The organism is Thiohalocapsa sp., from assembly GCF_022340605.1.
Taxonomy (GTDB): domain Bacteria; phylum Pseudomonadota; class Gammaproteobacteria; order Chromatiales; family Chromatiaceae; genus Thiohalocapsa.
This window is the reverse complement of record NZ_JAJDNQ010000023.1, coordinates 1-56,861: the sequence shown is the minus strand read 5'-3', so window position 1 is coordinate 56,861 and position 56,861 is coordinate 1. Positions and strand designations below refer to the sequence as shown.

General features: G+C 66.3%; 51 protein-coding genes and 1 tRNA gene (1 of these 52 running past the window's edge). 9 read left to right on the top strand and 43 right to left on the bottom strand.

The window, feature by feature from the left end:
* From nuoL to tpiA, 15 genes are all read right to left on the bottom strand, one after another.
* Nucleotides 1-1,619, bottom strand: the 5' portion of a protein-coding gene (gene nuoL / locus LJE69_RS02740) for an NADH-quinone oxidoreductase subunit L (RefSeq protein WP_296921257.1). 376 nt of this gene lie to the left of the window's left edge; only the first 1,619 of its 1,995 coding nucleotides appear in the window; its start codon is at nucleotides 1,617-1,619; the stop codon falls past the left edge of the window.
* Between the two features lie 4 nt (nucleotides 1,620-1,623).
* Complete coding sequence (gene nuoK, locus LJE69_RS02735) at nucleotides 1,624-1,929, bottom strand: NADH-quinone oxidoreductase subunit NuoK (RefSeq protein ID WP_296921255.1); 306 nt, start codon at nucleotides 1,927-1,929, stop codon at nucleotides 1,624-1,626.
* Entirely contained in the window at nucleotides 1,926-2,579 is a 654-nt protein-coding gene (locus tag LJE69_RS02730; protein WP_296921253.1) for an NADH-quinone oxidoreductase subunit J, read from the bottom strand. Before LJE69_RS02730 ends, nuoK begins: the two co-directional genes overlap by 4 nt.
* A gap of 209 nt (nucleotides 2,580-2,788) precedes the next feature.
* The gene (gene nuoI, locus LJE69_RS02725) at nucleotides 2,789-3,280 is read right to left on the bottom strand and encodes an NADH-quinone oxidoreductase subunit NuoI (RefSeq protein WP_296921251.1); all 492 of its coding nucleotides are present in this window, start codon (nucleotides 3,278-3,280) and stop codon (nucleotides 2,789-2,791) included.
* A 3-nt stretch (nucleotides 3,281-3,283) separates the two neighbouring features.
* Nucleotides 3,284-4,318: an NADH-quinone oxidoreductase subunit NuoH gene (nuoH, locus tag LJE69_RS02720; protein WP_296921249.1), complete on the bottom strand. Its 1,035-nt coding sequence runs from the start codon at nucleotides 4,316-4,318 to the stop codon at nucleotides 3,284-3,286.
* The gene (gene nuoG, locus LJE69_RS02715) at nucleotides 4,315-6,738 is read right to left on the bottom strand and encodes an NADH-quinone oxidoreductase subunit NuoG (protein WP_296921247.1); all 2,424 of its coding nucleotides are present in this window, start codon (nucleotides 6,736-6,738) and stop codon (nucleotides 4,315-4,317) included. Before nuoG ends, nuoH begins: the two co-directional genes overlap by 4 nt.
* Before the next feature lie 221 nt (nucleotides 6,739-6,959).
* Nucleotides 6,960-8,249, bottom strand: a complete 1,290-nt coding sequence (nuoF, locus tag LJE69_RS02710) for an NADH-quinone oxidoreductase subunit NuoF (RefSeq protein ID WP_296921245.1) — start codon at nucleotides 8,247-8,249, stop codon at nucleotides 6,960-6,962.
* A gap of 82 nt (nucleotides 8,250-8,331) precedes the next feature.
* Nucleotides 8,332-8,859, bottom strand: coding sequence for an NADH-quinone oxidoreductase subunit NuoE (gene nuoE / locus LJE69_RS02705; protein ID WP_296921243.1), 528 nt, complete (start codon nucleotides 8,857-8,859; stop codon nucleotides 8,332-8,334).
* Nucleotides 8,859-10,118 (bottom strand): NADH-quinone oxidoreductase subunit D, encoded by a 1,260-nt coding sequence (locus LJE69_RS02700; protein WP_296921241.1) that lies wholly within the window; start codon nucleotides 10,116-10,118, stop codon nucleotides 8,859-8,861. Before LJE69_RS02700 ends, nuoE begins: the two co-directional genes overlap by 1 nt.
* The gene (locus LJE69_RS02695) at nucleotides 10,111-10,881 is read right to left on the bottom strand and encodes an NADH-quinone oxidoreductase subunit C (RefSeq protein ID WP_296921239.1); all 771 of its coding nucleotides are present in this window, start codon (nucleotides 10,879-10,881) and stop codon (nucleotides 10,111-10,113) included. Before LJE69_RS02695 ends, LJE69_RS02700 begins: the two co-directional genes overlap by 8 nt.
* A 39-nt stretch (nucleotides 10,882-10,920) precedes the next feature.
* Nucleotides 10,921-11,397 carry an NADH-quinone oxidoreductase subunit B family protein gene (locus LJE69_RS02690; RefSeq protein ID WP_296921238.1) on the bottom strand — a complete coding sequence of 159 codons (477 nt, stop codon included), beginning with the start codon at nucleotides 11,395-11,397 and terminating at the stop codon, nucleotides 10,921-10,923.
* A gap of 75 nt (nucleotides 11,398-11,472) precedes the next feature.
* Complete coding sequence (locus tag LJE69_RS02685; RefSeq protein ID WP_296921236.1) at nucleotides 11,473-11,829, bottom strand: NADH-quinone oxidoreductase subunit A; 357 nt, start codon at nucleotides 11,827-11,829, stop codon at nucleotides 11,473-11,475.
* A 208-nt stretch (nucleotides 11,830-12,037) separates the two neighbouring features.
* Nucleotides 12,038-12,122 (bottom strand) — tRNA-Leu (locus tag LJE69_RS02680).
* A gap of 72 nt (nucleotides 12,123-12,194) precedes the next feature.
* Entirely contained in the window at nucleotides 12,195-12,683 is a 489-nt protein-coding gene (gene secG / locus LJE69_RS02675; RefSeq protein WP_296921234.1) for a preprotein translocase subunit SecG, read from the bottom strand.
* Nucleotides 12,684-12,745: 62 nt separating this feature from the next.
* Nucleotides 12,746-13,507 carry a triose-phosphate isomerase gene (gene tpiA / locus LJE69_RS02670; RefSeq protein WP_296921231.1) on the bottom strand — a complete coding sequence of 254 codons (762 nt, stop codon included), beginning with the start codon at nucleotides 13,505-13,507 and terminating at the stop codon, nucleotides 12,746-12,748.
* A gap of 116 nt (nucleotides 13,508-13,623) precedes the next feature.
* Between tpiA and smpB the strand changes: the two genes are divergently transcribed.
* The gene (gene smpB / locus LJE69_RS02665) at nucleotides 13,624-14,103 is read left to right on the top strand and encodes an SsrA-binding protein SmpB (protein WP_296921229.1); all 480 of its coding nucleotides are present in this window, start codon (nucleotides 13,624-13,626) and stop codon (nucleotides 14,101-14,103) included.
* A 371-nt stretch (nucleotides 14,104-14,474) separates the two neighbouring features.
* Here the strand turns inward: smpB and LJE69_RS02660 are convergent, their stop codons facing one another.
* From LJE69_RS02660 to LJE69_RS02620, 9 genes are all read right to left on the bottom strand, one after another.
* Nucleotides 14,475-14,816 (bottom strand): chaperone modulator CbpM, encoded by a 342-nt coding sequence (locus LJE69_RS02660; protein ID WP_296921227.1) that lies wholly within the window; start codon nucleotides 14,814-14,816, stop codon nucleotides 14,475-14,477.
* Between the two features lie 3 nt (nucleotides 14,817-14,819).
* Nucleotides 14,820-15,812, bottom strand: a complete 993-nt coding sequence (locus LJE69_RS02655) for a DnaJ C-terminal domain-containing protein (protein WP_296921226.1) — start codon at nucleotides 15,810-15,812, stop codon at nucleotides 14,820-14,822.
* 120 nt (nucleotides 15,813-15,932) lie between these two features.
* Nucleotides 15,933-16,205 (bottom strand): hypothetical protein, encoded by a 273-nt coding sequence (locus tag LJE69_RS02650; RefSeq protein ID WP_296921224.1) that lies wholly within the window; start codon nucleotides 16,203-16,205, stop codon nucleotides 15,933-15,935.
* Between the two features lie 95 nt (nucleotides 16,206-16,300).
* Nucleotides 16,301-17,785: an AAA family ATPase gene (locus LJE69_RS02645; protein ID WP_296921222.1), complete on the bottom strand. Its 1,485-nt coding sequence runs from the start codon at nucleotides 17,783-17,785 to the stop codon at nucleotides 16,301-16,303.
* Between the two features lie 10 nt (nucleotides 17,786-17,795).
* The gene (locus LJE69_RS02640) at nucleotides 17,796-18,503 is read right to left on the bottom strand and encodes a hypothetical protein (RefSeq protein WP_296921220.1); all 708 of its coding nucleotides are present in this window, start codon (nucleotides 18,501-18,503) and stop codon (nucleotides 17,796-17,798) included.
* A gap of 149 nt (nucleotides 18,504-18,652) precedes the next feature.
* Entirely contained in the window at nucleotides 18,653-18,949 is a 297-nt protein-coding gene (locus LJE69_RS02635; protein ID WP_296921218.1) for a BPTI/Kunitz domain-containing protein, read from the bottom strand.
* Between the two features lie 26 nt (nucleotides 18,950-18,975).
* Complete coding sequence (locus LJE69_RS02630; protein ID WP_296921216.1) at nucleotides 18,976-19,554, bottom strand: hypothetical protein; 579 nt, start codon at nucleotides 19,552-19,554, stop codon at nucleotides 18,976-18,978.
* A 38-nt stretch (nucleotides 19,555-19,592) separates the two neighbouring features.
* Complete coding sequence (locus tag LJE69_RS02625; protein WP_296921214.1) at nucleotides 19,593-21,374, bottom strand: sugar phosphorylase; 1,782 nt, start codon at nucleotides 21,372-21,374, stop codon at nucleotides 19,593-19,595.
* A gap of 4 nt (nucleotides 21,375-21,378) precedes the next feature.
* The gene (locus LJE69_RS02620) at nucleotides 21,379-22,647 is read right to left on the bottom strand and encodes a glycosyltransferase family 4 protein (protein ID WP_296921212.1); all 1,269 of its coding nucleotides are present in this window, start codon (nucleotides 22,645-22,647) and stop codon (nucleotides 21,379-21,381) included.
* Between the two features lie 304 nt (nucleotides 22,648-22,951).
* Between LJE69_RS02620 and LJE69_RS02615 the strand changes: the two genes are divergently transcribed.
* Complete coding sequence (locus tag LJE69_RS02615; protein WP_296921210.1) at nucleotides 22,952-24,427, top strand: glycosyltransferase family 4 protein; 1,476 nt, start codon at nucleotides 22,952-22,954, stop codon at nucleotides 24,425-24,427.
* A 48-nt stretch (nucleotides 24,428-24,475) separates the two neighbouring features.
* Nucleotides 24,476-25,375, top strand: coding sequence for an HAD family hydrolase (locus LJE69_RS02610; protein WP_296921208.1), 900 nt, complete (start codon nucleotides 24,476-24,478; stop codon nucleotides 25,373-25,375).
* 207 nt (nucleotides 25,376-25,582) lie between these two features.
* Here LJE69_RS02610 and LJE69_RS02605 read toward each other — a convergent pair whose 3' ends face one another.
* The 16 genes from LJE69_RS02605 to LJE69_RS02530 all read right to left on the bottom strand — a co-directional run bounded on the left by LJE69_RS02605 (nucleotide 25,583) and on the right by LJE69_RS02530 (nucleotide 46,074).
* Nucleotides 25,583-26,707 (bottom strand): glycosyltransferase family 2 protein, encoded by a 1,125-nt coding sequence (locus LJE69_RS02605; protein WP_296921206.1) that lies wholly within the window; start codon nucleotides 26,705-26,707, stop codon nucleotides 25,583-25,585.
* A 239-nt stretch (nucleotides 26,708-26,946) separates the two neighbouring features.
* Nucleotides 26,947-28,422: a putative O-glycosylation ligase, exosortase A system-associated gene (locus LJE69_RS02600; protein WP_296921204.1), complete on the bottom strand. Its 1,476-nt coding sequence runs from the start codon at nucleotides 28,420-28,422 to the stop codon at nucleotides 26,947-26,949.
* Between the two features lie 3 nt (nucleotides 28,423-28,425).
* Entirely contained in the window at nucleotides 28,426-29,817 is a 1,392-nt protein-coding gene (locus tag LJE69_RS02595) for a phenylacetate--CoA ligase family protein (protein WP_296921202.1), read from the bottom strand.
* Entirely contained in the window at nucleotides 29,814-31,088 is a 1,275-nt protein-coding gene (locus tag LJE69_RS02590; protein WP_296921200.1) for a TIGR04063 family PEP-CTERM/XrtA system glycosyltransferase, read from the bottom strand. Before LJE69_RS02590 ends, LJE69_RS02595 begins: the two co-directional genes overlap by 4 nt.
* On the bottom strand, nucleotides 31,089-33,020 hold the full coding sequence (locus tag LJE69_RS02585; protein ID WP_296921198.1) for an XrtA/PEP-CTERM system amidotransferase: 1,932 nt from the start codon (nucleotides 33,018-33,020) through the stop codon (nucleotides 31,089-31,091).
* Between the two features lie 47 nt (nucleotides 33,021-33,067).
* A complete protein-coding gene (xrtA, locus tag LJE69_RS02580; protein WP_296921196.1) occupies nucleotides 33,068-34,657 on the bottom strand; it encodes an exosortase A in 1,590 nt (529 codons plus the stop codon).
* On the bottom strand, nucleotides 34,654-35,916 hold the full coding sequence (locus LJE69_RS02575; RefSeq protein WP_296921194.1) for a TIGR03087 family PEP-CTERM/XrtA system glycosyltransferase: 1,263 nt from the start codon (nucleotides 35,914-35,916) through the stop codon (nucleotides 34,654-34,656). The genes xrtA and LJE69_RS02575 overlap by 4 nt, the downstream gene beginning before the upstream one ends.
* A gap of 14 nt (nucleotides 35,917-35,930) precedes the next feature.
* Nucleotides 35,931-36,974 carry a FemAB family XrtA/PEP-CTERM system-associated protein gene (locus LJE69_RS02570; protein WP_296921192.1) on the bottom strand — a complete coding sequence of 348 codons (1,044 nt, stop codon included), beginning with the start codon at nucleotides 36,972-36,974 and terminating at the stop codon, nucleotides 35,931-35,933.
* The gene (locus LJE69_RS02565; protein ID WP_296921333.1) at nucleotides 36,967-37,809 is read right to left on the bottom strand and encodes an XrtA system polysaccharide deacetylase; all 843 of its coding nucleotides are present in this window, start codon (nucleotides 37,807-37,809) and stop codon (nucleotides 36,967-36,969) included. The genes LJE69_RS02570 and LJE69_RS02565 overlap by 8 nt, the downstream gene beginning before the upstream one ends.
* A 143-nt stretch (nucleotides 37,810-37,952) precedes the next feature.
* Nucleotides 37,953-39,077: a non-hydrolyzing UDP-N-acetylglucosamine 2-epimerase gene (gene wecB / locus LJE69_RS02560; RefSeq protein WP_296921331.1), complete on the bottom strand. Its 1,125-nt coding sequence runs from the start codon at nucleotides 39,075-39,077 to the stop codon at nucleotides 37,953-37,955.
* A 37-nt stretch (nucleotides 39,078-39,114) separates the two neighbouring features.
* Nucleotides 39,115-40,560, bottom strand: coding sequence for a TIGR03016 family PEP-CTERM system-associated outer membrane protein (locus tag LJE69_RS02555; RefSeq protein WP_296921190.1), 1,446 nt, complete (start codon nucleotides 40,558-40,560; stop codon nucleotides 39,115-39,117).
* Nucleotides 40,561-40,595: 35 nt separating this feature from the next.
* Nucleotides 40,596-41,540 carry an XrtA-associated tyrosine autokinase gene (locus tag LJE69_RS02550; RefSeq protein WP_296921188.1) on the bottom strand — a complete coding sequence of 315 codons (945 nt, stop codon included), beginning with the start codon at nucleotides 41,538-41,540 and terminating at the stop codon, nucleotides 40,596-40,598.
* 33 nt (nucleotides 41,541-41,573) lie between these two features.
* A complete protein-coding gene (locus tag LJE69_RS02545) occupies nucleotides 41,574-43,163 on the bottom strand; it encodes an XrtA system polysaccharide chain length determinant (protein ID WP_296921186.1) in 1,590 nt (529 codons plus the stop codon).
* 45 nt (nucleotides 43,164-43,208) lie between these two features.
* Nucleotides 43,209-43,820, bottom strand: coding sequence for an XrtA/PEP-CTERM system exopolysaccharide export protein (locus LJE69_RS02540; protein WP_296921184.1), 612 nt, complete (start codon nucleotides 43,818-43,820; stop codon nucleotides 43,209-43,211).
* A gap of 267 nt (nucleotides 43,821-44,087) precedes the next feature.
* Nucleotides 44,088-45,254, bottom strand: coding sequence for an aminotransferase class I/II-fold pyridoxal phosphate-dependent enzyme (locus LJE69_RS02535; protein ID WP_296921182.1), 1,167 nt, complete (start codon nucleotides 45,252-45,254; stop codon nucleotides 44,088-44,090).
* Nucleotides 45,255-45,264: 10 nt separating this feature from the next.
* Nucleotides 45,265-46,074 (bottom strand): HAD family hydrolase, encoded by an 810-nt coding sequence (locus LJE69_RS02530; protein WP_296921180.1) that lies wholly within the window; start codon nucleotides 46,072-46,074, stop codon nucleotides 45,265-45,267.
* Nucleotides 46,075-46,325: 251 nt separating this feature from the next.
* Between LJE69_RS02530 and dksA the strand changes: the two genes are divergently transcribed.
* The 6 genes from dksA to LJE69_RS02500 all read left to right on the top strand — a co-directional run bounded on the left by dksA (nucleotide 46,326) and on the right by LJE69_RS02500 (nucleotide 54,490).
* The gene (gene dksA / locus LJE69_RS02525; protein WP_296921178.1) at nucleotides 46,326-46,760 is read left to right on the top strand and encodes an RNA polymerase-binding protein DksA; all 435 of its coding nucleotides are present in this window, start codon (nucleotides 46,326-46,328) and stop codon (nucleotides 46,758-46,760) included.
* A gap of 162 nt (nucleotides 46,761-46,922) precedes the next feature.
* Complete coding sequence (gene gluQRS / locus LJE69_RS02520) at nucleotides 46,923-47,846, top strand: tRNA glutamyl-Q(34) synthetase GluQRS (RefSeq protein ID WP_296921177.1); 924 nt, start codon at nucleotides 46,923-46,925, stop codon at nucleotides 47,844-47,846.
* A 110-nt stretch (nucleotides 47,847-47,956) separates the two neighbouring features.
* Nucleotides 47,957-50,332: a phosphoketolase gene (locus tag LJE69_RS02515; RefSeq protein WP_296921175.1), complete on the top strand. Its 2,376-nt coding sequence runs from the start codon at nucleotides 47,957-47,959 to the stop codon at nucleotides 50,330-50,332.
* A 168-nt stretch (nucleotides 50,333-50,500) separates the two neighbouring features.
* The gene (locus LJE69_RS02510) at nucleotides 50,501-52,987 is read left to right on the top strand and encodes a glycogen/starch/alpha-glucan phosphorylase (RefSeq protein WP_296921173.1); all 2,487 of its coding nucleotides are present in this window, start codon (nucleotides 50,501-50,503) and stop codon (nucleotides 52,985-52,987) included.
* A gap of 158 nt (nucleotides 52,988-53,145) precedes the next feature.
* The gene (locus LJE69_RS02505) at nucleotides 53,146-53,487 is read left to right on the top strand and encodes a hypothetical protein (RefSeq protein WP_296921172.1); all 342 of its coding nucleotides are present in this window, start codon (nucleotides 53,146-53,148) and stop codon (nucleotides 53,485-53,487) included.
* Nucleotides 53,488-54,049: 562 nt separating this feature from the next.
* A complete protein-coding gene (locus tag LJE69_RS02500) occupies nucleotides 54,050-54,490 on the top strand; it encodes a hypothetical protein (RefSeq protein WP_296921170.1) in 441 nt (146 codons plus the stop codon).
* 15 nt (nucleotides 54,491-54,505) lie between these two features.
* On the opposite strand, the gene LJE69_RS02495 is transcribed toward LJE69_RS02500, so the two are convergent.
* The 3 genes from LJE69_RS02495 to LJE69_RS02485 all read right to left on the bottom strand — a co-directional run.
* Nucleotides 54,506-55,189: a hypothetical protein gene (locus LJE69_RS02495; protein WP_296921168.1), complete on the bottom strand. Its 684-nt coding sequence runs from the start codon at nucleotides 55,187-55,189 to the stop codon at nucleotides 54,506-54,508.
* A gap of 87 nt (nucleotides 55,190-55,276) precedes the next feature.
* Complete coding sequence (gene pstS / locus LJE69_RS02490; protein WP_296921166.1) at nucleotides 55,277-56,416, bottom strand: phosphate ABC transporter substrate-binding protein PstS; 1,140 nt, start codon at nucleotides 56,414-56,416, stop codon at nucleotides 55,277-55,279.
* A gap of 84 nt (nucleotides 56,417-56,500) precedes the next feature.
* Nucleotides 56,501-56,861 (bottom strand): phosphate ABC transporter ATP-binding protein (locus LJE69_RS02485; protein WP_296921164.1); only part of this gene is annotated, 361 nt, incomplete at its 5' end.

The window sequence follows — 56,861 nt, the reverse complement described above, 5'->3', positions numbered from 1 at the left end:
CCCAGCATGCCGTGCTCGATGAAGGCGAGTTGCCCGTGCCAGTGCTCGGCCAGATGCGCCAGCGAGTTGTGCTCAGGCAGCACGAAGATGGCATCGCCGAACCAGTCCTTCACCAGCAGCGGCTCGATGGCAAACCAGCCGATGAACACCGATGGCACCGCCAGGGCAATGAGCGGCACGGTCACCACCCAGGGCGTCTCGTGCAGGTGCGAGCGGGTGTTCTCGTCCATGCGCGGCTGGCCGTGGAACACGAGGTAATACATGCGGAAGCTGTACAGGGCCGTGATCAGCGCACCCACGGTGAGCAGCAGCCAGGCGAGGCCCGAGCCGAATACGTGCGAGTCGCCCACCGCCTCGATGATGGCGTCCTTGGAGAAGAAGCCGGAGAAGCCCGGGAAGGCAATCAGCGCAAGGGAGCCGATCAGGGCAGTGATCCAGGTGATGGGCATGTACTTGCGCAGGCCGCCCATGTTGCGGATGTCCTGGTCGTGGTGCATCGCGATGATCACCGAGCCCGCTGCAAGGAACAACAGCGCCTTGAAGAATGCGTGCGTCATCAGGTGGAAGATGCCGGCGGCATAGGCCGAAGCGCCGAGCGCCGCGGTCATGTAGCCGAGCTGCGACAGCGTCGAATAGGCGATGACGCGCTTGATGTCGTTCTGGACCAGGCCGATGAGCCCCATGAAGAAGGCGGTGACGGCACCCACCAGCAGCACGAAGGACAGCGCCGTCGTGGACAGCTCGTACAGCGGCGACATGCGCGCCACCATGAAGATGCCCGCGGTAACCATGGTCGCCGCATGGATCAGCGCCGAAATGGGGGTCGGGCCTTCCATGGAGTCCGGCAGCCAGACGTGCAGGGGCACCTGCGCCGACTTGCCCATCGCACCGATGAACAACAGAATGCAGATCAAGGTCATCAGCGAGACGCCGCCGAACAGCGCCACCTGGGCATCGGCGAGGTCCGGCGCCTTGGCGAACACGCTCGCGTAGTCCAGTGTGCCGAAGTACATGGCCACCGCGGCGATGCCGAGAATGAAGCCGAAGTCGCCGACGCGGTTGACCAGGAACGCCTTCAGGTTGGCGAAGATGGCAGACTCGCGCGTGGACCAGAAGCCGATCAGTAGGTAAGAAACCAGGCCCACCGCCTCCCAGCCGAAGAACAACTGCAAGAAGTTGTTCGACATCACCAGCATCAGCATCGAGAAGGTGAACAGCGAGATGTAGCTGAAGAAGCGCTGATAGCTGTTGCGCCCGGTGAGCGCACCTTCAGGCCAGTTGTGCTCGTCGTCGGCCATATAGCCGATGGTGTAGACATGCACCATCAGCGATACGAAGGTCACGGTCGCCATCATCATGGCAGTGAGCCGGTCCACCAGGAAGCCGACTTCCAGGTGCATGCCGTCGGATACCAGCCAGGTGTAGACGGGACCGTTGAAGGGCTGCGCATCCTGCCAGATGAAGCGCGACAGCACCCACAGCGACAGCACCGCGGAGATGCCGACACCGGCGATGGTGACCCGGTGCGACCATGTGCGGCCGATGCGGCCGCCGAAGAAGCCGGCGACGATGGCGCCCACGAGCGGCGCCAGGACGATCAGTAGATAGACGTTCTGCATCGTCTCAGCCCTTCAGCATATCCAGATCTTCGACATTGATGGTGCCGCGCGCGCGGAACAGCACCACCAGGATCGCGAGCCCGATGGCCGCCTCGGCGGCGGCGACGGTCAGAATGAAGAACACGAAGATCTGCCCGGCGCCATCCTGGAGGAAATGCGAGAAGGCGACGAAGTTCATGTTCACCGCAAGCAGCATCAGCTCGATGCACATCAGCAGCACGATGACGTTCTTGCGGTTGAGAAAGATCCCGGCCACCGCGATGGAAAAGAGCACCGCGCCGAGCAGCAGGTAATCGGACAAGGCGATCATGATGCGGCCTCCTCTTCGGTGCGCGGTGCCGCCATGATCGGTGGCGGTGTCGGCTCAGCCGGCATGGAAACGACGCGGATGCGGTCCGGCCCCTTGCGCACCCTGACCTGCCGGGCCGGGTCCTGATACTTGGTCTGCGGACGCCGCCGCAGCGTCAGGCGAATGGCCGCGATGATGGCCACCAGCAGAATCACCGCAGCGATCTCGAACTGGTACAGGTACACGGTGTACAGATCCAGGCCCAGGGTCGCGGTGTTGCTGTAGCCGGCGGGCTTGGGCTCGGGACTCGGGAAGGCCGACAGCCCGAAATTCGACGGCCCCAGCACCAGGAACAGGTTGAACAGCATCATCGCGGCGATCACCAGGCCCAGGGGCAGATGCTTGATGAACTGCGATTGCAGCGCGGTGATGTCGATGTCCAGCATCATCACCACGAAAAGGAACAGCACCATGACGGCGCCCACGTAGACCAGCACCAAGACGATGCCGAGGAACTCGGCCTCGATGAGCAGCCAGAGCGCCGCGCTGCTGACGAACGCCAGCACCAGGTAAAGCACGGCCTGCACCGGATTGCGCCGGGTCACGACCATCCCCGCTGCGAATACGGTTATGGCCGCAAACACGTAGAACAGGAACTTCTCAAAACCCATGGGACTTCCACTGATGAGCCCGGTCGGTCCCACTCGACCGCACCGGGCGGAGGTGATCCTCGAATGGCGCAGCGCAGGCAAATGGCACCGCCCCCCTCGTTTATAGTTATTCCGCGCGGTCTGCGTCCATTCGCCGGCGCGGGGTGCCCATCAGGGGCACTGGCGGCGAGCCGCGAGCTCGCGCCAGGGAAATCATCCTCCCGGAGACCTCACCGATAGGGCGCGTCGGCGGCCCGTGCAGCGGCTATCTCGGCCTCGAACTTGTCACCGACGGCGAGGAGTTTGTCTTTTGTCATGATGTTTTCGCCGCGGTTCTCGAAGTGATACTCGTAGATGCCCGTCTCGACGATGGAGTCCACCGGACAGGACTCTTCACAGAATCCGCAGTAGATGCACTTGAAGAGATCGATGTCGTAGCGGGTCGTCCGCCGCGAGCCGTCAGCGCGGGGCTCCGCCTCGATGGTAATGGCAAGGGCCGGGCAGGTCGCCTCACAGAGCTTGCAGGCAATGCAGCGCTCCTCGCCGTTCGCATAGCGGCGCAGCGCGTGCAGGCCGCGGAAGCGGGGCGAGATGGGTGCCTTTTCTTCCGGGTACTGCACCGTGAACTTGCCGCGGAACAGGTACCGGCCGGTGAGCCCCATGCCGCGGAACAGCTCCGTCAGCAGCAGGCTGTCGACGTATTTGCGTGCGGTATCGAGCATTGATCAATTCCACCAGGGCGGCAGCTTCACCAACACGGCCAGCGCCACAACGAGGATCCAAACGATGGTGATTGGAATGAACACCTTCCAACCGAGCCGCATGATCTGGTCGTAACGGTAGCGTGGGAAGGTCGCGCGCAGCCACAGGAAGCCGAACATGAACAAGAAGGTCTTCAGCAGCAGCCAGACGATGCCCGGCACGAAGGCCGTCGCCTGCTCCAGCACCGGGATGCCCTGCAACGGCGAGAGCCAGCCACCGAAGAACAACAGCGTGGTCAGCATCGCGATCAGCACCATGTTGGCGTATTCCGCCAGGAAGAAGATCGCGAAGGCCATGCCGGAGTATTCCACGTGGAAGCCGGCGACGATCTCGGACTCGCCCTCCGCCACGTCGAAGGGCGCGCGGTTGGTCTCCGCGACGCCGGAAATGTAGTAGACGCCGAACAGCGGCAGCAGCGGCAGCCAGAACCAGGTCAGGAAACTGCCGGACTGCGCCTCGACGATGGCACTCAGGTTGAGGCTGCCGGCGGCCACCAGCACGCCCACCAGCGCGAAGCCCATGGCGATCTCGTAAGCGACGATCTGCGCCGCCGCGCGCATGGCCCCCAACAGGGCGTACTTGGAGTTCGACGCCCAGCCCGCGATGATGACGCCGTAGACGCCGAGCGAGGTCAATGCCAGCACGTACAGGAGCCCGGCGTTGATGTCCGCCAGCACCAGTCCGGCGTCGAAGGGCACCACGGCCCAGGCGGCCAGCGCGGGTGCGATGGCGATCAGCGGCGCCAGCAGGAACAGGCCCTTGTTGGCCTTGCTGGGGACGATGATCTCCTTCATCAGGAGCTTCAACGCGTCGGCGATGGGCTGAAGCAGCCCGCGCCAGCCGACCCGGTTCGGGCCGATACGCACCTGCATGTAGCCGATGACCTTGCGCTCGGCATAGGTGTACCAGGCCACCACGCCCAGCAGCGGCAGCACGATGGCGATGGTCGCGACGATGCTCTGCAGCGGCAGCGGCAGGGCGTTCCAGAGATCCATCATGCGGACTGCTCCTCGGTGGTCTTCTGCAACTGAATCGGTCCCACGGCGGGGCCGAGCTGCTCGCTGCCGGCGACGGCGGCGGGCAGGCGCACGGCGCCCGGGGCGAGGGTGTCGTCCAGCACCACGGGCACAACGGCGCGGCGCGCGCCCTGGGTCACCTCGGCGCGGTCGCCTTCGGCAAGCCCGAGCCGCGTGGCGTCATCCGGATGCAGGGCCAGCTCGAAGCGGCCCGCCAGCGGGGTGCGTTGCAGCGCGGGGGCCGCGCGCACGGTCTGATCGATGGCGTAGATGGGCACGTTGCCCACCCGCACCGGGTCATTGCCCACGGGCAGCGGCTGCTGCAGGCCATAGTCGCCGCGGCGGGTGTTGTCGAGCCACGTGTCGGCGCCCTCGGTGCTGCCGCGTGACGTATCGCCGCACAGCGCCGCCAGTTCGTCGTGCACCTGCTTGCCGCTCGAATAATCGAAGCCGTCGAGCTCCAGCATGGTGCCCAGAACCCGGAGCACCTTCCAGCCGGGCCGGGCATCGCCCACCGGCGCCACCACGCCCTGGAAGCGCTGCCAGCGCCCCTCGGCGTTGACGAAGGTGCCAGAGGTCTCGGCGAAGGCGGAGATGGGCAGCAGGAGGTCGGCGGCCGCCTCCAGGTCCGGCGTGCGGAAGGCGGAGCAGGCGATCACGCGCTCGGCACCTGCGAGCGCCTCGCGGGCCCGGGACGGATCGAACAGGTCCAGCTCCGGCGACACGCCCCACAGCACATAGGTGCCGCGCGGCTCGGTGATCATCGCCAAGGCATCCAACCCAGCACTCTCCACGGGCGCCGCCGCGGGGCCGAGATGCGGCTGGGCACCGGCCAGCGCGGCGCCGACGGCATTGGCCGCACCCGGCAGGAAGCCGATGCGGCAGCGGGCGGCCTCGGCGATCAGGTAGGCCAGGTCCTTCAGCAGCGTATAGTCCGGGTCGGCCTCTGCCAGTGCCCCGAGCAGCACCAGGCCGCGCCCCTGCTCGCCGGCGGCGCGCAGTTCCGCGGCGAGCCGGTCCTCGGCCTCACCCGGGTCGGCTTGACGAATCAGCTCCGCAGCGGCGCCGCTGCCGCTCACCGACAGCGCGCTCGCGATGGCCGCGAGGCGAGCGGCCAGCCGTCCGGGGGGTGCCGTCAGGTGCCGCGCCGGATGCGTCAGCGCCAGCTGGTACGGGTTCACCACGGAAACGGTCGCATCGTTCAGCACCGCCTTGCGGATGCGGTGGGCTAGCAGCGGTTGCTCCTGGCGGATGTCGCTGCCGATAAGCAAGATGGCCTGCTGGTGCTCCAACTCGGCGATGGGCACACCGAGCCAGGGCACGGCGGGGTCGGCCCGGTCACCGCGGAAGTCCTGCCGGCGCAGCCGCGTGTCGATATGCCGCCCACCGAGGGCGCGCAGCAGGCGCTGCGCGAGGTAGCACTCCTCCAGTGTCGCGTTCGGCGCCATGAGCCAGCCGATCTGCTCCGGGTCCGCGGTACGCAGGGCATCGGCGGCCAGGTGCAGGGCCTCCTGCCACTCGACCGGCCGCCAGGTGCCGTCGCGCTTCACCATTGGCGCGGTGAGCCGGGTGTCGCTGTTGAGCGCCTCGTAGCTGAAGCGGTCGCGGTCGGAGATCCAGGTCTCGTTGACGGCCTCGTTGTCGCGCGGGTGCACGCGCATGACGCGGCCGCCGCGGATGTGCAGGTGAATGTTCGAGCCCACCGCGTCGTGGGGCGCGACGCCCTCCTCGGAGGTCAGCTCCCAGGCCCGGGCGGTGAAGCGGTAGGGCTTGGAGGTGAGCGCGCCCACCGGGCACAGATCGATGATGTTGCCGGAGAGCTCGTGCGCGACCGTGTGCTGCACGAAGGTACCGATGCGCATGTCCTCGCCGCGGCCGGTGGCGCCCAACTCCCGCACGCCGGCGATCTCCGCGCCGAAGCGCACGCAGCGGGTGCAGTGGATGCAGCGGGTCATGTCGGTGGCGATGAGCGGCCCCAGATCTTCGTCCTTGACCACGCGCTTGCGCTCACTGAAGCGCGAGACGTCGTCCCCGTAGCCCATGGAGACATCCTGCAGCTCGCACTCGCCGCCCTGGTCGCAGATGGGGCAGTCCAGCGGGTGGTTGATGAGCAGGAACTCCATGGTGCCGCGCTGGGCATCCAGGGCCTTCGGCGAGCGGGTCTGCACCTTCATGCCGTCCGCGACGGGCGTCGCGCAGGCGGGCACGGGCTTGGGGAAGGGGCGGCCGCCGGCTTCGGCCTCAACCAGGCACATGCGGCAGTTGGCGGCGATGGAGAGCTTTTCGTGGTAGCAGAAGCGCGGGATCGGGATGCCCTCGCGGTCAGCGACCGCAATGATCATCTCACCCGGCGACGCGGCGCAGGTGCGGCCGTCGATCTCGATGCTGATCTGCTCCGTCATGTGGTGAATTCCGCTCTTCTGCCCCTGTCGGCTTGCCGGTCCTGGCGTGCCGACCGTCGGGCTCATGTTTATTGAGAGCCGCACCCCGCAATGTCGCCCGCGGCGACGCCGTGCGGAATTGGCCTTAATTGCCTTGCGCGCGGGACGGTACCCCGACGCCACCTAACGCGGCCGGCCAGCCGCCGGGCACGCGGCGCACCGGGGCTCGCGGCGAAAGCGCCTCAGGCCGCCTGCACCATCGGCTTGCCGTGCTCGATGAGGTACTCGAATTCGTGCCGATAGTGCTTCAGGAAACTCTGCACCGGCATCGCCGCCGCGTCGCCGAGGGCGCAGATGGTGCGCCCGCCGATGCGGCCGGCGACATTATCCAGCAAATCCAGGTCCGACGACCGGCCCTGCCCGTGCAGGATCCGGTGCAGCACCCGCGACAGCCAGCCGGTCCCCTCCCGGCAGGGGGTGCACTGGCCGCAGGACTCGTGCGCGTAGAAGTGCGCCAGGTTGGCCAGCACCTTGACCATGCAGGTGCCCTCGGCGATGACGATGACCGCGCCGGAGCCAAGCATGGAGCCGGCCTTGGCGATGGAGTCGTAGTCCATGTCCGTTTCCAGCATGATCTCGCCCGGCACCACCGGCACCGACGAGCCACCCGGGATCACGGCCTTGAGCTTGCGCCCGCCGCTGACGCCGCCGGCCATCGCGAGCAGGTCGCGGAAGGGCGTGCCGAGCGGCACCTCGAAGTTGTTCGGCCGGGTGACATGGCCGGTCATCGAGAACAGCTTGGGGCCGCCGTTGTTGGGCCGGCCCTGCTCCAGGAACCAGCGCCCGCCCTTTTCCAGGATCACCGGCACGGACGCCAGCGACTCGGTGTTGTTGATGGTGGTGGGCTTGCCGTAGAGGCCAGCCTGCGCCGGGAACGGGGGCTTGAAGCGCGGCTGGCCCTTCTTGCCCTCGATGGACTCCAGCAGCGCCGTCTCCTCGCCGCAGATGTAGGCGCCCGCGCCGCAGTGGGTATAAAGGTCGAAGTCGATGCCGGAGCCGTGCAGGTTCTTGCCCAACAGGCCTGCATCGTAGGCCTCTTCGAGGGCCTGCTCAAAGCGCTCGATGGGCTCGTAGAACTCGCCGCGGATGTAGTTGTAGCCCACGGTGGCACCGATGCAGTAGCCGGCGATGGCCATGCCCTCGATAAGCTGATGCGGGTTGTAGCGCAGGATGTCGCGGTCTTTGCAGGTGCCGGGCTCACCCTCGTCGGAGTTGCAGACGATGTACTTCTGCCCGGGCTTGTTGCGGGGCATGAAGCTCCACTTGAGCCCGGTAGGAAAGCCGGCACCACCCCGCCCGCGCAGCGCGGACAGCTTGAGCTCCTCGATGATGGAGTCCGGCGACGGCTTGTCCTGGAGAATGCGCTCCCACTGCACGTAGCCGCCCACGCTGCGGTAGCCCTTCAGCGTGTGCCGCAGCTTCGGCTTCAGGTGCATGGTGCGGAAGCAGACGGTGTCTTGGTTGTCGACCATGGCGGATGTGTCGTCGCGGTTGTCCGGGTGGCGGTTGCAGGGCGCTCTGCCGCGCTCGCGGCCATCCTCCCGTGGCTATCTGTCAATCGAGCTTCGAGATGATCTTGTCGATGGCGTCCGGCGTCACGCTTTCGTGGTAGGTCTTGTCCACCATCACCACCGGCGCGTCGCGGCAGGCGCCAAGGCACTCGAACTCCTTCACCGTGAACTTGCCGTCCTTGGAGGTCTCGCCAGGCGCGACCCCGTGGCGCTTCTCGATATGCTCCAACAGCGCCTCGGCGCCGCCGAGCATGCAGGAGATGCTGTTGCAGACACAGATCTTGTGCCGGCCCACCGGCTCCAGGTCGTACATGCCGTAGAAGCTGGCAACCTCGTAGACGGCCACCTCGGGCATATCCAGATAGGCGGCCACCTGATCCATCAGCTCTCGGGTCAGCCAGCCGCCGTTGTGGTCCTGGACCAGGGTCAGCGCCGGCATCACCGCCGACTGCTTCCACTCCGGCGGATACTTGGCGACGTGCTTGTCGATCCCGGCGCGGAGTTCCGGCGTCAGCAGGGTCTCCTTGTCGACATCGTGGACGACGGACAGCGGTGCGGTGCGAAAGCTCATCAGCGGTCAATCTCCCCGAAAACGATATCCATGGTGCCGATGACGGCGACCACGTCCGCGAGCATGTGCCCCTTGGACATCTCGTCCATGGCGGCAAGGTGCGGGAAGCCCGGCGCGCGCACTTTGAGCCGATAGGGCTTGTTGGCGCCATCAGAGACGATGTAGCAGCCGAATTCGCCTTTCGGCGCCTCTACCGCGGCATAGACCTCGCCGGGCGGCGGGCAGTAGCCCTCGGTGAAGAGCTTGAAGTGGTGGATCAAGGCTTCCATGTCGTCCTTCATGTCTTCCCGCGACGGCGGCGTGACCTTGTGGTCGTCCAGCATCACCGGGCCCGGGTTGGCGCGCAGCCAATCCACGCACTGCTTGATGATGCGGTTGGACTGGCGCATCTCCTCGACGCGCACCAGGTAGCGGTCGTAGCAGTCACCGTTCTGGCCCACCGGAATGTCGAAGTCGACATTGGCATAGGCCGCGTAGGGCTGCTTTTTGCGGAGATCCCAGGCAATGCCGGAGCCGCGGATCATCGGGCCGGTGAAGCCCAGGCTTTTCGCCCGCTCGGGGCTCACGACGCCGATGCCGACGGTGCGCTGCTTCCAGATGCGGTTGTCGGTGAGCAGCGTTTCGTACTCGTCCACCAGCGCCGGGAAACGCTCGGTGAAATCCTCGATGAAGTCCAGCAGCGAGCCACCGCGCGCGTCGTTGCGCTTGCGGATTGCCCCCTTCCCGTGCCACTTGGTGCTCTCGTCGGGGTAGCGCGGCATGCGCGCCGGCAGGTCTCGGTAGACGCCGCCGGGGCGGTAGTAGGTCGCATGCAGGCGCGCACCCGAGACCGCCTCGTAGCAGTCCATCAGGTCCTCGCGCTCGCGGAAGCAGTACAGGAACACGCTCATGGCGCCCACGTCGAGGGCATGCGCGCCGAGCCACATCAGGTGGTTCAGGATGCGCGTGATCTCGTCGAACATGGTGCGGATGTACTGCGCGCGGATCGGCGCCTCGATGCCGAGCAGCTTCTCGATGGCGCGCACGTAGCCGTGCTCGTTGCACATCATGGACACGTAGTCCAGCCGGTCCATGTAGCCGATGCTCTGGTTGAACGGCTTGGACTCGGCGAGCTTCTCGGTGCCACGGTGCAGCAGGCCGATATGCGGGTCGGCGCGGTCGATGACCTCGCCGTCCATCTCCAGCACCAGGCGCAGCACGCCGTGGGCGGCCGGGTGCTGGGGACCGAAGTTCAGGGTGTAGTTGCGGATCTCAGGCATTGGCGGCATCCCCCGCAGCGCTGTCGGCAGCGGCCCTGGCCGCGCGGGCCTCGCGCGCCTGCTCTTCGGTGACGTAGCGGCTGTCCTGGCGGATCACCTTCGGCACCAGCACGCGGGGCTCGATTTCGACGGGCTCATAGACGACACGCTCCTGCTCCGGGTCGTAGCGCATGGCCACGTGCCCGCTGAGCGGGAAGTCCTTGCGGAACGGATGGCCGACGAAGCCGTAGTCGGTGAGGATGCGGCGCAGGTCCGGGTGGCCGCGGAACAGAATGCCGAAGAGGTCAAAGGCCTCGCGCTCGAACCAGTTGGCGGCAGACCACACCTCCACGACGGAGTCCACCATCGGCTGTGCGCCGCCGGCGTACACCTTGACCCGCAGCCGGCGGTTATAGTCCAGCGACAACAGGTGATAGACCACCGCGAAGCGCTTGGGGTCGTCCTCGTCGAGTTCGATATCGCGGTCGACGCCGCGGCCGAAGCCGGTGCTGGAGGCTTCTGCCGTCTCCCACTCCGACTTGCCGTACGCGGCATAGTCGACGCCGCAGACGTCGATGAGCTGCTCGAAGCGCAGGGCCTGGTCGTCGCGCAGCGACAGGCATACCGTCTTAATGTCGGCCGCGGGCACGGTCAGCGTCAGCTCGCCGAGGGCGGATTGGAGCGCATAGTCGTCACCCGGCCAGCGCGCGCGGAGCACGCCGGCGAGGCTGTCGAGGCGGGCGTCGCCGGTGGAAGCGCCGGTGAAAGCGATGGTTTCTGGCATTGATCGACTGCCGGGGATTGGGTACTGCTGGCGCGCGCGTCAGCGCGCAATGGTGTTGGTGCGGCGAATCTTGTTCTGCAATTGCAGAACGCCGTAAAGCAGTGCCTCGGCCGTGGGTGGGCACCCCGGCACGTAGACATCCACCGGCACGATGCGGTCGCAACCGCGGACCACCGCGTAGGAATAGTGGTAATAGCCGCCGCCATTGGCGCACGAGCCCATCGAGATTACCCAACGCGGCTCGGCCATCTGGTCGTAGACCTTGCGCAGCGCCGGCGCCATCTTGTTGACCAGCGTGCCGGCGACGATCATCACGTCGCTCTGCCGGGGGCTTGGGCGGAAAATGATGCCGAAGCGGTCGAGGTCGTAGCGGGCGGCGCCGGCGTGCATCATCTCGACCGCGCAACAGGCGAGGCCGAAGGTCATGGGCCACAGCGAGCCGGTGCGCGCCCAGTTGATCAGCTTGTCGGCGGTCGTGGTGACGATGCCCTCATCGAGCACACCTTCAATACCCATGGTGCTCTCCTACAGCGTTGCTAGAGGGATCATGGCCGGCGGCCCATGCCACCACTGCGCGCATGGTTGGGCGCATCACTCCCATTCCAGGGCGCCTTTGCGCCACTCGTACAGGAAACCGACGACGAGAATCCCCAAAAAGATTGACATGGCGATGAAGCCGGCCACGCCAAGGTCTTTCAGCACAACCGCCCAGGGGAAGAGGAACGCGATCTCGAGGTCGAAGATGATGAACAGGATGGCGACGAGGTAGTAGCGCACGTCGAACTTCATCCGCGCACTCTCGAACGCCTCGAAGCCGCACTCGTAGGGCGAGTCCTTCTCGCGGTCCGGCCGACGCGGCCCGAGCACCGCACCGAGCACACGCGGCACGAAGCCGATCAGCAGCGCGATGACGATGAAGATCAGGATATGCAGGTAGTCTTCGAGCACGCGCCGCCCTCATTTATGATCAGTATTGGGAGCCCGTTTGCACGGGCGCGCGGCAGTCTAGAGTAGCGCGGCCTCGGGTGTCAAGCTGGCCGACTGTCAAGAAAACCTTACGGTTCAGCCCTTTACGTCTACGCAGGGCGCCCCGCAACCACAGGCTTAGGGAGCCTCCCCAGCACCGAATCAGGCCAGCGCAGGAGAGTCTCGAAGATGGTGCCGACGGCCGGACTCGAACCGGCACGGCTTGCGCCACTGCCCCCTCAAGACAGCGTGTCTACCAATTCCACCACGTCGGCAAGTAACTTGTTTGCTCTTCGCAACGTTTCACCCGGGCGATGCACGTAGGTGTCGCAGCACGGGCTGTCGATTCAGTCTTTCGTGTTGTTCGGCACGGGCGGCAGGTCGCCGCCACCACTGGACTTCGCCGCCGGCTCCGGCGCCATGTCGACGGGCGGCAGGTCGTTGTCGCTCGTGGCGGGCGGCACGGCACCCACTGGCGGCGCGGCCGACTCGTTTTCTGCGCCGTGCGCAGGGGCCTGTGGCGCCGCGGGCCCGGGCAGGTCCGACTGCGCACCTGCCGGCAGCGTCGGCGGCGCGATGTTGTCCATGAGACCCTCGGGCTCGCCCACCTGCGCCGCGAAATAGGCCAAGGCCATGCTGGTCAGAAAGAACAGCGTCGCCAGGATGGCCGTGGTGCGCGTCAGGAACGACGCGGAGCCCCGCGCACCGAACACGGTGGCCGACGCACCACTGCCGAACGCGGCGCCGGCATCCGCACCCTTGCCGTGCTGGATCAGGATAAGCCCGATCAGCCCCAGCGCGAGCAGCAGGTGCAGGACGGTCAGAAACAGCTGCATGGTCGTTCGGCGTTCTACAGTTCAGCGATGGAGTTCAGCGATGCACGCGGTTTCGAACCGCCTCAGGCATTATCTTCGCCAGCCTGGCAAATGGCCACGAAATCGGCCGCATTCAGCGAGGCGCCGCCGATCAGGCCGCCGTCGATGTCCGGCTGGCCAATCAGCTCGGCCGCGTTGCCGGGCTTCATGCTGCCGCCGTACAGAATCCGCAAGCCCTTGGCAATTTCCTTGCTCTTCTTGGCGATGCGCTCTCGCAGAAAGGCGTGCACCTCCTGCGCCTGTGCCGGGGTGGCGGTGACACCGGTGCCGATGGCCCAGACCGGCTCGTAGGCCACCACGCCGTGCGCATAGGCATCGACGCCTTCCAGATTCAGGACGCCGTCGATGTGCTTGGCGACCACCTCTTCGGTCTTGCCCTGCTCACGCTCTTCCAGGGTCTCGCCGACGCAGAGGATGGGCACGAGGCCGTTGGCCACCGCTTGCGCATACTTGCGCGCGATCACCCCGTCCGTCTCGCCGTTGAGCTGGCGGCGCTCGGAGTGGCCGACGATGGCATAACGGCAGCCGAAATCCTTCAGCATGGCCGCCGACACCTGTCCGGTGAAGGCGCCCCCATCTTCGCAGGAGACGTCCTGCGAGCCCCAGCCAATGGCCGTGCCCTGCAGCAGTTCTTCGACCAGGTATAGATATGGAAACGGCGGGCAGACGGCCACATCGGTCTTCTGCATCCCGGAGACGCCGGCGACGATGCCCCGAACCAATTCCGCGGCGTCGGCCTTGGTGCCGTTCATCTTCCAGTTGCCAGCAATCAGAGGCCGTCGCATCGATAATCTCCCGCTGAAAAGCCGACAAGTGTAGCGTTACGGAGGCCGGTGCGCAACAAGCGCGGAGCGCGCGAACGACTTCCAACAGACAAGGGCATTAGCTTACACTTCCTCGGATGGCCAAGGGAAAAAAGAAGCAGACCGGCGGCGGCAACACCATTGCCCTGAACAAGAAGGCGTCGCACGAGTACCACATCGAGCAGCGCCTGGAATGCGGCATCGCGCTGGAGGGCTGGGAGGTCAAGGGCATGCGGGCAGGCCGCGTCCAGCTCAAGGAGAGCTACGTGAAGATCCTGCGCGGCGAGGCCTATCTCATCGGCGCCCACATTTCCGCGCTGCCGTCCGCCTCCACCCACGTCAACCCGGAGCCCACCCGCACGCGCAAGCTGTTGCTGAAACGCAGCGAGCTGAACCGTCTCATCGGCCAGACCGAGCGTGCCGGCTACACGCTGGTACCCACGGCCCTGTACTGGAAGCGCGGCCGCGCCAAGCTCGAGATCGGCCTCGCCAAGGGCAAGAAGCTCCACGACAAGCGCGCCACCGAGAAAGATCGCGACTGGGCGCGCGAGAAGGAGCGCCTCTTCAAGCAGGGCTGACGCGAGCGGCGACGGGGCCGCTGAGTTCCACCCTGCTCCCGGGGCCGCCAAGTTGCACTCGGCTCCTGGGGGCGCCGAGTTCCGCTCGGCTCGCCGTGCGGCCGGCTCAATGCCAGACGCACGGCATCAAAGGCGCCCCCAGAAACCCGCAGCAAGAAACGACAACCAGCACGGCGCGGAGCGCAAGCCGGGCCTCGCCTGCGCACGCGGATACGCCGCCCAGCCGAACCGATCTGCTGATCCTCTCCCGTCGTCTGACGCCGGCGGCTGGAAGCCGCCAATCCCAGTTGCCGGCAAGATACCGGCGCTCCCGGGACAACGCATCAGACCTGGATCTGAAGCAACCTTATTGCACCCTCCGCACGACGCCCTCAGACGTCGGCATCGGTCCAGCCGCCGAGTTGCTGCTCCAGCCGGTGCACGCGACAGCGCAGTTGCTGGATTTCTTCGATGAGGTCGAGCGCCAGTGCGGTGCCGGGCAGGTTCAGCTCCAGGTCGCGCTGCAGGCGCACCGCGCGGCGCACGCGGACCACCTCGACGCCGCGAAAGATCCATCGCTCCGGCGCGTCGCCGCGCGGGTGCAACATGCCCTCGGCGACCATGGCGCGCACCTGCTCTGCACTGACACCGCAGACGCGCAAGAGCTCGTTGAGGGCGAGCGCCCGCTGCTCGTCCAGGAGCTCGCCTTCCAGTCCGTTCGGCTGCTGTGTCATGGCTCAGCCCCCCAGCTTGGCACGTGGATTGAACGCTTTGAAGCGCTCGGCGAGGGATTCGAATGCCGCCTTGGCGTCGGCGTCCTTCGCCGGCGGGTTGACGATCTCGAGCTGCACATAGGCATCTCCGGGGGTCTTGCCCGGCAGCCCGCGGCCCTTCAGCCGCAGGCGCTGGCTGCTCTGGGCACCGGCGGGAACCTTGAGGCTCACCTTGCCGCCCAGCGTCGGCACCGACACGGTGGCACCGAGTGCGGCCTCCCAGGGCGCGATGGGCAGGCGCAGGTGGATATCCCGCCCCTCGGCACGGAAGATGGGATGCGGCGCGAATTCCACCTCCAGGTACAGGTCACCGGCCTCGCCGCCGCCGACGCCCGCCCCGGCCTGACCGGCGAGGCGGATCTGCTGCCCCTCGGTGACACCGGCCGGGATGCGCACGTTGAGGGTGCGCTTGCGCGTCTTGAGATGGCCCTGGGCGTCGACCTCGGGCACTTCGAGGGTGAGCTGCCGGGTAGCACCGCGGTAGGCGTCCTCCAGCGAGATGCGTACCCGCGCGGTCTGATCCGCGCCGCGCGCCGAAAAGCCACCGGTCCGCCCACCAAAGCCGCCGTCGCCGCCCATACCGCCGCCCATGCCACCCAAGTCACCGAAGATGCTGGAGAAGAAGTCGCTGAACTGCGCCGCCTCCTCCGGCGACATGCGCTCGGCACGTTGCCAGCGGCCACCGGCGGCGCCTTCGCGTGCCCCATAGCCGGGCGGCGGACGGAACTCGTCGCCGGCGTGCCAGCCAGTGCCGAGGGCGTCGTATTGGGCGCGCTTTTCTGGGTCCTTCAGGACCTCGTTGGCCTCGTTGACCTCCTTGAAGCGCGCCTCCGCATCGGGCTCCTTGCTGACGTCCGGATGATACTTGCGCGCGAGCTTGCGATAGGCGCGCTTGATATCGTCCTGGCCCGCGTCTCGCGCGACGCCGAGGATCTTGTAGTAATCCTTGTATTCCACGATGGCCTCTCGCTAGATCATCGATACGGCACCCACCCGGGGGCGGACCGGTTTCGATTCTACGCCCGCGAACAGGCGCGGACGGCCTCAGTCGGGATTGTAAGGCCGGTTGCCGGGCACTCAACGCACCCGACCGAGCCCTTGCAATGGGGTCACATCCCCGTGGAGCGCGTTGTGGCCGAGCGTCGCCTTGACCGTTTTGGAAAGTTGCGCACGAACACGGCGGGCGTGCCCTCGCTGCGAAACAGGTTGCCGGCGACGACGAGCCGGCCCGACGTGCAGGACGCGCCCTGACTGCGCCTCGGCAAACGCGACGGCTGGCACCACCATCAGCGCCAGCGCCAGTACGAGCGGCCAGGACCTGGATGGCTCGGCCGCGCTCAACATCAGCATCCCCCCTTGTCGGAAACCATCCCCGGCGCCGGACCGCGTCGGCGCGCGCCGCACCATGTGCCGCGAGCCCGACGCGTCTCCGGCACCGAGGCTGCTCAGGCGGATACTGTCCGTTCCAGCGCCCACGCCCGAAGCTGCGCGATCCGCTCGCCCATGACCACCGACAGGGGCTGGGTGGCGGCCAACTCCGCGAGCACCGCGTCGGTATCCGGCGCCCGATCCTCGGCGCGGGCGGCGTAGCGCGCCGAGACCACGGCCTGCTCGAGGCCAGCGCCGGTGAAGCCCGCACTGGCCTCGGCCAGGCGCCCCAGGTCGAACTGCGCCGGGTCCAGCCCTCGCTTCGCCAGGTGGATGCGGAAGATTTCGGCACGCACCTCGGCGTCCGGCAGGTCGACGAAAAAGATCTCGTCGAGCCGCCCCTTGCGCACGAGCTCGGGCGGCAGGCCGGAGATATCGTTGGATGTGGCTACCAGGAAGACCCGCGTCGTACGCTCCGCCATCCAGGTGAGCAGCGCGCCGAGCAGCCGCATGGGCGTGCCCTCGTCGCCCTGGCCGCTGGCGATGCCCTTTTCGATCTCGTCGCACCATAGCACGCAGGGGGCCATGACATCGGCGGTGCGCAGCGCCTCGCGCAGGTTGCGCTCGCTCTCGCCGATGTACTTGTTGTAGAGGGCGCCGAAGTCGAGCCGCAGCAGCGGCACGCCGAGCCGCCCGGCGACGGCCTTGGCGGCGAGGCTCTTGCCACCACCCTGCACGCCGAGCAGCATGATGCCCTTGGGCACGTCGGTGCCAACCCCTGCATCGCTCCCCCCGCCATCGAGGAAGGCGGCGCGGCGGCGATCCACGAAGCGCTTGAGGTTGTGCAGCCCCGCCACGTCGGCGAAGCTCGCGGTGTCGTATTCGAACGCGACCGCACCCTCCGGGCTCAACAGCTTGTACTTGGCGCGGGTGACGTCGGCGACGTCGGACTCGGTGATGGCGCCGTCGTTGCGGATGGCGTTGCGGATCAGCCGGCGAGCGTCGGACTCGGTGATGCCGAGCAGGTTGCGCGAAAGCTGCTCGACCGCATCGCGATTGGCGCGGAAGCTGCGGTTCGGTCCCGCGTGCTGCCACGCCTGCGCCTCCTCACGGATCAGCGCCAGTAGCCGCCGACGATCCGGCAGGCTCAGCTCGACGCGGGCGGCGAGGTGCTTGAGCTCTGGCGGCGTCATCAGCGCATGGCTCAGCAGCACCAGGCGCCGCGGGGCCGTGTGGAAGTCCTGCGCGATTTCTTTGATCAGCCGCACGTGGAGCGGGTGGTCGAGAAAGGGATGGAAATCCAGCAACACATAGATGCCGGACTGGGTGGTCGCCTTGATGTGCCGTAGCGCCTCGGCCGGGTCCGCCAACTGCGGCTGCGGCAGACCATAGCTCGCCGGGCGCAGGCCATCGGTGACGGTCCAGCAGAATACGGGCTCGCTGCGCCCGCCACCGATCCGCAGGAACAGATTCAGGATGCGCGGTTCCTCCCGGGACTCGATGAGCAAGAGCGGGGTCTCGGAGCGCAGCATGAGCTGCAGGTCATGCAGGTCCGAGCGCATGGACGGCCGCTCAGGGCGTGTCGCAGGCGACAAAGAAGTCGTTGTGCAGGGCCTCCAGGCACTGCTGACCGGTGCCCGTCAGCGCCGCCGGGTCCGCGACGGTGAGGCGCTCGTCGGTCTCCAGCGACTGGAGCTGACGCGCCGCGTCGCAGGCAGGGCTGTCGGCGCAGGCGTCCTTGGCGCCGCAGACCTTCAGCACCAGCTCGCGGCAACGGCTGTCGCCGCCACTGGTGAGGCTCGCACAGGCGGGAAAGGCGGGGTCGGCGAGTGCCTGCCGGCAGCGCGGTTCGGTGGCGCTGCGCACCGTGTCCGCGGCCGGCCCGCGGGTGATGGCCAGATCGCGCCGCTCACGCTCGGCTTCCGCCAGCAAGGTGCGCGCCTGCAGGCAGGGGGCGACGGTATCGCAGGCGTCGTCGAAGCCGCAGGTCTTGCGCACCAGTTGCATGCACCAGCGGTCCGCGTAGATGGGCGAGGCGGTGGGACCGCCGGCCCAGGCACGATACATCTCCTCGGTGGGCACCGCGACGCCGTCGCGGACGATGACCGTCGAGCCGTCCTCCAGGCGGTGCACGCCGTCCCAGAGCTGGCGCGTGGTGCCGCCATCCTGGCGCAGGGCGCGATGGGTGCCCGGATCGACGACGATCGTCCCGCCGGACTCGAGCTCGCCCCGCCAGTTGTCGGCGACGGCGTCGCAGGCGGCCGCCAGCAGTGCCGTCAAGGCCGCCGTGCCGATGCGGGACCACCGGGATTGGAGAATTCGCGATGCCATAGCCGGAGTCTAGCAATCCGATCCATGCACCGGCAGGCGCCGGGGGACGGGCGCGGCGAAGCCCGGCATGTGTGGCAAGCGTAAGCCCAACGCCGCCGTCATTTCCCACCCTTGCACATCTTCAGACACTGCTCCAGCGTCTCGAACGGCACGTTGCCCTGGCAGCCACCCCAGATGAAGCGCCGGCAGCTGTCGCTCTTGTAGTCATAAAAATAACCCGGCTTGGCGGCACGGCAGGGACCGGGGTCGGGCTTCTGCAGACAGCTCACGTGCAGGCTGTCGGCTGCCGGCACGCGGCTGCCCGGGTTGTCGCCGCCACCGCCGCAGCCGGCGAGCAGCGCGGCGGCCAGGAGGGCCGTCGGCACCAGGGGATTGGCATCACGGGCCGGGGACATCGTTTGCTCCGTCGACGGTCTAGCGTTCACTCGTGCTGCGATGCCAATGTTGCCGATCGCTCAGCAGTCGGCCCGTGACGGCGCAATGCCCGCACGGCCTGTCCGCGGGGCGCGGTGAGCCACCAGTCGCGGTGACGGAAGTCCGCGGCATCCCGCGCCATGGTCTTGACGCTGCCAGCACGCAGAAAGCGCCAGCCCTTGACCCGCGGCCCGTGTACGAACAGCGTCCACGCGGGCCGGCCGTCGCGCAGCACCACCCGATGATAATCACTTCCACGCAGCAGGTTGAGCCGCCAGGGGCGGACATGGCGGGTGCGAGTGGGCAACTTTGCGACATCCGTCACGGCCATGCCAGGCCGCGGCGGCCGCGCCAGGCGCAGCTCGTCGTAGCCGCCGGTCAGCACCAGGCTCGCGGCGCGCCCCCAGGGATGGTCGTGCAGGCCGCGGTCCGGGTCAGAATCCACGAATCGGTGCAGGTAGACATGCCACCCGAACAGGCCGGCGAGGTAGTAGCGCTCCAGATAGGGCTCGCCCTGCTCGCCATCGATGATGCGGCAGGGTAGGCGGTCGGTGATGCGCAGCAGCAAAGATTCGATGGTGGACACGGCTCGGCTCGGGTGGCGGGCGCAGAAGAGCGCAGAGCCTAACCCGGCCGGAGCTCAACCGGCGAGTCCGCCTGCACCAGCCAGACCACCTGATGCGGTTCGAGCGTAAGACGATCCGGCCACTCGGCAGCGTCCGCCTCCCAGCCACCGATGAGCTCGCGCCAGGAGTGGCGCTGCCAGTGGCGGTCGATGCGACTCATGGCGCAGCCGCTGGTGCGCCCGGTGAGGTTGGCGATCATCCAGAGCCGCCGGCCGTCGGCGCCGGTGCGGCGGATGCCGAACAGGCCCCGCGGCAGATCCAGCACGTGCTGGGGCGCCTCGGGGTGGAAGGCGGCCTGGGCGCCACGCAGGTGCAGTCGGCGCAGGTATTCGGGCAACACGCGGGCGGCGGGATGCGCGCTGTCCTCCGCGAGCATGGCGGCGAGCTCCGCCTCCGTCCACTTGTGCCGATTGATGCTGCGGGCGCGACCGCTCTCTTCGACGCCCGCGAAGTCGTTGCCGCCACCCAGCAGGCTGTTGAAATAGATGCCGGGAATGCCCTGGAGGCTCATCGCGATGGTCTGCGAGCACAGGAAGCGGCGGATGGAGGCATCCCGGTCGCCGGGCACGCCGACGGCGTCGTAATAGGTGATGTTGAGCTCGTAGGGGGTGGCGGAGCCGTCAGGGTTGCTGCGCCGGCTCACCAGCCCACCGCGCTGCTCCATGGCCGCCACCAGGGCGTCGAGCTCCGCCTGCGGCAGCAGCCCCTCCAGCGGGCGCACGCCGATGCCGTCGTGGGATGCGGTGAAGTTAAAAAAGGTGCAGCCCGGCGGCGGCGGCGCCAGATTGGCCGCCCAGTCGCTGAGGTAGCTCGCATCACCGCTGTGCAGCGCGTGCAGCAGCAGCGGTGGCAGGCTGAACTGGTAGACCATGTGTGCCTCGTCGCCGGCGCCGAAGTAGCTGATGTTCTCGGCGTGCGGGACGTTGGTCTCGGTGAGCAGCAGCACGCCGGGGGCGAGCATCTCCAGGATGTCGCGCAGCAGCTTCACGATCTCGTGGGTCTCGGGCAGGTGGATGCACGGGGTGCCGATACGCTTCCAGAGGTAAGCGATGGCGTCCAGCCGGATGAGCTCCGCCCCGTGGTAGACGTAGAGCAGCAGGATGTCCAGGTACTCGAACAGCACGTCCGGGTTGGAGAAGTCCACGTCCAGTTGGTCGTGACTGAAAGTGGCCCAGACGTGGCGCTCGCCGCAGGGGGTCTGCACGGCGCGCAGCAGCGGCGTGGTGCGCGGGCGGGTGACGGCGGAAAGGTCGGTGCCGGGCTCCACCTCGATGAAGTAGTGCCGCTCCGGGGCCATACCGTTGCAGTAGGCGCGGAACCACGCGCTCTGCCCGGAGACATGATTGATGACCAGATCCACCGCCAGGCGGTAGTCCCCGCTCAGGGCATCGATGTCGTCCCAGGTGCCGAGCGCCGGGTCCACCGCGCGATAGTCGATCACCGCGAAGCCGTCGTCAGAGCTGTACGGAAAAAACGGCAGCAGGTGCACGGTGGAGACGGCATCGCCGACCCGATCGCCGAGGAAGCGGCGCAGCGTCGCCAGCGGCGCCTCGCCGTTTGCCCGCACCATGTCGCCGTAGGCGATGAGCACGGCGCCGCGCTGATCCCAGCCATGGCAACGCGCCTGCACGGCGTCCGGGTCGAGGCAGTGGGCGCCGACACCGTAGCGGCCCACCACCAGTTCCAGCCGTTGCAGGAGCCGCGGCAACTGATCCTCGCCATAGAGCCGTACAAGGCGGCCGCGGATGCGCTCGAAGACGGCACGCTCCACCACGCGCATGGGCCTACTCCGTCAGGTTGCGTATGTTGTTGATCATGCTGCGCAGGCTGTCGCGCAGCACGCGGTAGCTGAAAAAGCGGCCCGCCACCCGGTAGTTGTGGTCCGTGAGCTGGCGCCGGTAGTCCGCGTCCTGAATGATGCAGCGGCATTCCTCGACGACGCGCTGGTCCACGACGCCGTCGATGGTGGGTAGCCTGAAGCCCTTGGGCTCGATGTCCCGCTGGTACACCGAGTAGCGCCCCACCACCAGGGGCTTGCGGAAGTACACGGCCTCCAGCAGCGCGTTGCCGAAGCCCTCGTAGAGGCTCGGGAAGGTGACGAAATCCGCGTGCGGGTACAGGTCACTCAGCACATAGACCTTCTGCCCCTCCTGATTGAGCTGGCGGCGGTCGGCCATGCGGTCGCCGAAAAACTTGAGCGGGACACCCTCGTCGCGGGCGAGGTGCTGGATCTGGCGGGCGTACTCCATGCCCTCGTCGCCGCTGTTGTGCGAGATCACCAGGTGGGCGCGCGGCAGCTTGAGCCGCCGGATCAGGTGAATGGCGTTCTCGATGCCCTTGCGCGGCACCACACGGGTGGGCTGCAGGATCAGCAGGTCGTCGTCCAGCAGCCCTAGCGCGTGGCGCACGTCGGCGGCATAGTCGTCCGGCTCGCCGGGCGGGTTCTCGAAGTCGAAGACGTTGGGCACCAGAATGCTGGGCAGACCTTTGCGCCAGGCGATCTCCTCCCGCGCCGCCTGGTTGATGACCACGTGCTGAAGGTGCGGCACGCGCGGCGGAAAGGCCATCTCCAGGTAGTCGTCCACCGCCGAGATCTGAAAGCGCTGGCGCTCCCACATGAAGTCGTGGTGATGGGCGATGGCGGGCATCCCCGTCTCCAGCAGGAACTCCGTAATGGCCACCCCGAGCGGGATGTGCATGGGGATGGTGAGCGCGTTCTCGATGATGAGGATGTCGAGGTCGAAGCGCGCCCGGAACTCGTACAGCGTGGACTTCAGGTACTCGGTCAGCTCGCGGATGCGCCGGCTCGCCTCCGCGCAGCGCCGGGTGCGGCCCCAGAGCTGGCTGTTGATCCAGGCGTTCTCGGCGTGGTCGAAGAAGGCCTCGGGCACGCACAGGCTCACGCCGGGGTCGCGGTCGAGCACGCCCGCGTACCAGTAGCTGACATGGCCGCCGAGCCAGAGCACCTCGGCCCATTTGGCGGCTTCCAGCGACACGCCATCGGTGCCGGCGAAGCGGGTGGAGACGAAGCCGATGTTCTCGGGTTGCTTCATGCGGTTACTGTTCCAGACGCAAAGACGGGCGACAGGACCATCGGCGCGTGTTCGCGCGGCTGCGCCACGAGATTCGGGCCGCGTATAATGCCGCTGCAACACCCCGCCGCGAAATGCCACACGCCGCCATACGCCGTTCGATGCGCGCCGCGGCCGAACGACCGGGCCGAAGCGCCGACCATGAAGCCCCGGATGCAAGACCCCATGCAGTTCTCATGCCCCATGGTGCTGGCGGCATCCCGCTTTACCAACGCATCGGCGGCGGCCGCAAGCGCCCGTGTCCGGCAACAGCCCGACATCTGAGATGCGCGTCGCCATCGTCCATTACCATCTTCAGCTTGGCGGCGTCACGCGCGTCATTCAGCACGCCCATGACGCGCTGCATCGGCACGGCGCGCGGCTCGTGGTGCTCTGCGGCGAGCCCCCCGCCGGCGGCTTGCCCGCGGACCTCCAGATCCGGGTCCTGCCCGGACTCGCTTACGAAGAGCACCGGGCCCGCCAGTCGCCGGACCAGCTCGCGGCGACCATGGCGCGCGAGGCCTTCGACGCGCTCGGCGACACACCGGATGTCTGGCACGTCCACAACCACTGCCTCGGCAAGAACACGGCCCTGCCCGGCGCGCTGCTGCGACTCGCCCGCGACGGTCACAGGCTGCTATTGCAGCCGCACGACTTCGCGGAGGACGGGCGCCCGGCGCTGTACGAACGGCTGCGCGAGCAACTCGCGGGCGGCGACATCGGCCGACTGTCCGCCCTGCTCTATCCGCTCGCACCACAGATCCACTATGCGACGCTGAACCGTCGCGACCGGGACTTCTTGGCCGCTGCCGGTGTGCCGCCGGGGCAACTGCATGCACTGCCCAATGCCGTGTCCGTGGGCGATCTGCCCCCCGACAGTTCGCCGGCTGCCCAGGATGCACCGGAAACGGGCACCGACGGGGAACGACTCTGGCTCTACCCGACCCGCGCCATCCGCCGCAAGAACCTGGGCGAGCTGCTGCTCTGGGCCGCACTCGCCGGGCCGCAGGATCGCTTCGCGGCGACCCAGGCGCCCCAAAATCCGCAGGAGCGGCCCATCTACCAGCGGTGGGTGGCCTTGGCACAGGCGCTGGCGCTGCCCGTGCGCTTCGCCGTCGGTGCCGGCGACGTAGACTTCCGGGCGCTGATCGCCACGAGCCATGCACTCGTGACCACCAGCATCGCCGAGGGCTTCGGGCTTGCCTTTCTGGAGCCCTGGTTACTCGGGCGCCCGCTCGTGGGCCGCGATCTGCCCGAGATCACCGCGGACTTCATGGACGCCGGCGTACGCCTGTCGGGCCTCTACGAACGGTTGGACGTGCCATTGGCCTGGCTCGACACGGAACGGCTGCGTACCGCCTTCACCACGGCGGCGGAGCGGCGCGCCAGCGCCTACGGCCGCCCCGCGGCGGACAGCGCGGAGCGCGCCTGGCAGAGCGCCGTTTGCGACGCGCACATCGACTTCGGCCGCCTGGACGAGCCCGCGCAAGCGCAGATCATCCGCTGGCTGCACGCCGATCCGGCAAGCCGCGCTGCCTTGCGCCCACAACGGCTGGCGTCGGCGGCGACACCAGCGCTGCTGGCTGCCAACCGAAGCGTTATCGGGCGCGAGTACTCGCTGTCCGGCTTCGGCGCTCGGCTGGCAGCCACCTATGCCGAGGTGGCCGCCGCGGTGCCCTCGGCGACCTTCGATGCCGCCCGCGGCGAAGTATTGCTCGACCACTTCCTGGCGCCGGAGCGGCTCTGCCTGCTGCGAAGCTGAGCCGCCCGGCGCCAGATCACCAGCACCGCACACCCGGGAGCCATGCGCATGACGACCGCAGCCGACGATGCACGCCTGATCGAGCGCATCCGGGCGCTCACCAGCCCGCTGACGCCGCAACCCACCGGCGCCGCGCCCAGCCTCGACCCGATGGCCGGCATCCGCGCGGTGCTGTTCGACGTCTACGGGACGCTCGTGATCTCCGGCTCCGGCGACATCGGCCTCACGGCGGACACGGCAACCGGCGAGCCCTTCGCAGATGCCTGGATGGCCGCCGAGCTGCCTGCAACGAAGCTGCCCGCGGACTTCGACGGGCGGGCCGCCCTGACGGCGCAGATCCGCGCGGACCATGCGCGCAGCCGTGCCCGTGGCGTAGCTCAACCGGAGGTAGACATCCTCACCATCTGGCAGGCGCTGCTGGCGGACCTCGGCCTGCAGCCCGACGTGACGCAGTTGCGCCGCTTCGCGCTGGAGTACGAGCTGCGGGTCAACCCGGTATGGCCCATGCCGGCGCTGAGAGCCGTCATCGCGGGGCTCGCCGACCGCGGCCTGGTGCTCGGCATCGTCTCCAACGCCCAGTTCTACACGCCGCTGATGCTGCACGCCTTTCTGGGGCAACCCATAGACGCCGCCGGCTTCGACCCGCGCTGCTGCGCCTGGTCCTATCGCCAGGGCGTGGCCAAGCCCGCCACGGCCGTCTACGAGCCGGCGCTGGCGTGCCTCCGCGAGCACCACGGCATCCGCCCGGGACAGGTGCTCTACATCGGCAACGACATGCGCAACGACGTGCGCCCCGCACAGGCACTCGGCTGCCGGACGGTGCTCTTCGCCGGGGATGCGCGCTCTCTGCGGCTGCGGGAAAACGACCCGGACATGCAGGGCATCGCTCCCGACCGGGTCGTCACGCTGCTCGGGCAACTGACCTCGCACCTGCTGCCGCCCGCGTGAGCGCACTGCCCCAGAACGCGACCCCAGAACGCGGCTGGGCTCGCCATGCCGAGGGGCCGCTAGCGCTCCGCTGCGGAAATTCCGAGACCGGGCTCGCTCGTTGTCGTTGTCGTAATCGGAGTCGTCATCGAATCTCCGCACGGTGGAGACCACGATCACGACAACGACAACGACCTGAGACGGTGTCGGGGCTTGCGCACTGTTGCACTAGCGCGCCGATGCCGCCGCGTCCTTCGGATTCCAGGTGTAGACCGCGGTGACGGCATAGTTCCACACCGCCCCGACGATGATGCCTGCAACCGCGGAGATCACCCACCAGGGACCGCCCGCCGGCGTGGCATGGAACAGGTAGGTGGCTATGCCGACGTTGGCGACGGCGCCCACCGAGCACGCCAGCGTGAACGACACCCAGCCGCGCAGGAGCCCCCAGCCGCGCAGCCGCCGGTCTCGGTAGGTGAAGAAGTTGTTGAGGAAGAAATTGAAGGTCATGGCCACCAGCGCCGCCGCCGTCTGGCCGACGACAAACGGCTGGCCCCATCCCCGGAACAGCACGAACAGCACGGCCATATGCACGAAGACGCCCAAGCCCCCGATGAACGCGAACGGAATGAACCGCGTTGGGACATAACGGCCGATGCGCTTGTCGAGCAACATCAGGATGTATTCGGTGGCCACCATGCTGTCGAGCTTGCTGCTCCCGGCGACCCGCACGCCGAAGGTGTAGGGCAGTTCCTTGAACCGTAGCGGCCGGCGGGCGCTGATGAAGATGTCCAGCAGGATCTTGAAGCCGATACCGGACAGGTTACGCACCACCTCGTCGATCACGTCGCGCCGCAGCATGAAGAAGCCGCTCATCGGGTCCTTCAGATCCGCCTTCAGCATCAGCTGCGACAGCCTGGTCGCCACGCGGCTCACGAGCCGGCGCCCCTCGTCCCAGCCGCCAAGGCTACCGCCCTCGACGTGACGGCTGCCGACGACGATATCCAGTTCCTCGTCCCGCAGCGCGCGCAGCATCTCCGGCAGCAGCCGTGCGTCGTGCTGGAGGTCCGCGTCCATGACGGCGACGTAGGGTGCCGTGGTTGCGAGCATGCCCTCGATGCAGGCACCCGCGAGACCACGCCGGCCGATCCGCTGCACGATGCGCACCCGGCTATCGTCGCCACCCACCGCCCGCACCAGCGCCGCCGTGCCATCGGGGGAATCGTCATCGACGAACACCACTTCCCAGCGCAGATCGCGAAGCGGGTCCTGCAGGGACTCGATCAGGGGGAGGATGTTGTCGCGCTCGTTGAAGGTCGGCACGACGATCGCCAGCAAGGGTCCCGCCGTCATCAGCGCTCGGCTCCGTCGCAGGGAAACAAAGTTAGGTCTACATCGCTGCCGGCCGCGAAAGCCAAGCGACCGAAAAAGGCGAGCGCAGCACCGTCGGCAAAGGTGGCGCCAATCTATCGGCGTCTCCCTAGCGTTGGCGATTAGGGTACCCGTCGCCGGATAGCGATGCCAACCGCAATTGCGCTGATCGAACAAGACGAACAGTACCGGTTGCTCGCAGCGCCGTGCTCACCGCAACCTCATAAGCGCCGGAACCACTCCTTTGCCAGCAAGATCAGCTCGGGCACCGTGGGCACCGAATTCAGCGGCTTGCCCGGGGGGAGTGGCCGCGCGCGAGCCGCGAACTGACTTGATCCCGCCGTCGCGCGCCCGAACGCGCTTGTGCTCGCCACGACCACGCCAGGCGGTACTGCTTCAGGAACAACACGGCCGGCAGCGCGAGCCATCGCGGCATCCGCCAGCGGTTCACTTGCCTGGAGTTCTTGCCTGAGTACAGTCATCATGCCCACGATGATGGCGACGAGCACATAATAGAAGTCGAAATACGAAAGCCCCAGGAACAAGCCACTGACCGCATAGCCCACCAAGCTCGCCTGTATCAGCCGCGCGAGGTTGTTCATCCATTCCAGGTGCTCGATTCCGCGCGTCTTCCTGACGATGCGCCCGCAGGCACGGAAACTGAAGAAGCCGATCATCAGAAACAACGCCAAGCCGATAAAGCCATGCTCGCCCATGGTCTCGAAGTAAATACTGTGTGCATCGGTACCGCGAGCCCCGACCTCCGGCAAGTACATCAGATAGGTCGCAGGCTTGAAGGCCTCGAATCCCCCGCCAAGCGGCCGGTCCATTGCCAGATTGAAGGCCATGTGCCAGGCCTTGATTCGGCCCATCGCGGAGCCGTCCTCCTGATAGGTCTCCATCGTTTCCATACGCTCATGCCAACTTGCTGGCATAAAATTGAAGACGATAGATCCCACGACCACGGCCACTAGCAAATAGAACACTCGATTCTTCGTCTTCCAAATCACGAACAATCCCATCGCCGCGATGCCAACGAAGGCACCGCGCGACTGGGTACCGAATATGGCGAAGACGCAAAGCACAACACCAACCAGCAGTGCCAGCTTCACGACCCGGTACTCGACGACACTGCGCAGGTACACGAGGAGGGGAATCGTCATATTCAGCGCCAGGCCGATCTCGTTGTTCCCACCGATGAAGCTGCCGGCCGGCCCCCATACTTTATAGCCGCCGCCGGTCAAAATTGTAAAAAGACCGCCCTTGAATCCATAGAAACCGATGGACAGAGCGGAGACCGCAGTCAGGGAAATGATGCGCTCCTTTGAGTTCAACATGATCATGGCCACATACGTGGTCAGCATAATCTTCCAGACCTTGTCCCACTGCCACCAGGCAAGATAAGGATATAAACTGAAAATCGTCGTAATCAGCATCCATAGCCAGAACAGCGCCAGCGTGACGGTAATCGGACTAATCGGTATACGCTTCGACTCTTTCCTCGCAATCAGTAGGCTGGACAGCATCGCCAGCGCGATGATTTCAGCGAACGGCTGGTTGGTCAGCGTCCAGCTGATGCGATGCGGATTCATCAGCGACAGCCAGTACCAAACCAGCACGCCGATGAACGGCTTCATATAGATGAAGGGAACCGATCCGTAGATGGTCACCAACAAGAAGATGTCGCGCAGTCCCATGGCTTAGTCAGATTCGATGCCGGGAAGCCCGAGGCCGGATGGCGTCAGTGGCACGCGGCTCTGGACGTAGCGATATTTTCCGGACGGTGCGCGCGGAATGACCGGAACCTGCTCGACGCTGATCTCGACCGTCGCACCCAGACGCTGGCGGAATCGTGTCGTGATTTCGGCAATGACGCCCGGCGCGAGGGGCGTGGCGGTGGTCACGAGCACGCGCGTGCGAGCCAGGGATTCCTGGAGGATCTGGAACTGATCGATGCCCTCCAGGTCGCGCAGGATGTAGATGAGCGCCAGTCCGTGCATCACCGTGCCATCTGCTGCGACGACGAAGTCAGTCGTGCGCCCTTCGATGCGCGCGAGCACGGGCAGACTCCGTCCGCACGGGCACGGCTCGGCGTCCAAGGCGCCGACATCACCGGTGCGGTAGCGAATAAACGGGAAATCGGCGGTGGCGAGATGCGTGATGACGATTTCCCCGCACGCGCCGCCAGTCACCGGCTGACCGTCGCGATCCAGGATTTCGACGATGAGGTCCTCGGCGGTGATATGCAGGCGCCCCTTCGGACACGCGTGTGCAATGAACCCGGCATCCCTGCCACCGTAGCCGTTCGCGACGGGGCAGCCGAATACCCGGGTGATGATGTCGCGCTGATGGTCATAGAGCCGCTCGGATGTGACGAAGGCGACGCGCACACCCAGGTCGTCGAGGTTGATGCCTTTTGCTTGCGCATGTGCGGCCATCAGCGCCAGCGACGACGGATACCCGAACAGCATGCGTGGGCGAAAGCGCCGGATTTCGGCGATGAAGCGGTGGAGATTCGCCGCAGAGAGGTCGAACGCGGGCAACAGACGCGAGCGCAGCAGCCCATCGCGCAGCATCCGCACGCGGTCCTGGGCGCCGAGCTCGATGGGTGAGCCCCAGACCACGATCTCGCGGTCGCCGATGTCAACATCCCACCAGCGCGTAGCCCGCCACTTGGCAGCGACATCATGGCTGACGCGCTCCTTGCCGATATAGAACACCAGCGGCTCACCGGACGAGCCGCCGGTATTGAAACGGGCCAGGCCCTGGGCATCCCGCGCCTTCAGTGCATCGGTGTTGGCGCGGATGATAGCCTTGTCCATCAGCGGCAGGCGCCGTAGGCCGTCCACATCCTGCACGTCGGCGGGGGTGAGTCCGTGGGTGTCGAAAAGGCGACGGACGTAGGGGACGCGGGTGTATGACGCCCGAATAAAGGCCGCAAGCCGCTGCCGCTGATATTCGCCGAGCTCATGCGGCGGCAGCCACTGCGTCCGTTCCAGGGCACGGCGGACTGCGACACTGCGATGTCCCTTCGCCCATTCATGCAGCGGGAACAGCACACCACTGGCAAAGCGGGTATAGAGATCGCTCATCGGCGTGCCGGCTCACTGTCGAGGGCGGTCTGCCCGGCTTCCGCTGCACGGCCGAGCAGACGCCCATAGACGTCGCGGTAACGACCGACGCTGCCTGGCCACGTGCGATCCTGCTCGACATAGCGCCGACCCGCGGCGCGCTGGGCGTCCCATCCGTTGCGAGCGGCGAGCATCGACCTGACGGCGCCGGCCAGGGCCTCGGCATCGTCCGCCGCGAACAGCCGTCCGTTGACACCGTCTTGGATCAGCTCACGGTGACCGCCGACGTCCGACGCGAGCACGAGCTTGCCTTGCGCCATGGCCTCAAGGGGCTTGAGCGGGGTCACGAGCTCGGTCAGGCGCATGGAGCGCCTTGGATAGACCAGGATGTCCACGAGGCCGTAGTAGCGCTCGACGACGTCGTGGGGCACGCGGCCGGTGAAGTGCACCCGGTCACCGAGACCAAGGGCGGAAACCTGCTCGCGCACGCGCGCGTCCTGCGGACCGCCCCCCACGAGCAGCAGATGCACAGGCTGACCACCGGGTATCATCCCGCCCGACGTGTCACCCAGCAGCGACAGGGCCGCCACGGCCAGGTCCAGGCCCTCATAGGCGTAGAAGGAACCGAGGAAGCCGAGCACGATGGCGCCGCCGAGACCGAGCTCCGCAGCGAGCGCCTCGTCTTTCGGCACCTCGAAGGCGAAGCGCTCGGCGTCCACGGCGTTGGGAATGACGGTGAGCTTCCCGGGCGAGATGCCGCGGGACTGGATGTCCTGCCGCAGCCCCTCGCAGATGCAGGTGACCGCATCCGCACGGCGAAAGACGTGGCTCTCCAGCGCGCGTGTCAGCCGATAGCGCGGGCCGCCCTCGCGGCTGGTGCCATGATCGGCGGCGGCATCCTCCCAGAACGCCCGGCACTCGTACACCACCGGCAGCCCGTGTCGGCGCCCCACCCGCAGCGCCGCGAGCCCGTTCAGGGCGGGCGAGTGCGCATGCAGCAGATGCGGCCGCTCGGCATGCACCGCCGCGTCCAGACGCCGGGCCAGATCATCCACGATGCACCACTGATTGACGACGGGCAGGCGGCCCGACAGCCCCTTGGGCGGCGGCGTGCGGTAGAAGCGCAAGCCCTCGATCTCTTCGACGACGGCGGCGCGCTCTCCCTGCTTGCCGGAGGTGATCTGCACCGTCTCCCACCCAAGCGCGGCCTGCTGCTTGAGAATTGCGCGGGTGCGGAAGGTGTAGCCGCTATGCAGCGGGATGGAGTGATCCAGGACGTGCAGAATCTTCATCTAGGCGGTCTCGGCAACGGCCGGCCGCGGCGCGGCCTCGCGCAGCAGGAAGGCATCGAACATCAACAGGCTCCACAAGGCGGCGCTGTAGTCGCGCCGGCCGCTGTCGTGGGTTTCCAGCAGATGCAGCAGGCCGCGGCGATCGAACAGTCCAGTGTCGGCAAGCCGCGGCCCTAGCAACGCCGCCCGCACGCGCTCGCGCAGCGGACCACGAAACCAGCCCGCCAGTGGCACGGCAAAACCCATCTTCGGGCGGTACAGCAGATCCTCCGGCAGGTGCGAGCGCAGTGCAGCCTTGAACAGGTGCTTGCCGTCGCGGCCGCTGAGCTTGAGCGCCGGCGGCAGCGAGGACATCCACTCCACCAGTTCGTGGTCCAGCAGCGGTACCCGTACCTCCAGCGCGTGGGCCATGCTGGCGCGGTCGACTTTGGTGAGGATGTCGTCGACCAGATAGGTCTTCATATCCAGGTACTGCACCAGCGACAAGGGGTGATCCGTGGGACTGGCGGCCGCGTGACGGCGCAGCACTTCCACCGCTCGATAGCCTTGCAGACGCCGCTTGAAGTCGGCGCTGTACAGCCGCTCGCGCAGCGCATCGTCGAGCACGGCGATGATGTTGAAATAGCCGGTCACCGCATCCCGCGCGAGGGCCTGGAAGGTGGCCTTCGCGCGCAGGAAGCGCGGCGCGCCGAGCAGCGCTGGATAAACCCGGCCGAGCGGCCCGAACAGGGCGCGACGGGCGGCGAACGGCAACATCCCGCGCAGGCGCTGCTCGTCGAGATGCCAGCCGTAGCGCTTGTAGCCGGCGAGGTTCTCGTCACCGCCATCGCCTGAGAGCGCCACTGTCACCCGCCGGCGGGCCAGGCCGCACACCAGGTAAGTGGGCAGCGCGGAGCTGTCCGCGTATGGTTCGTCGTGAAGGCCCGCGAGCGTGTCCAGCAGATCGAATCTGTCCACCTCGAGCTGCTCGGTATGGTGAGCCGTCGCATACCGGCGGGCCACCTGCTCGGCGTAGCGCGACTCGTTGAAGGCCGGATCGCCGAAGGAGATGGAGCAGGTATTCACCGGCCCCGTGCCCCCGGCGGCCATGATCTGCGCCATCAGCGCCACCACGGCACTGGAGTCCACACCGCCGGAGAGGAAGGCGCCGAGCGGGACCTCCGCGATCAGCCGCAGGCGTACGGCCTCGCGCAAACGCTCCAGCAATTCGTCGCCGGCGCTCGCCGCATCGAGCTCCGGGCCGGTCGCGAAGGGCACGTCCCAATAGCGTTGCGGCTGGGGGCGCGCGGCGCCGCGGCGCACCGTCAAGTGATGCCCCGCCGGCAGCTTCTGTACCCCGGCATAGATGGTCCGAGGCTCGGGCACATAGCCGAAGGCAAAGTAATCCTCCACCGCCTCGGTCGCCATGGCGCGCGGCAGGTCCGGGTGCTGTTGCAGCGCCTTCAGCTCAGAGCCGAACACCAGGCTGCCATCGCCGAGCCAGGCATAGTGCAGCGGCTTGATGCCGAGCCGGTCGCGGGCCAGGAACAGCGTCTGCCGCTGCCGGTCCCAGAGGGCGAAGGCGAACATGCCGCGGAAACGCTGAACGCAGTCCGCACCCCAGGCTTCCCAGGCATGGACGATGACCTCCGTATCGCTGTGGGTGCGAAAGCGATGGCCACGCGCGACCAGTTCCGCGGCGAGGGTCTGAAAGTTGTAGATCTCGCCGTTGTAGACGACAACGACCGTCTCATCCTCGTTGAAGAGCGGCTGACGCCCGCCCGAGAGATCAATGATGGACAGGCGGCGATGACCGAGCCCCAAACCCGGCTCCAGGTGGATGCCGTGCTGGTCCGGTCCGCGGTGCGCCTGGCTGTCGTTCATGCGGCGCAACAGAGCCGCGGGTACGACGGCCGCGGCCTCTGCGGCGAGAATTCCCGTTATTGCACACATGCCGTCGCCCTACCCGATCGCTCGGATCGGCGTCTGTCGATGCACGCTCATGGCGCCGACCGCAGCGATCGATCCACCCCTGCGTCGATGGCCGGCAGCATGTCGTCGAGGAAGTGCTTGAGGACCGCAGCAGCCGCTTCCGGCTTGTCGTCGTAAGGCGTCGCGACGGCGATCAAGGCCGCCTCGCCACGCCGGCCGAAGAGCCGCGATTTCGCCTCCAGCAGCTTGGCGAGGTACGGGTTTGCCGTGTGCCGATCGCCGACCAGATACCAGGTCCAGACCAGTAATCGCGTTCCCCGGCGCGACGACAGCAGATGCTGCTTCAGCGCGAGCTCCCCGGACTTCAGGGTGACGCGGCGTGGGCGCACCAGGAGATCGCTCCAAACCGGGTGCTTCTCTTCCACCATGACATTGGCGTACGTCGCCAATTCTGCACCCTGGCGCTGCGTTCGGTAGACGCCGATATAGAGCCCCACCGGTCGGCCCCGCGGGGCGCCGTCAGCCGCATAGAAGGCGTACAGACTGCCATCGGTGCCCACCACGTGCGGGCGCCAGTCCCAGCCATCGGCATCGGACAGCAGTCGCCAACCACTCACCCGCGGCGCGCGCACGTCAACCGCCGTCACCGTGCCACCATGGTGCGACAGCGCCCAGGCGGCCGCCGGCCACGACAGGGTACAGACCGCCAGCACCAGTAACAGGCGCAGCGCGCCGCGACCGGTAATGGGCTGCGGCCGCGCGGGTTCGGGCTGCGGCAACGGCGCGGGCGGATCGCGCCAGATACTGCCCACGACGAACATGATCGTGACGATGATGCCGAAGAAGACCCAGCCGTAGATCAGATGGTCGACGCCGGCGGCGAGCTTCATGCCGCTCAGGTGGCCGATCATCACGATCATGTACGCGCGAAAGCCGTTAGCGATGACCGGTACAACAATGGAGAAGAGCACGAACAACAGGCGCTTCCACCATTTCGTATAGGTGAGATAGGCGAACAACACGCCGAGGGTCACGGACGCGATCAGATAGCGCATCCCGCTGCAGGCCTCCACCACGGACCATTGTCCGCTGGGGATCGTAAAGAAGGTGCCCTCGCGGTAAACCGGGATGCCGGTGAGCTTCAGCATGCCGACGGTAAAGTCCGCGGTGAAGTTCATCATCGGGTTGACGAGCCCCTCACCCATGGGAACGCCGAGGAACAAGAACAGCATCGGAAAGGCCAGGAAGCGCGCCACCCGGTGGCCAAGCGCCGACCAGATGGTCACCACCAGCAAACCGACGTAGGCGAACTGCTGCACCACGGCAGTGTCCACGAGATGGCCCACCAGCCAGGCAAAGCCAAAAGGCAGAAACAGCACCAGGGGCAATGCCGTCGGCCGCGGGGTCAGATGCTTGAGTCCCGCGCGCTTCTCCCAGACGAGCCACAGACTGATCGGGATGATGAGAAAACCGTGGGCGTAGGTCTGCGAACGGTCCCAGATCGAGACGATGGACCACGCGGTCTGGTGAAAAGCCAGGGTGACGAGGGCCACCGCTGCCAACAACAACGCCAACCCGGGCCCCCAATTGGCCGGCCAGCCCCTGCCGATGCCGGCATCATCGGTGACCGTCTGGGTCTGCTCCGTCGTATCGCTCATGCCTGCACCTGTTCCGGAGACGGCTCACCGGCAACCATGGCGAGAAACCGCTCGGTCGCGATGCGCCAATCGTAAGCGTCGCCAATGAGCTGGCGTGCGGCCGTGCCGACCCGGGCGTGCCGCCCCTGCAATGCCGCCACCAACTGTTCGGCCATGTCGGCCGGCTCATCCGCCACCAGCAAGTGGCGGCCGGGCTCGGCGTCGATACCCTCGAGCCCCATGGGGGTCGTGACGACGACACGCCCCATCGCCATTCCTTCCAAGACCTTATTTTGGATGCCGCGGGCGATGCGCATGGGCGCCACGACCGCGGCCGCGTGTTGCAGATAGGGCCGCACGTCCGGCACCCTGCCGGTGACGACGATGCCCTCGCCCACCAGCTTGCTGACCTCCCGCGTGGGGCGAGCACCGACGACATAGAATCGCGCCGAGGACATGCGCTGGCGCACCAGCGGCCAGACCTCCGCGGCGAACCAGCGCACCGCGTCGACATTGGCCCAGTAATCCATCGCACCGGTGAACACCAGCACCTGTACGCTGTCGTTGAACGGAGACGGCCGCGCCGCCATGGGCGCAAAGTAGGCACTGTCCACGCCATTCGGCACGGCGGCGCTACCTGGCGCACCCGTCATGCGCAGAAACAGTGCCGCTTCCGGCGCGGACACGAAGAGACTCGCGGCAAAGGCCCGTGCAACGCGCGCGTCGTATGCCAACAAGCATCGCGCCTCGCGCGCATAGAGCCATGACATGGGCGCACGCTTGCGTTCTGCGTATTGCCGCCATTTGTCCGCGTCCACGTCGACGTAATCGATGACCCGGCGCAACCCCGCCGCCTCAGGCAAGAGCGCGTATTGGGCCATGGCGGACGAGAAAACGATGACGCGTGATAGGGTCCGCGTCGCACACAGGCGCCTGACCCAGGCCGCCATCTGCCTGTCCGCGTAGCAGGCCACGGTCAGCGGGGTGGTCGTCAGCAGCGCCGGCAACCCACGCAATCTTGCACGCACCGGCGGCAGCGGCCGCAGGCAGACCTCGGCACAGAGCGTGCGCAGCCGCTCGGCGTGCGCCCAGTCGTTCGGGTCGTCCACAAAGGCGCCCAAGTGCACGCGATAACGCGCCGCCAGACTGGTCAGCCAGCGATGGGAGCGTATCTTGTCGCCCTTGTCGGGCGGGTACGGAATGCGGTGGCAGAGCAGCAGGACCTGTTCGCGTGCCCCGGAAGGCACGGCGTCCGGGGCGCCCCCAATCATCAATTGCATGTCGGGTGCCGTCTTCAGCCGAGATGACGGGCGAGCACCGGACCGATCCGGTTGGCGACGGGCAACGGCAATCGCTTCCACGCCGCAATGAAATACTTGTACTTGGGATTGCTCGGATTGACGTCCGGTACCGCATGGCGCTTCACCAGGTAGTACTGGTAATGCAGCGGCTGCGGCGCGAAGCCCCAGTTCTTCTTGAAGCTGAACGAGCCCGTGCCGCGCTTGCTGCGCCCATAATCGAATTCACGCATACCGCGTTGCGCGGCACGCGACATGAGGTCCCAGTACATGAAGTCGTTGCCGTAGAGCGAGCGCGCCGGCGGACGGCTGCCGCCGTAATACGGCAACACCGTATCGCGATGGAAGAAGCTCATGACCCCGGCGATGTCCGTGCCCGCATGGGTCACGATGGACAGCTCGCAGACGTCGCCGAACACGCGGTGCAAGACCTCGAAGTAGCGCCGCGGGAAAACCGGCGTGCCGAGATTGCGCACGCTCTCGGCGTAGATCGCATAGAAGCGATCGAGATCCCGCGTCTGTTCGGTCACCAAGCCCGCTTTGATCCCCTTGCGCACCATCGCCCGCTGCTTGCGCGGAATGGCCTTGAGATTCGCCTCGTCGTCATCCGTGATGGCCTTGCGGAAGGTGACATAGAGCTGGTCCTTGGTGGGCCAGCCAGTTTCCACCGGGTCCTGGTTGCGCAGTTCCAGCGCCCCCACACCGAGTTCCTGCGCCAGCTTGCAGGCGTGCTCGATCACGGCTTGGCGCGCCTCGGCATTGCTCGCCAACACGCCCCCATAGACGCAGCCAGGCGTGGACACCAGCGTATGACCGAACAGCCGGCTCTTCACCTCGGCGAGCGGCAGCACCGCCTCCACCTCCCCGCGCCGGCGAGCCATCAGGAAATGCGGCCGGTGGCGAAGCCCCTCGCCGACGGCATCGTACCAACCACTGGCGTGGCAAAAGGTCGCGTCCGGATGGTCCGCGACGAACGCATCCCAGTCGGCGCGGTCCGTTGGCGCAAACGCCGTGACGCGCAGTTCGGAGGATCTACCCATCGGCTCGCTCCCGCGCAGATGTGGACAAGAACACGCGATCCATCCGCGACCAATGAAAATCCTGCGCGAGATGGCGCAGACGCCGCTCCATGCGGCCGAGATTCAGGTAATGCCGCACGCGCGTTTTCATGCCGATACCCCGCTGAACGGGCTGATCGGGGTCGATCTCCCAGGGATGGAAGTAGAACACCGCCGACTGCCGGTCCCGGCGGTTGACGCGCCGCAACGCCCAGCGCGAGAAGGCATAGGGAAAGAGGCGGAAATAGCCACCACCGCCGCACGGTAACTTGCGCGCGGCGACGGCGATGGTGGTCACCGGCACTTCCAGCAGACGCTCGCACCCCGCGGGGCGAAAGGCGAACCGGGGAGCCTCGGGCATGCCGTAGAGGTCGTGGCGGATGGGATAGATGCTGGATGAATAGCGATGCCCCGTCTCCTCCAGGACGCGCAATGCCCAAAGGTTGCCGGCGCCGATGGAATAGCTGGGCGCGCGATAGCCCTGCACCTCGGTGCCGCCAATGTCCTCGAGCAGGCGCTTGGTGCGCGCCACGTCGGCGCGGAAGCCGGGCTCATCGAGCTGCGTGACCCGCACATGTGCGTAGCCGTGGCTGGCGAGCTCGTGCCCCGCGGCGACGATGCGCCGCACCAGTTGCGGGTAGCGCTCCGCAACCCAGCCCAGGGTGAAGAACGTGGCCTGAATCTCGAATTCGGCGAACAGCGCCAGAATCCGATCGACGTTGGATTCGACGCGGCACGGCAGGTGTTGCCAGTCGTCGCGGCGGATATGTCCCTCGAAGGCCGAAACCTGGAAATAGTCTTCGACATCGACGCTCATGGCGTTCACGGCGACCGCCCCGACCGCCGCCGCGCATGGCAGATCGATTCCTGTGGTGTCACGCGGGGATGCGCCGTCGCGGGCGGAAACATCGGCCAGCAGCGTCATGGGGGAGTCTCCGATGCCGGTGGCGCCGGCGTTGGTCATTGCTTAGCGCGGAACCAGTCTTCAAGGACCCGCAGGATGCGCTCGGCGGCGTGTCCATCCCAGAGCTCGGGGATACAGCCCGCCTTGCCGCCATCGCGCAGCACGTCACGGGCGGCACCGAGGATTCGCGCTCGGTCGTTGCCGACAATGGTATTCGTGCCGGCCTCGACGGTGATCGGTCGCTCGGTGTTTTCCCGCAATGTAATACAGGGCACCCCCATCGCTGTAGTCTCTTCTTGTATGCCTCCAGAATCAGTAAGAACCATTATGGCATTCTGGAGCAATCCCAGCATGCGTAGATAGTCGAGCGGCGGCAACAACACGCAGGCGGCTCGCGCCCGTTCCATGAGACCCGCGGACTCAAGACGCGCCGCCGTGCGGGGATGGAGCGGGAACAGCAGCGGCAACTCCGCCGACAGCGTCCCGAGGGTATCGATGAGCCGGCCCAGCGTGTCGACGTCATCGACGTTCGACGGCCGGTGCAGCGTGACGACACCGAAGCGATCGCTCGGCACGTCCGCGACCCCACCTGCCGCCAGAACCTCACCGACACTCGGCGCCCGCTGGCGGTTGTCCAGCAGCGTATCGATCATCACGTTGCCAACGAAATGCACCCGCGCTGGATCGATACCCTCCCGCTCCAGATTCGCCAAGGCTCCGCGCTCCGTGGTAAACAGCAGATCGGACAGTTGATCCGTCAGCACCCGGTTGATTTCTTCCGGCATATCCCGATCGAAGCTGCGCAGGCCAGCCTCCACGTGCACCACCGGCACGCCCTTCTTCGCCGCCACCAACGCGCAGGCGATGGTCGAGTTCACATCGCCGACCACCACCACGGCATCCGGTGTCTGCGCGTCCAGCACGGGCTCGAAGCGCCGCATGATCTCGGCGGTCTGCACCGCATGCGAGCCCGAGCCGACGCCCAGATCCTCGTCGGGCTCCGGAATGTGCAGTTGCTCGAAGAACGTGGCCTTCATCGCCGCGTCGTAGTGCTGGCCCGTATGCAGGAGATAGGGCTCCACCACCCGTGACCGCGAAAGACAGCGCATCAGGGGTGCTATCTTCATGAAGTTCGGGCGGGCGCCGACGACGCATATCACGCGTTTCAACATGGCAGGCATATGTGATTTCGAGCCAATACAAGCCCTTTTTGCGGCATCAGAATCGCAGAGTAAAATCCAGGCTCGCACGATTCTCGGAGAAGTCACCCGACGCCGATTTTGCGTCACGGTTCAGCCGACCGACCCGCGCACCGAGGCTGGTGCGCCGTCCCACCTCGTAATGTACGACTAGATCCAGCGCGTCCTGTACATAATCGTAACGGGAGTCGCTGCTTTCGCTGTGATCCCAGACATTCACGACGGCACTGGCCCTGAGACGCGCCGAAAGCGAGCGCGAATATCTGAACTGCAGCTGATTGTCCAGCGTCTGCACGTCCGACTTGTCGTAATCGCGGCGCGTCACGAACCAGCGCAAAGAAGCGGCATTGCGGCCCTTGCTGAAGCTTGACTCCAACGTCAACAGCTTGCGCAAGAACGTATCGTTGGTCAGTGCCGGCGTGGTCACCGACGTCGTCAGCACCTCACCGCGAGTAAAGGGATTCCGGATTGTCTTGCCGAACACGTCCTGCATCGGCACCACCTGCTGCTGCTGCAGCGCGGTAGCGGCATTCTCGATGGAAACCCGGTAACTGGAGCGGAACGCCCAGTGCTTGTGCCGATAGAACCCCTCGAAGCGATATGTGCTCCCGAAATATCGCTCACCGACGCCTGCCGTGAATCGCGCGCGGCTATGCGGCGTCCACTGCAATGCCGTCTCCCATCTTGCACCGCGCGTTTTGCCGTTTGTACCCCGATAGGCGCTGGAGCCGTCGTCGTATCCCAACGAGACGTCGACTCGGTACTTCGGGTTGAAGACATAGCCTACGCGCGTAAGGAACTCACCAACCCCCTCGCCTGTACGCGTATCGAACATGCGCCGGCGCCACGTCATGGACCAAGGCACGGTCGTGAATATCGACCCACTGACGACCCGCACGGAGGAGTTCGTGGTCGGCGTGCGCAAGCCATTCCTGCCATCTGCGCTTGCCGCCGTGTAACTGTAGCCCAGCCCCGGCGTGATCCGCACGGTTGCAAAGCGCCCGCCAAGCACGGGGAGGTTGATGCGCGGACGCACGGTAACCGTTGCGCGCTGGGCAAACGCGTTCGGGTTCCCAAGCGCATTAAACCCGCTATTGACCCGGGGATTGATCAACGCCTGATTCGCATTCGCGCCCACCTCCAGGACGAAATAGCGCTCGATCAGTTCCATTTGCACGCCAGCGTTCAGCGTATGCATTACCCGATTCAAATCGGATCTGCCCGGATACCACAGGGCACTCGGACCGTAGTTGAATCGCGCCGTAACGCGGTTGCCCTTGCGCGACGACGACACGAACGGGCGGACCTGTACGATTTCACCCGTCTCCCTGCTGCCCGCGGTCAAGAACAGATTATCGGTTAATACCACTCGGGACTGCACGCCGCCTTCGCTATGCCAAGAAGAGGCGCGGGCAGTCGGCGCAGCCAATATCAGCGCCGCCACCGCAATAGCATAGGGAGTCAACCTGTACATCGTTGGCGCGAGGCGGCCGCGACTGCTCAGTCGTCGCGATCCGCTCCGTCATCGTCGCCATAGCCATAGCCGTAGCCATACCCATAGCCATAACCGTAGCCATAGCCATACTGATATCCGTATTTGCCGGAGAACAGCGTGCTCCGGCACTTGTTGAGCAGCATGTAGATGTTGTCAGTGCGGCCAATCTGGCTCAGGGTCTCCTTGACCAGCCCCTGTGGCGTCGCCTCGTGCTCCACTACGATAACGATTTGACCCATCAATGACGCGAGCACCGGCGCCTCGCTCGTGGCCAGTACCGGTGGCGAGTCAAATAGGACGATCCGATCCGGATATCGCGTCGCCACATCGTGCAGCAACCGCCGCATATTCTGACTGGCAAGGAGTTCCGTGGACTGACGGTGACGTTGTCCGGCAGGCAAGACCGAGAGCTTGGGAATATCCGTGGGACGGATCAACTGGGTGATCTCGGCGCCTTCATCCAGATGCTCGATGAGCCCGGGCGCGCCCCCCAGATTGAGCCGTCGTGACAGACCCGGCTTCGCCACGTCCCCGTCGATGAGCAGCACCCAGCAGTCCAATTCCAACGTCATGGATGCTGCAAGATTCAGTGAGACGAACGTCTTGCCTTCGCTCTGTACCGAGCTTGAAACCATGATCAGGTTGTAAGGCGCCTTGCCGTCGTGACGACGCTCGAATGCGTTCATCAACAGCGGCCGCTTGATCATCCGAAATTCCTCGGCGATACGCTTGTGCTCGGCTTTCTCGCGCTTGCTCTGGCCTTCCGTCGGCAGGACCATGATCTCGCCGGTATCCAATACGGCAACACTGGGCGAAGTACCGTCCTCCACAAAGGCTTCGCCCGCGGCCGCTGCGTCGCGAAAGCCTCCCTCTGCGGACGCACCTTGGGCCTGTCGCATCCAGCGCGACGGATCGCCGGGCTGACTCCCCTCTGTTCTATGAGTGCTCATGGGATTACTCCGGCGGAAGCAAGAATCAGCCGATCAGAACGGCAGTTTCGAGGCAATGTCGATATCCAGGAAGAAAACCGTCATTACCGCGGCATAGCCCCCGATCAACAGCAGCAACGATAGAGAAAACGCCAACGATGACAAGCGCGAGCGCAACCGCTGTCTCGGTACGGCGATCAGGTTGATACTGCCGAGTACGGGAACGCCAGTAATCTCGGCAAGCTGCCGCCGATCGAAAAAGACGGGCCGCAGTTGAGCCAGGAGAAATGCGATCCCCAGGCCGGCCACGAGTGAGCCCCCGAAGACCTGCGACGACAACGTGATACGGTCCGGACCGGACGGCTTCTTGGGAATCTGCGGCGGATCGAGTGTACGGAACTTGACCGTATCCACGCTCGTGTCGACTTCGCGGGTCATGCGCGCCTGCTCCAGGCGCTTCAGTAGCGTTTGATGGTTGTCGTGGAGAATGCCGTAGTCTCGGTTCAACTGCTTCTGCTCTGCCTCGATTTGCAAGACTTCGTCGACAGCGGCCTGAAATTTCTCGATCTTGTCTCGCAATGTGGCGACCCGCGTTTCATGCTCCGCCACATCGGTCTCAGCACCGGCGAGCCGCAGTTTCATTTCCTGATACACGGGGCTCTCCGAGAGGGACTGTTCGACAGCACCCTGATTCGTCGTCTGATCCGCGACATAGTTTTCGCGCGCTTGGTCGCGCTTTACCATCAATCGCGCGAGCGCCCTGCGCATAGCGATGATCTCGGGATGCCGTTCGGTGTAGCGGATCAGCATGTCGTCGATCTGAGACTGCATTTCCGCGATCTTCGCGTCCAGCGGACCGGTGACCTCCTTGGACGATTCCTGCAGCCAGGCCTGAAAATACGGCGTACTCGCACCTTCGCTTTCCATGTAGTCGAGTTGCTGCTGCATTTCTTCGCGCCGGCTCTGTGCCAGGGCGAGATCATCCTGCGCCTTCATCAGCTCTTGCTTCGCCTGCTTGAGCCGGTCGTAGTAGCTGCCCTTCTCCGAGAGCAGGTCCAGGTTCCGCATCTTGAAGTCCTTCAGCTTGCGTTCTGCATCGATGAGGCGGCGCTCGTAGTCCTTGATCTCGCGCTGCAGAAATCGTTCCGCCGAATCCTGATCCTGCCGCGATGAGCCGAGATTGGATTCCACAAAGATCGTCAACATCGATTGCACGACCCGCTTCGCAAGGTCAGGCGACTTGTCTTCGAAGGAGATGACATAGACGTTTGCACCCGAACCCCTCAGCTTGACGCGGTGCTTGAGGCTGGCAATGAGCGCATCCATTTCTTCAGGCGTATTGGCGCGCAGGTCCATGTCCGTCATCCGAGCGAGTTTTTCCATGTTCTCGCGGCCAAACAGCAGGCGCGTCATCATGCGGACCTGCTGCGACTCGTTCGTCTTGATGGCCAGTCCGCTCAGCAGTGGAGTGAGAACGGAATCGGTATCGACGTAAACCCGGGCATTGGAACTGTAGACGTCGGGCAGGGATGCGACATAGGCCCAGCCGATCGGCGAGGCGATGGCACTCACGATCACCACGAACCAACGGTAGCGCCAAATGCCGCTGAGATAAAACAGCGCCAGGCGGATGGCTTCTTGCATCGGCTTGCTCCCGACTCGCTTGCTACGCCGTCGACTGTGGCAAGGTCAGAACCACGATTCAGGGATGAGGAGGATGTCCCCCGGCTGCATATCCACATTCGCGGTCAGGTCGGCATCTTCGATGAGGTCCCGCAGCCGCACGGTGTACTGCTTCTTCTCGCCCTCCTCGAAGCGCACCAGAACGGCACGATTGCCGTCGGCAAACTCCGTGAGGCCGCCCACCGCAATGAGGAGGTCGAGGAGCGTCATGCCATCGCGATACTGCAGCGCGGTCGGCTGGGTAGCCTCGCCGAGCACGCGGATTTGCTCGGGATAGACACCGACAAAGCCCTGAACGATGACCGTCACGAGCGGATCTCGCAGGAACACCGAGAGCGCCTCTTCGAGATCCCTGGCAAGTTCGGTGGGCGTCTTGCCTGCCGCGGGGATGTCCTCGAGCAACGGCGCCGAAATGTACCCATCCGGGCGCACCGGAACGGTCGTGCTGACCTCGGGATAGCGCCAGACGAAGATCTGCACGGAGTCGCCCGGACCAATCTTGTACTTCTGCGCGTACCGCAGTTGGTAGGTCGCCTCGGGCAGGGGCGGATACTTCTTCGCGCAGCCGCCGCACAGGGCCAACGCCGCGATCATCGATACGAGGAGGATTCGGGGCATGAACAACGCTGTCACAAGTCGCCTGAAGTGATCGTCAGGGGAACTCTGGCATCAACCGCAGAAATCCCGTATGACGCTGCGATTATTGCATACGGGGCGGATTGTTTCGTGGGCGAACTTCGGCTCTGCGCGGGCATCGGACACGCACGCGGGGCGTTTCAGCGCCGTGACGGCCAGTGAGCCCGGCGATCGGTGTACGTTGGAGATGGGTGCAAGGCATGCGTCCTGAAGACGCGCCTTGCGCAAGCCCCGATGCGGGCGGATGTTTCAGCTCGCGCCGACGAAACGCCGCAGTCGTTCGACGCCGAGCCGCAGACGCGGCAACGTTTCCGTGTAGGCGAAGCGCAGCATGCGCGCGCCGTCGGCGCCGCCGAAGTCCGCCCCCGGCGTCACCGCGACCCCCGCGGCATCCAGCAGTGCCGCGGCGAACGCGGCGGCATCGTCATGACCAGGCGGCAGGCCGGCGAACGCGTAGAACGCGCCCTGGGGTGTCGATGGCATCGTCATGCCGAGCGTCGGCAAGGCTTCGAGCAGCAGGTCCCGACGCTGCCGGAACTTCGCCCGGCGATCTTCCAGCAAGGCGAGCACCGGCGGCTCGAGGGCGGCAAGGGCAACGTGCTGGCTCAGTGTCGGCGGCGCCAGATACAGGTTCTGCGCCAGGCGCTCCACGATGGGCGCCCAGCCCGACGGCACCACCAGCCAGCCAAGACGCCACCCGGTCAGGCCAAAGTACTTGGAGAAGCTGTTGACCACGAACAGGCCATCATCACCGCAGGCAAGGGCCGTAACGTCGTCCGCATCGTAGACCAGACCCTGGTAGGTCTCGTCGACGATGAGCGCGGCACCGCGCGCGTGTGCCGCGGCGCTGATGGCTGCCAGTTCCGCGCTGCCAAGCACGGCGCCGGTGGGGTTGCCGGGGGTCGTCAGCATCAGCGCGCGGGTACCCGGGCGCCATTGCTGCTCCAGTTGCTCGCGGCTCGGGCGCCAGCCCGTTGCGGCTCGCAGTGCCAGCACATGCACCAAGGCACCCGTCACCGCCGCGATGTGACGATGACAGGGGTAGCCGGGCTCGGTGACCATGACGCCATCGCCGACCTCCAGCACGGCGGCGAGCGCCAACTGCAAGGCAGCGGAGCCGCCGGTGGTGACGATGACGCGCCCCGGGTCGATGTCGAGGTCGTAGCGCGCGCCATAGTGCCCAGCAATGGCCCGGCGCAGGGCTGGCAGCCCAGTACTTGGCGTGTAGCCCATGGACTCCGCCGCGAGCGCCCGCCGGGCCGCATCGTGCAGCGGCTCCGGGAGGGGAAAGCGGGGCTCGCCCACCTCCATATGAATGACATCGCGCCCTTCTGCCTCGAGCGCCTTCGCACGCTCGAGGATGCGCATCACCTCGAACGGCGCGATGGCGGCGGCGCGCGTGGCCGGCCGGAGCATCGCTACGCGCTCATTCGACGCCGTCCGTGTAGACGCAGCCGTGCAGCGCCCGCAACACCGACAAATCCACACAGCCGGCACCCTCAAGTACCGGTGCGACGGTGGCAGCGCAGCTGCCGTTCAACAGCCGCGGCGGTACCGCCGGCTCACCGAGGCCGTCCAGGACGAGCGCCGCACCGCTGAAGTCCTGCCGAATGGTGTAGGAGCTCACGGTGACCAGCAGCGCGGCCAGACCGGCGTCGAGCGCCGAGCGGACGCCGTTGTCGGAGTCCTCCACGGCGACGCACGCGCTCGCCGGCAGACCCAGCCGCTGCAATGCCAGATCGAAGATATCAGGCGCCGGCTTCTTCGCCGGCACCACGTCGCCCGCGGCGATGACCTCGAACCAATCCGCAAGGCCCGCCACCGGGGCCGCCGCCAACAGCGCGGTCACGTTCTCAGGTGTCGTCGTGGTGGCAATGGCGAGCCGCAAGCCCGCCTCCCGGGCCTCCGTCAGCAGGCGCAGCACACCGGGCCTGAGGCCGATGGCTCCTCCCTGCATCATGCGGGTGTAGTGCTCGGTCTTGCGCCCGTGCAGCCCCTTGACGAACTCGTCCAGCGGGTGCGGCGGGATGAACTCGGGCCGGTGCTCGGCCAGATAGGTGCGGATGCGCTCCTTGCCACCGGTGACGCGCAGCAGGTCACCGTACAGCGGCACGGACCATTCCCAGTCCAGTCCCGCGTCGGCGAAGGCGGCATTGAAGGCAACTCGGTGGCCGTCGCGCTCCGTGTCGGCGAGGGTACCGTCCACGTCGAAGATGATGGCTTCCAGCTCGGGCATAGGGTCGATTCCGGGGCGGGTCTTGGGCAGGCGGCGCAGACTAGCACAGCACCCCGATGTCTGCGTCGCCTGCTGCCGCGCGCTGGCGCAACTTTCGCCCTCAGGACACATTCACGCTTATTGCCGCCGCCCGCGGTCTCTGGTAGAAACGCGGGTTTACGCCACCGGCGCCTGCCACGGCACTATTCTGCCGGACGCAGAACCGGGGGGAAGACGGGCACACACGACCCTTTGTCTGCGGGAGCACATCCATGGCCGAGGCGAACACACAAGGCGCGAAGGCGTTCGGATTCGAGCCCTACGAGGCCGGCAAGGACGAGGACTACATGAGTCCCGAGCAGGAGGAGCACTTCCGCAATCTGCTGCTGGAATGGAAGCGCCAGCTGATGGAAGAGGTGGACCGCACGGTGCACCACATGCAGGACGAGGCCACCAACTTCCCGGACCCGAACGACCGCGCCACCCAGGAGTCCGAATTCAGCCTCGAGCTGCGCACCCGCGACCGCGAGCGCAAGCTGATCAAGAAGATCGACGAGGCGTTGGAGCGCATCGATGAGCACGAGTACGGCTATTGCGAGGCCTGCGGCGTCGAGATCGGCATCCGCCGCCTCGAGGCCCGGCCCACCGCCACGCTCTGCATCGACTGCAAGACGCTGGACGAGATCCGCGAGAAGCAGCGCGGCTGAGCCCGCGCTCCTCGCGGGCTCACGCCCGGCGCTCGGGCGGGTACCGAGCTACGGGCACCTGAAGGGCCGTTCTCTGAGAAGCCTGCCAGGAGCGCCCGTTAAAGCACCTTGTCGGGCGCCTTCTCCGGCCTCCGCTCGGGTGGCCGATCGGGCGCAGGCGGCTTGACTCCCTCGCGGCGGTCGTCGCGGCGTCTGGGCCGCTTCGCTCCATCGCCCACCGGCCCGCTCCACTTCGGCTCCCTGGTCGCCGCCGTCGGCAGCTTCGCCGATGCGCGCGCCGGCGGCGGTGCTTGGCTGGTGCGCATGGAAGACCTGGACCGCACCCGCGAGCTCCCGGGGGCCGCCGACGCCATCCTGCGCACGCTCGAAGCCTTCGGCCTGCACTGGGACGGCGCGGTGCTGTACCAGCGCACGCGCACGGACGCCTACGCCGCGGCGCTGGCGCGGTTGGGTGCGCTCGGATTCACGTACTCGTGCGGCTGCAGCCGCCGGGAGATCGCGCTCGGCGGCCGCACTGGGCCGGAAGGCCCCATCTACCCCGGCACCTGTCGCGGCGGTCTGCCGCCAGGGCGGCCACCGCGCAGCATCCGGCTGCGGGTCGGCGACGCCAGGATCGGCTTCGCGGACCAGGTCCAGGGGCCGCAATTTCAGGACCTCGCCGCGGCAGTGGGGGACTTCGTGCTGCGCCGCGCCGACGGCATTCATGCCTATCAGCTCGCCGTGGTGGTGGACGATGCCGAGCAGGGCGTCACCGACGTGGTACGCGGCGCCGATCTGCTGTTGTCCACGCCACGCCAAATCCTGTTGCAGCGCCGCCTTGGCCTGCCGCAGCCCACCTATGCCCACCTACCCCTTGCCGTCGACGCCGCCGGCCGCAAACTCTCGAAATCCCACGCGGCGCTGCCGGTAGATGCCCGAGATCCGCTGCCCGCCCTGCTCCGCGCCTGGCGCTTCCTGGGTCAGCCCAAGCCCCCGGAGCGCCCCGGCGACGTGGCCGGCTTCTGGATGTGGGCCTTGGCCAATTGGAACCGAGCGCGGGTGCCGACGTGCGCCAACCGGCCCGGCGCGGACGTCATTCGACCCTAAGCCCAGCTTCCGCAGACCGTGCTGGTTGGTCGGCGCCGTCACAGCGCCTTAACGCCGAGGCCGTAATCTAACGGTCTCGGGTATCAACAACAGCAGACGCGGAGAGCCCCATGTCAGAGCCCAATGCCACGCCGCTCGACCCGGAACAGTTACAACGCATCAACGCCTACTGGCGTGCGTGCTGCTACCTCGCTGTCGGCATGATCTACCTGCGCGACAACCCGCTGTTGAAGGAGTCCCTGAAGGACGAGCACGTCAAGCATCGCCTGCTCGGCCACTGGGGCTCCAGCCCGGGCCTCGCCTTTATGTACTGCCACACCAACCGGATCATTCTGGAGCACGAGCAGGAAGCGATCTTCCTGGCCGGACCCGGCCATGGTGCGCCGGGCGTGCTGGGGCCCGTGTATCTGGAAGGCACCTACTCTGAGATCTATCCGAACAAGTCCGAGGACGAAGAGGGCATGAAGGCCTTCTTCAAGCAGTTCTCCTTCCCCGGCGGCATCGGCTCCCACTGTACCCCGGAGACGCCCGGCTCCATCCACGAGGGCGGCGAGCTCGGCTACTCCATCAGCCACGCCTTCGGCGCCGCCTTCGACAACCCGGACCTGCTGGTGGTCGTGGCCGTCGGCGACGGCGAGTCCGAGACCGGGCCGCTGGCCACGGCTTGGCATTCCAATAAGTTCCTCAACGCCGCCCGCGACGGCGCGGTGCTGCCGATCCTTCACCTCAACGGCTACAAGATCAACAATCCGACCCTGCTGTCGCGCATCCCGGAAGAGGAGCTCACCGCCCTGCTGCGCGGCTACGGGTGGGAGCCGCACATCGTCGCCGGCGACGAGCCCATGGCCATGCACCAGAAGATGGCGGCCACTATGGACACCTGCTATCGGCGCATCCAGGAGATCCAGCAGGACGCCCGCGCCAAGGGCGCCGACAAGGTCGGCCGCTACCACTGGCCGATGATCGTGCTGCGCTCGCCCAAGGGCTGGACCGGTCCGAAAGAGGTCGACGGCCACAAGGTGGAGGGCTTCTGGCGCGCTCACCAGGTGCCGCTGCCGGGCATCCACGGCAACCCGAAGCACCTGGCGCAACTGGAAGCCTGGATGCGCAGCTACAAGCCCGAGGAGTTGTTCGACGAGGCCGGCAAGCTCAGAGAGGAGATCCGCGCCGCCGCCCCCACCGGCACCATGCGCATGAGTGCCAACCCGCACGCCAACGGCGGTCTGCTGCGCCGCGCGCTGCGCATGCCGGAGTTCCGCCGGTTCGCCTGCGCGGTGGAGCGCCCGGCCACCACGCATGCCATGAACACCAAGCCACTGGGCGAGATGCTGCGGGAGGTGATGCGCCACAACATGCACAACTTCCGCGTCTTCGGCCCCGACGAGAACACCTCCAACAAGCTCGATGCCATCTACGAGGTGTCGAAGAAGCTCTGGCTGGAGGACTACCTGCCGGAAGACACCGACGGCGGCGAGCTGTCGCCGGACGGCCGCGTCATGGAAATGCTCTCCGAGCACACCCTGGAGGGCTGGTTCGAGGGCTACGTGCTGACCGGCAGGCACGGCTTCTTCGCGAGCTACGAGGCCTTCATCCACGTCATCGACAGCATGTACAACCAGCACGCCAAGTGGCTCGCCATCTGCAACGAGATCCCGTGGCGGGCGTCGGTGTCGTCGCTGAACCTGCTCATCACCTCCACCGTCTGGCGCCAGGACCACAATGGCTTCACCCACCAGGACCCGGGCTTCCTCGACGTGGTGGTCAACAAGAACCCCGAGGTGGCGCGCATCTACCTGCCGCCGGACGTGAACTGCCTGCTCTCAGTCGCCGACCACTGCCTGCGCAGCAGGAACTACATCAACGTCATCGTCGCCGACAAGCAGAGCCACCTCCAGTACCTCAGCATGGACGACGCCATCAAGCACTGCACCAAGGGCGTGGGCATCTGGGACTGGGCCAGCAACGACGAGGGCTATGATCCCGACGTGGTCATGGTGGGCTGCGGCGACATCCCCACCAAGGAGGCGCTCGCCGCGACGGCCATGCTGCGGCAGGAATTCGATGACCTCAAGATCCGCTTTGTCAACGTCGTGGACCTGATGCGCCTGAACCACGAGGGGCCGCACGCGCTGAGCTTCCGCGACTTCGACAGCATCTTCACCACGGACAAGCCGGTCATCTTCAACTTCCATGGCTATCCCTGGCTGATCCACCGGCTCACCTACAAGCACGCCAACCACGCCCAATTCCACGTGCGCGGCTACAAGGAGCACGGCAATATCAACACGCCGCTGGAACTGGCCATCGAGAACGAGATCGACCGCTTCAGCCTCGCCATCGACACCATCGACCGGGTGCCGCGGCTCTCTGTGCTCGGCGCCCATGCCAAGCAAAGATTCCGCGACATGCAGATCGAGGCGCGCAACTACGCCTTCGAGAACGGCGTTGACATGCCTGAACACGACGATTGGACTTGGCCATTCTAGAGGAAGGGCCGAGGGCCTGAGGTCCAAGGGCCGAGACGGGCGCCGCTTGGCCCTTGGCCCTTGGCCCTTGGCCCTTGGCCCTTGGCCCTTGGCCGTTAGCGACTAGGATCGCCATCCGGCACGGTTCAGCCAAGTGGTGATCGCAGACCATGCCTGGAGCACAACCGAGTGAACGACATTGCCAAGCCCAACGCCGAACAGCACCGGACCCGCACGGGCCTCGACAAGGACGACCTGAAGCGCGCCTATCTCGACAACCTGTTCTACGTCCAGGGCCGTTTCCGCGAGGTCGCCACGATCAACGACCTCTACCAGGCAGCGGCCTACACCGTGCGCGACCGCATGCTCGAGCGCTGGATCAAGTCCGCCCAGACCTACAAGCAGACCAACGCGCGCACGGTCTGCTACCTATCGGCGGAGTTCCTGCTCGGGCCGCACCTATACAATAACCTAGTCAACCTCGGCATCGCCGAGACCGCCCGCGAGGCCGGCGAGGAGCTGGACCTGGACTTCGAGCAAATCATGGATGCAGAAGAGGAGCCCGGCCTCGGCAACGGCGGCCTCGGCCGGCTCGCCGCCTGCTACATGGACTCGCTGGCGACCCTGCAAATCCCGGCCATCGGCTACGGTATCCGCTACGAGTTCGGGATCTTCGACCAGGTCATCGTCGACGGCTGGCAGGTTGAAAAGGGAGACACTTGGCTTCGCAACGGCAACCCCTGGGAGATCCCACGGGCGAAGCTGTCCTTCCCCGTGGGCTTCGGCGGCCACACCGAAAGCTACACCGGCGAGCATGGCGCGACGCACATGCGCTGGGTGCCGAGCCTGCTGGTAAACGGTGTCGCCTACGACACGCCCATCATGGGCTACGGCGTCGGCAACGTGAATCTGCTGCGGCTGTGGCGGTCCGAGGCACCGGAATCGTTCAACTTCCAGGCGTTCAATGTCGGCGACTACTACGGCGCCGTGCACGCCAAGATCGAGGCCGAAACGATCTCCAAGGTGCTCTACCCCAACGACGAGCCCGAGGCGGGCAAGGAGCTGCGCCTGAAGCAGCAGTACTTCTTCGTCTCCTGCTCGCTCCAGGACATGATCCGGCTGCAGCTCGGCATCGCCGGCAGCCTGGATGCATTCCACGAGAAGTTCGCCGTCCAGCTCAACGACACCCACCCCTCGCTGGCGGTGGCCGAGCTGATGCGCCTGCTGATGGACGAGCACCTGATGGACTGGCAGCAGGCCTGGGAGATCACCCGCAATACCTGCCATTTCACCAACCACACCCTGCTGCCGGAGGCGTTGGAGACCTGGTCCGTGGAGCTCTTCGAGCGCCTGCTGCCGCGGCATCTGGAGATCATCTACGAGATCAACCGCCGCTTCCTGGACGAAGTGCGCATCCGGTTCTTCGGCGACGAAGCGCGCGTGGCGCGCATGTCGCTCATCGACGAGCGCTTCGGCCGCCGGGTGCGCATGGCACACCTCGCCGCCGTCGGCAGCAAGGCCATCAACGGCGTCGCCGCGCTGCACACGGAGTTGCTTAAGACCACGGTGATGCGCGACTTCTACGACCTATGGCCGGAGAAGTTCTTCAACGTCACCAATGGCGTCACGCCGCGGCGCTTCATCGTCGTCAGCAACCCGCGGCTCGCACGGCTCATCACCGCCGTCTGCGGTAACGACCGCTGGATACGAGACCTCCAGTGTCTGCGCGAAATCGAGGACAGGGCCGAGGACCACGGCCTGCACGCCGAATGGCGCAAGGTCAAGACTGCCGCCAAACAACAGCTCGCCAACTGGCTCGGCAAGCGCACCGGCTTCACGCCGGACCCGGAAACCCTGTTCGACGTGCAGGCCAAGCGCATCCACGAGTACAAGCGCCAGCACCTCAACCTACTGCATATCGTCTGGCTCTACGAGCAGATCAAGCAGAACCCGAACGTCGAGCTGACGCCGCGCACATTCATCTTCGGCGGCAAGGCGGCGCCGGGCTACTTCATGGCCAAGCTCATCATCAAGCTGGTCAACGCCGTCGGCGAGGTGGTCAACAACGACCCGCAGGTGAACGGCTACATCCGCGTCATCTTCATGCCCGATTTCAACGTCAAGAACGGCCAGCGGCTCTATCCCGCGGCGGACCTGTCGGAGCAGATCTCCATGGCCGGCAAGGAGGCCTCCGGCACCGGCAACATGAAGTTCTCCATGAACGGCGCCCTCACCATTGGCACCCTGGACGGCGCGAACGTCGAGATCCGCGACCAGGTCGGCCATGACAACTTCTTCCTGTTCGGCATGACCGCCCCCGAGGTCCAGCAGCGCCAGGCCGAGGGCTACCGCCCCTGGGAGCTCTACCACGGCAACGAGCAGCTCAAATCGGCCGTGGACCTGATCGCCTCCGGGCTGTTCAGCCACGGCGACCCGGAGCTGTTCCGCCCGCTGACGGACAACCTCATCCACTCCGATCCCTTCATGGTGCTCGCCGACTTCCAGAGCTACGTGGACCGCCAGCGCGACGTCGACCGCGCCTACCGCGCCCCCCACCACTGGGACCGCATGTCCATCCTGAACACCGCGCGCATGGGCAACTTTTCCTCGGACCGGTCGATCCAGGACTATGTGGATCAGATCTGGCATGTGGAGCGGGTGCCGATCGAAATCTGAGTGTGCAACGTGCGCCGTGGGTTCGGATTGCGTGAGCACTTGCCGCTTGAGCGCGGTCTCCGTAAGTGCAAAAGTGCAAGGGACCACTCGCAGCATGGCGCCCGCGCTGCCGCGTTTCACTTCTGCACTCCTGCACTCGTTGACAGTCAAGGTACCGCATGAAGCATCTACTTCCCGTCTTCCTTGCAATCGCACTACTCCCCGCTTGCACCCAAGAAACCCAGAACAAGATCGGCCGTACGTTCCAGAACTGGACCGGCGCCAACGGCGTGCTGGAGATCTATGCCGGTGACAAGCTGGTGCGCCGGTTCATCGACATCGACAAGCTCACCACCGCCAGCGCCACCCAGAGCAGCGGCGGGGATCGTCCGTACCGCTTCGGCTACGGCGTCATCGATCTGAACCTGAACGGCCACAAGGACCCGGGCGAGCGCAAGGTCTACTTCGAGATCAGCGACTACTCCACCAACTACGTCTTCTACGGCGATCCGGGGACCTGAGCCCGCATCGGGCACTCAACGCCTGTGCCGTGCCGCGGGAGACCGGGCAAGGGTTGCTCGCAACGCTGACATCGAGCGGATCGTAGCTGCTCCCATAACCGCTGCGCTGGGCGCGCCGGCATCGTGGGAGCGCCACTGCCTTTTGTGGCGCGATGACGGCCCTGCGGCTAGCTGCCGTTTGGCGCTTACCCGGGCGTGCTGTGCTGCCTTGGCGCTGGTCGCGGCACCGAGAGTGCCGCTCCCACAAGGGCTACTCCCGTAACCGCTGCGCCGGGCGGGGCGGCATCGTGGGAGCGCCACTGCCTTTTGTGGCGCGATGACGGCCCTGCGGCTAGCTGCCGTTTGGCGCTTACTCGGGCGTGCTGTGCTGCCTTGGCGCTGGTCGCGGCACCGAGAGTGCCGCTCACACAAGGGCTACTACAGCACCGCTGCGCCGAGTTCAGGATCACCATCCAGACGGCGCCGTTCATACGCCCACGCCGCTTTCCCCGCCGCCCGGCTTTCGCCGGGATGGCCGGCGCATTAAAATGCTCTACTGTCATCAAATCGTCATCGATCCCTCATGGACCTCGCCGAGGCCATCAAGCAGCTCATCCCGCTCCAGCTCCGCATCCCGAACCCGAAGAAGCCCCTGGAATTGGACACCCGCTACGCGGCCGAGGTATTCGTGGTGGAGACCGTACAGGGCGCCGGGGTGGTCTGGGTGGAGCCGTTCTGGTGCGACAAGCCGGACGGGCACGTCGCGCACATCGCCTACGCGGAGCCCATCTGGCACGGGGCAGCCGACCGCTGGGTGGACAACGACCCGCGCTTCGGCCCGCGCTGCATCCCCTACCAGAAGCCCTTCGTCATGGAGCGGCTCGGACGCGATTCCCCCGCGTGGCGGGACCACAAGGCCTGGCAGACCTGGCGGGCCATGAAAGGGAAGGAGTGCGGCCGACGCGCCGCCTGGCAGCGGGTCGAGCGCGAGCTCGCGGGCATCGTCGAACGCCGGCTCGCTTAAGCCACATACGCACGCTCAGCGGATCTGATGCGCCTTCTGGGCGCCACCCTTGAGCAGTTTGGAAAAGCACTTCAGCATCTTCGGGCGTGACAACACCATCCGCAGGCTGTGCTTGCGCAGTCCTTTGACGACGCTGGACGGGTCGAAGTACGCCTTCGCGTTTTCTACGCTGAGGACAAAGGGCGGCTTGCCCTGGCGGGCCAGCATCCAGCTCATGATCAGCGCACCGGTGCGGTGATTGCCCTCGAGGAAGAGCTGCGGCTCGCTCAGCACGTGGATGTAGGCCGCCGCCGCCCGGCGCCAGACCGACTCGCCGTTCATCAGCGCCAGCCATTCCACCAGCGACTCGAAGCCACCGTCGCCCTTGGCGTAGAAGCGCTCCTCGGTGGCCGCCAGCGCCGCCGCGCACTCCTCCCGCAACCGGCTGTCCTCCCCGCAGATGACCAGGAAGTTGAGCTCCAGAACGGCGCGAGAGTTGCCGAGCGCGAAGGGATTGGTGCGCTCGGCCAGCAGCGCATCCACCTGCCGGTAGCCCACCATCATGTGCGCGAGCACCTGATCGGACAGTGGGTCCCGGGGTGTCGTCAACTGCCGGTTGATCGCCTTGAAGTTCCGCTGCACTTCGCGTAGCGATTGTTCGATAGCGACAAGGTCCAGGCGCCGCGGCTCGACCCTGTCTTCCTTTGCAGTGGCGCGCAATGGAGCTATCCGAGGAAGGTAAGACGCGTTTGATGGGCGCGCCGCGGGCCGGCGGGCCCCGAGGCGCAGCAGGGTCTCACATCAGGCTCAGTCGATGGCATCGACCTTGGCGCGAGCGAGCCGAACCATCTCCGTCGGCAGCGGAATATAGCCCATCTCCTCGGCGACGGGCTGCCCCTCATTCAGGCCCCAGAGCACGGCACCCTTGAGCGCGTCGCGCTTGGCCGTGTCCGGATAGTGCTGGTACAGCAACAGCCAGGTGTAGCCGGCGATGGGATAGGCACCGGCGCCCGGTGGGTCCGGCACGAACACCCGCAGGTCGTCCGGGATCGACGGCGCCGAGGCGAGCGCCGCGCTGCCGGCGACGGGCGTGGGCTTCACGTACTCGCCGGCCTTGTTCTGCAGCGTGGCGATGGGCAGCCCGAGGCGCTCGGCGAATTCGTATTCCATATAGCCGATGGCGCCCTCGCTGACCTTCACCCGCTGCGCGACGCCGCTGTTGTAGTTCACTTGCATGGTGCTGCCGGGCCAGTCGATCTGCTTGCCGACGCCGGGGCCGTTGCGCCATGCCGGCGAGACGGCGGCGAGGTGACTGGTCATGATGAAGGTGGTGCCGCTGCTGTCACGGCGCACCACCGGCGTGATGCTGCGGTTCGGCAGATCGAGGTCCGGGTTGCTGGCGGCGATGAGCGGGTCGTTCCAGTTCTGGATCTCACCGTTGAAGATGCCTTGGACGGCCTCACGCGAGAGCTTCAGTTCCTCTACGCCCGGTAGGTTGTAGGCCAGCACCACCATGCCGCCGGTCATGGGCACCATCACTGCGCCGCGCTCGCCGACCTTGGCCAGGTCCGCGTCGGACATAGCCGCATCGCTGGCGCCGAAGTCGATCTCGGCGCCGTCGAACACCGTGCCGTCCGGGTCCTTGCCGGCCAGGAACATCTGAATACCCTTGCCGCTGCCGACACCGGCGTATTCAAAGCTGACGTCCGGCGTCTGCTTGCCGTAGATAGAGATCCACTTCTCATACAGAGGCTTGGGGAACGTGGCACCCGCGCCCCGCACCACCAGCCCGGTGGACGACGCGTCGGGACCATCGGTGCCCTGCGCTTGGTTACCCTCTTGCTGGGAACACGAGGCGAGCGCAACAACCGCAACTGCGGCCAACACCGTGCGCGCAACCGCCCGGCGCGTAACCATTGGGCGCGCAACCGACTCAACGCTTTGCATGACCTTTCCTCCGTTGGTGAACGGGAGAACCGCAAACGGACTTCTGGAGACGCCAAACATGCCGGCGCTGCTTCGGGCGCGCGCTTAGCTGAATTCGCCGCGCACGTATTCCTTGGTCAGTTGCTGCTGCGGGTCCTCGAACACCGCTTTGGTCGGCCCCATCTCCACCAGGTAGCCGGTGCGCCCCCCCTTGGAGATGTCCACCGAGAAGAATGCCGTGGTGTCGCCGACACGGGTGGCCTGCTGCATGTTGTGGGTCACCAGACCGACGGTGAAGCGCTCGCGCAGCTCCAGCATCAGTTCCTCCACCTGGCGCGTGGCGATGGGGTCGAGCGCCGAGCAGGGCTCGTCCATCAGCAGCACGTCCGGCTCGGTGGCGATGGCGCGCGCGATGCACAGGCGCTGCTGCTGGCCACCCGAAAGGCTCAGGCCGCTGTTCTTGAGC

What these genes read in the sequence shown, in the direction of transcription:
- nuoK (WP_296921255.1), bottom strand. Translation starts at nt 1,929, where the DNA reads ATGATCGCCTTGTCCGATTACCTGCTGCTCGGCGCGGTGCTCTTTTCC.
- LJE69_RS02730 (WP_296921253.1), bottom strand. Translation starts at nt 2,579, where the DNA reads ATGGGTTTTGAGAAGTTCCTGTTCTACGTGTTTGCGGCCATAACCGTA.
- nuoI (WP_296921251.1), bottom strand. Translation starts at nt 3,280, where the DNA reads ATGCTCGATACCGCACGCAAATACGTCGACAGCCTGCTGCTGACGGAG.
- nuoH (WP_296921249.1), bottom strand. Translation starts at nt 4,318, where the DNA reads ATGATGGATCTCTGGAACGCCCTGCCGCTGCCGCTGCAGAGCATCGTC.
- nuoG (WP_296921247.1), bottom strand. Translation starts at nt 6,738, where the DNA reads ATGACGGAGCAGATCAGCATCGAGATCGACGGCCGCACCTGCGCCGCG.
- nuoF (WP_296921245.1), bottom strand. Translation starts at nt 8,249, where the DNA reads ATGGTCGACAACCAAGACACCGTCTGCTTCCGCACCATGCACCTGAAG.
- nuoE (WP_296921243.1), bottom strand. Translation starts at nt 8,859, where the DNA reads ATGAGCTTTCGCACCGCACCGCTGTCCGTCGTCCACGATGTCGACAAG.
- LJE69_RS02700 (WP_296921241.1), bottom strand. Translation starts at nt 10,118, where the DNA reads ATGCCTGAGATCCGCAACTACACCCTGAACTTCGGTCCCCAGCACCCG.
- LJE69_RS02695 (WP_296921239.1), bottom strand. Translation starts at nt 10,881, where the DNA reads ATGCCAGAAACCATCGCTTTCACCGGCGCTTCCACCGGCGACGCCCGC.
- LJE69_RS02690 (WP_296921238.1), bottom strand. Translation starts at nt 11,397, where the DNA reads ATGGGTATTGAAGGTGTGCTCGATGAGGGCATCGTCACCACGACCGCC.
- secG (WP_296921234.1), bottom strand. Translation starts at nt 12,683, where the DNA reads ATGCAGCTGTTTCTGACCGTCCTGCACCTGCTGCTCGCGCTGGGGCTG.
- tpiA (WP_296921231.1), bottom strand. Translation starts at nt 13,507, where the DNA reads ATGCGACGGCCTCTGATTGCTGGCAACTGGAAGATGAACGGCACCAAG.
- smpB (WP_296921229.1), top strand. Translation starts at nt 13,624, where the DNA reads ATGGCCAAGGGAAAAAAGAAGCAGACCGGCGGCGGCAACACCATTGCC.
- LJE69_RS02660 (WP_296921227.1), bottom strand. Translation starts at nt 14,816, where the DNA reads ATGACACAGCAGCCGAACGGACTGGAAGGCGAGCTCCTGGACGAGCAG.
- LJE69_RS02650 (WP_296921224.1), bottom strand. Translation starts at nt 16,205, where the DNA reads ATGCTGATGTTGAGCGCGGCCGAGCCATCCAGGTCCTGGCCGCTCGTA.
- LJE69_RS02645 (WP_296921222.1), bottom strand. Translation starts at nt 17,785, where the DNA reads ATGCGCTCGGACCTGCATGACCTGCAGCTCATGCTGCGCTCCGAGACC.
- LJE69_RS02635 (WP_296921218.1), bottom strand. Translation starts at nt 18,949, where the DNA reads ATGTCCCCGGCCCGTGATGCCAATCCCCTGGTGCCGACGGCCCTCCTG.
- LJE69_RS02625 (WP_296921214.1), bottom strand. Translation starts at nt 21,374, where the DNA reads ATGCGCGTGGTGGAGCGTGCCGTCTTCGAGCGCATCCGCGGCCGCCTT.
- LJE69_RS02620 (WP_296921212.1), bottom strand. Translation starts at nt 22,647, where the DNA reads ATGAAGCAACCCGAGAACATCGGCTTCGTCTCCACCCGCTTCGCCGGC.
- LJE69_RS02615 (WP_296921210.1), top strand. Translation starts at nt 22,952, where the DNA reads ATGCGCGTCGCCATCGTCCATTACCATCTTCAGCTTGGCGGCGTCACG.
- LJE69_RS02610 (WP_296921208.1), top strand. Translation starts at nt 24,476, where the DNA reads ATGACGACCGCAGCCGACGATGCACGCCTGATCGAGCGCATCCGGGCG.
- LJE69_RS02605 (WP_296921206.1), bottom strand. Translation starts at nt 26,707, where the DNA reads ATGACGGCGGGACCCTTGCTGGCGATCGTCGTGCCGACCTTCAACGAG.
- LJE69_RS02600 (WP_296921204.1), bottom strand. Translation starts at nt 28,422, where the DNA reads ATGGGACTGCGCGACATCTTCTTGTTGGTGACCATCTACGGATCGGTT.
- LJE69_RS02595 (WP_296921202.1), bottom strand. Translation starts at nt 29,817, where the DNA reads ATGAGCGATCTCTATACCCGCTTTGCCAGTGGTGTGCTGTTCCCGCTG.
- LJE69_RS02590 (WP_296921200.1), bottom strand. Translation starts at nt 31,088, where the DNA reads ATGAAGATTCTGCACGTCCTGGATCACTCCATCCCGCTGCATAGCGGC.
- LJE69_RS02585 (WP_296921198.1), bottom strand. Translation starts at nt 33,020, where the DNA reads ATGTGTGCAATAACGGGAATTCTCGCCGCAGAGGCCGCGGCCGTCGTA.
- xrtA (WP_296921196.1), bottom strand. Translation starts at nt 34,657, where the DNA reads ATGAGCGATACGACGGAGCAGACCCAGACGGTCACCGATGATGCCGGC.
- LJE69_RS02575 (WP_296921194.1), bottom strand. Translation starts at nt 35,916, where the DNA reads ATGCAATTGATGATTGGGGGCGCCCCGGACGCCGTGCCTTCCGGGGCA.
- LJE69_RS02570 (WP_296921192.1), bottom strand. Translation starts at nt 36,974, where the DNA reads ATGGGTAGATCCTCCGAACTGCGCGTCACGGCGTTTGCGCCAACGGAC.
- LJE69_RS02565 (WP_296921333.1), bottom strand. Translation starts at nt 37,809, where the DNA reads ATGAGCGTCGATGTCGAAGACTATTTCCAGGTTTCGGCCTTCGAGGGA.
- wecB (WP_296921331.1), bottom strand. Translation starts at nt 39,077, where the DNA reads ATGCCTGCCATGTTGAAACGCGTGATATGCGTCGTCGGCGCCCGCCCG.
- LJE69_RS02550 (WP_296921188.1), bottom strand. Translation starts at nt 41,540, where the DNA reads ATGAGCACTCATAGAACAGAGGGGAGTCAGCCCGGCGATCCGTCGCGC.
- LJE69_RS02545 (WP_296921186.1), bottom strand. Translation starts at nt 43,163, where the DNA reads ATGCAAGAAGCCATCCGCCTGGCGCTGTTTTATCTCAGCGGCATTTGG.
- LJE69_RS02540 (WP_296921184.1), bottom strand. Translation starts at nt 43,820, where the DNA reads ATGCCCCGAATCCTCCTCGTATCGATGATCGCGGCGTTGGCCCTGTGC.
- LJE69_RS02535 (WP_296921182.1), bottom strand. Translation starts at nt 45,254, where the DNA reads ATGCTCCGGCCGGCCACGCGCGCCGCCGCCATCGCGCCGTTCGAGGTG.
- LJE69_RS02530 (WP_296921180.1), bottom strand. Translation starts at nt 46,074, where the DNA reads ATGCCCGAGCTGGAAGCCATCATCTTCGACGTGGACGGTACCCTCGCC.
- dksA (WP_296921178.1), top strand. Translation starts at nt 46,326, where the DNA reads ATGGCCGAGGCGAACACACAAGGCGCGAAGGCGTTCGGATTCGAGCCC.
- LJE69_RS02515 (WP_296921175.1), top strand. Translation starts at nt 47,957, where the DNA reads ATGTCAGAGCCCAATGCCACGCCGCTCGACCCGGAACAGTTACAACGC.
- LJE69_RS02505 (WP_296921172.1), top strand. Translation starts at nt 53,146, where the DNA reads ATGAAGCATCTACTTCCCGTCTTCCTTGCAATCGCACTACTCCCCGCT.
- LJE69_RS02500 (WP_296921170.1), top strand. Translation starts at nt 54,050, where the DNA reads ATGGACCTCGCCGAGGCCATCAAGCAGCTCATCCCGCTCCAGCTCCGC.
- pstS (WP_296921166.1), bottom strand. Translation starts at nt 56,416, where the DNA reads ATGCAAAGCGTTGAGTCGGTTGCGCGCCCAATGGTTACGCGCCGGGCG.